The organism is Aquamicrobium sp. NLF2-7, from assembly GCF_022359935.1.
Classification (GTDB): domain Bacteria; phylum Pseudomonadota; class Alphaproteobacteria; order Rhizobiales; family Rhizobiaceae; genus Mesorhizobium; species Mesorhizobium lusatiense.
In genome coordinates this window covers 1,779,877-1,835,668 of the sequence record NZ_JAKSED010000001.1, presented here as the reverse complement: position 1 = coordinate 1,835,668, position 55,792 = coordinate 1,779,877, and the positions used below count along the sequence as shown (strand labels likewise).

General features: G+C 62.5%; 53 protein-coding genes, 1 tRNA gene and 1 pseudogene (1 of these 55 cut by a window edge). 32 read left to right on the top strand and 23 right to left on the bottom strand.

Annotated elements, in window-relative coordinates; genetic code table 11:
- Positions 1-125 precede the first annotated feature (125 nt).
- The 6 genes from typA to MIC97_RS09080 all read left to right on the top strand — a co-directional run bounded on the left by typA (position 126) and on the right by MIC97_RS09080 (position 11,131).
- Complete coding sequence (typA, locus tag MIC97_RS09105) at positions 126-1,952, top strand: translational GTPase TypA (RefSeq protein WP_239799759.1); 1,827 nt, start codon at positions 126-128, stop codon at positions 1,950-1,952.
- Between the two features lie 139 nt (positions 1,953-2,091).
- Positions 2,092-2,706 carry a LysE family translocator gene (locus MIC97_RS09100; RefSeq protein WP_239799758.1) on the top strand — a complete coding sequence of 205 codons (615 nt, stop codon included), beginning with the start codon at positions 2,092-2,094 and terminating at the stop codon, positions 2,704-2,706.
- 118 nt (positions 2,707-2,824) lie between these two features.
- Positions 2,825-7,636 carry an NAD-glutamate dehydrogenase gene (locus tag MIC97_RS09095; RefSeq protein ID WP_239799757.1) on the top strand — a complete coding sequence of 1,604 codons (4,812 nt, stop codon included), beginning with the start codon at positions 2,825-2,827 and terminating at the stop codon, positions 7,634-7,636.
- A 281-nt stretch (positions 7,637-7,917) separates the two neighbouring features.
- On the top strand, positions 7,918-8,580 hold the full coding sequence (locus MIC97_RS09090) for a TerC family protein (protein WP_239799756.1): 663 nt from the start codon (positions 7,918-7,920) through the stop codon (positions 8,578-8,580).
- A 36-nt stretch (positions 8,581-8,616) separates the two neighbouring features.
- Positions 8,617-9,591 (top strand): IS481 family transposase, encoded by a 975-nt coding sequence (locus MIC97_RS09085; protein WP_239799755.1) that lies wholly within the window; start codon positions 8,617-8,619, stop codon positions 9,589-9,591.
- Between the two features lie 157 nt (positions 9,592-9,748).
- A complete protein-coding gene (locus MIC97_RS09080; RefSeq protein ID WP_239799754.1) occupies positions 9,749-11,131 on the top strand; it encodes an MFS transporter in 1,383 nt (460 codons plus the stop codon).
- Between the two features lie 34 nt (positions 11,132-11,165).
- Here the strand turns inward: MIC97_RS09080 and purH are convergent, their stop codons facing one another.
- The 4 genes from purH to htpX all read right to left on the bottom strand — a co-directional run bounded on the left by purH (position 11,166) and on the right by htpX (position 17,228).
- The gene (gene purH, locus MIC97_RS09075) at positions 11,166-12,782 is read right to left on the bottom strand and encodes a bifunctional phosphoribosylaminoimidazolecarboxamide formyltransferase/IMP cyclohydrolase (protein WP_239799753.1); all 1,617 of its coding nucleotides are present in this window, start codon (positions 12,780-12,782) and stop codon (positions 11,166-11,168) included.
- Positions 12,783-12,884: 102 nt separating this feature from the next.
- Positions 12,885-14,609: a heparinase II/III family protein gene (locus MIC97_RS09070; protein ID WP_239799752.1), complete on the bottom strand. Its 1,725-nt coding sequence runs from the start codon at positions 14,607-14,609 to the stop codon at positions 12,885-12,887.
- A gap of 145 nt (positions 14,610-14,754) precedes the next feature.
- Positions 14,755-16,149, bottom strand: a complete 1,395-nt coding sequence (locus MIC97_RS09065) for an RsmB/NOP family class I SAM-dependent RNA methyltransferase (protein WP_239799751.1) — start codon at positions 16,147-16,149, stop codon at positions 14,755-14,757.
- Positions 16,150-16,160: 11 nt separating this feature from the next.
- Complete coding sequence (gene htpX, locus MIC97_RS09060; RefSeq protein ID WP_239799750.1) at positions 16,161-17,228, bottom strand: zinc metalloprotease HtpX; 1,068 nt, start codon at positions 17,226-17,228, stop codon at positions 16,161-16,163.
- Positions 17,229-17,332: 104 nt separating this feature from the next.
- On the opposite strand from htpX, the gene MIC97_RS09055 reads away from it, so the two are divergent.
- A complete protein-coding gene (locus tag MIC97_RS09055; RefSeq protein WP_239799749.1) occupies positions 17,333-17,551 on the top strand; it encodes a DUF1674 domain-containing protein in 219 nt (72 codons plus the stop codon).
- Positions 17,552-17,676: 125 nt separating this feature from the next.
- Here MIC97_RS09055 and acs read toward each other — a convergent pair whose 3' ends face one another.
- Complete coding sequence (acs, locus tag MIC97_RS09050; RefSeq protein WP_239799748.1) at positions 17,677-19,629, bottom strand: acetate--CoA ligase; 1,953 nt, start codon at positions 19,627-19,629, stop codon at positions 17,677-17,679.
- A 380-nt stretch (positions 19,630-20,009) separates the two neighbouring features.
- Here acs and MIC97_RS09045 point away from each other — a divergent pair, with 380 nt between their 5' ends.
- Positions 20,010-21,074 (top strand): branched-chain amino acid ABC transporter substrate-binding protein, encoded by a 1,065-nt coding sequence (locus MIC97_RS09045; protein WP_239801074.1) that lies wholly within the window; start codon positions 20,010-20,012, stop codon positions 21,072-21,074.
- 233 nt (positions 21,075-21,307) lie between these two features.
- Here MIC97_RS09045 and MIC97_RS09040 read toward each other — a convergent pair whose 3' ends face one another.
- Positions 21,308-21,970: a YggS family pyridoxal phosphate-dependent enzyme gene (locus MIC97_RS09040; RefSeq protein ID WP_239799747.1), complete on the bottom strand. Its 663-nt coding sequence runs from the start codon at positions 21,968-21,970 to the stop codon at positions 21,308-21,310.
- 153 nt (positions 21,971-22,123) lie between these two features.
- Between MIC97_RS09040 and leuS the strand changes: the two genes are divergently transcribed.
- Complete coding sequence (leuS, locus tag MIC97_RS09035; protein WP_239799746.1) at positions 22,124-24,751, top strand: leucine--tRNA ligase; 2,628 nt, start codon at positions 22,124-22,126, stop codon at positions 24,749-24,751.
- Positions 24,738-25,319 (top strand): LPS assembly lipoprotein LptE, encoded by a 582-nt coding sequence (gene lptE, locus MIC97_RS09030; RefSeq protein ID WP_239799745.1) that lies wholly within the window; start codon positions 24,738-24,740, stop codon positions 25,317-25,319. The genes leuS and lptE overlap by 14 nt, the downstream gene beginning before the upstream one ends.
- 50 nt (positions 25,320-25,369) lie before the next feature.
- Here lptE and fsa read toward each other — a convergent pair whose 3' ends face one another.
- Positions 25,370-26,023, bottom strand: coding sequence for a fructose-6-phosphate aldolase (gene fsa / locus MIC97_RS09025; protein ID WP_239799744.1), 654 nt, complete (start codon positions 26,021-26,023; stop codon positions 25,370-25,372).
- 90 nt (positions 26,024-26,113) lie between these two features.
- Here fsa and MIC97_RS09020 point away from each other — a divergent pair, with 90 nt between their 5' ends.
- From MIC97_RS09020 to MIC97_RS08980, 9 genes are all read left to right on the top strand, one after another.
- A complete protein-coding gene (locus MIC97_RS09020) occupies positions 26,114-28,297 on the top strand; it encodes a primosomal protein N' (RefSeq protein WP_239799743.1) in 2,184 nt (727 codons plus the stop codon).
- Between the two features lie 25 nt (positions 28,298-28,322).
- Positions 28,323-29,024 (top strand): aspartate/glutamate racemase family protein, encoded by a 702-nt coding sequence (locus MIC97_RS09015; RefSeq protein ID WP_239799742.1) that lies wholly within the window; start codon positions 28,323-28,325, stop codon positions 29,022-29,024.
- 77 nt (positions 29,025-29,101) lie between these two features.
- Positions 29,102-29,497, top strand: a complete 396-nt coding sequence (locus MIC97_RS09010) for a DUF4345 family protein (RefSeq protein ID WP_183824676.1) — start codon at positions 29,102-29,104, stop codon at positions 29,495-29,497.
- A gap of 235 nt (positions 29,498-29,732) precedes the next feature.
- Complete coding sequence (locus MIC97_RS09005; protein WP_239799741.1) at positions 29,733-30,293, top strand: F0F1 ATP synthase subunit delta; 561 nt, start codon at positions 29,733-29,735, stop codon at positions 30,291-30,293.
- Complete coding sequence (atpA, locus tag MIC97_RS09000; RefSeq protein WP_239799740.1) at positions 30,293-31,822, top strand: F0F1 ATP synthase subunit alpha; 1,530 nt, start codon at positions 30,293-30,295, stop codon at positions 31,820-31,822. Before MIC97_RS09005 ends, atpA begins: the two co-directional genes overlap by 1 nt.
- Before the next feature lie 34 nt (positions 31,823-31,856).
- Positions 31,857-32,735 (top strand): F0F1 ATP synthase subunit gamma, encoded by an 879-nt coding sequence (locus MIC97_RS08995; RefSeq protein WP_183824667.1) that lies wholly within the window; start codon positions 31,857-31,859, stop codon positions 32,733-32,735.
- Positions 32,736-32,805: 70 nt separating this feature from the next.
- Positions 32,806-34,452 (top strand): F0F1 ATP synthase subunit beta, encoded by a 1,647-nt coding sequence (gene atpD, locus MIC97_RS08990; RefSeq protein ID WP_239799739.1) that lies wholly within the window; start codon positions 32,806-32,808, stop codon positions 34,450-34,452.
- Positions 34,453-34,455: 3 nt separating this feature from the next.
- Positions 34,456-34,650, top strand: coding sequence for a glutathione S-transferase (locus tag MIC97_RS08985; protein WP_239801073.1), 195 nt, complete (start codon positions 34,456-34,458; stop codon positions 34,648-34,650).
- Positions 34,651-34,655: 5 nt separating this feature from the next.
- Positions 34,656-35,063: a F0F1 ATP synthase subunit epsilon gene (locus MIC97_RS08980; RefSeq protein WP_183824655.1), complete on the top strand. Its 408-nt coding sequence runs from the start codon at positions 34,656-34,658 to the stop codon at positions 35,061-35,063.
- 258 nt (positions 35,064-35,321) lie between these two features.
- On the opposite strand, the gene MIC97_RS08975 is transcribed toward MIC97_RS08980, so the two are convergent.
- The 5 genes from MIC97_RS08975 to infA all read right to left on the bottom strand — a co-directional run bounded on the left by MIC97_RS08975 (position 35,322) and on the right by infA (position 39,323).
- On the bottom strand, positions 35,322-36,608 hold the full coding sequence (locus MIC97_RS08975) for an FAD-binding oxidoreductase (protein ID WP_239799738.1): 1,287 nt from the start codon (positions 36,606-36,608) through the stop codon (positions 35,322-35,324).
- Between the two features lie 51 nt (positions 36,609-36,659).
- The gene (locus tag MIC97_RS08970; RefSeq protein ID WP_239799737.1) at positions 36,660-38,081 is read right to left on the bottom strand and encodes a glutamine synthetase family protein; all 1,422 of its coding nucleotides are present in this window, start codon (positions 38,079-38,081) and stop codon (positions 36,660-36,662) included.
- Between the two features lie 154 nt (positions 38,082-38,235).
- A complete protein-coding gene (gene yacG / locus MIC97_RS08965) occupies positions 38,236-38,451 on the bottom strand; it encodes a DNA gyrase inhibitor YacG (protein WP_239799736.1) in 216 nt (71 codons plus the stop codon).
- A complete protein-coding gene (locus MIC97_RS08960; RefSeq protein WP_239799735.1) occupies positions 38,448-39,083 on the bottom strand; it encodes a Maf-like protein in 636 nt (211 codons plus the stop codon). The genes yacG and MIC97_RS08960 overlap by 4 nt, the downstream gene beginning before the upstream one ends.
- Before the next feature lie 21 nt (positions 39,084-39,104).
- Positions 39,105-39,323, bottom strand: coding sequence for a translation initiation factor IF-1 (infA, locus tag MIC97_RS08955; protein WP_006200926.1), 219 nt, complete (start codon positions 39,321-39,323; stop codon positions 39,105-39,107).
- Between the two features lie 395 nt (positions 39,324-39,718).
- Here infA and MIC97_RS08950 point away from each other — a divergent pair.
- Positions 39,719-40,993: pseudogene (locus tag MIC97_RS08950) on the top strand (NCS2 family permease); the annotation flags it as partial.
- A 325-nt stretch (positions 40,994-41,318) separates the two neighbouring features.
- A complete protein-coding gene (locus tag MIC97_RS08945; RefSeq protein ID WP_239799734.1) occupies positions 41,319-41,756 on the top strand; it encodes an ABZJ_00895 family protein in 438 nt (145 codons plus the stop codon).
- 88 nt (positions 41,757-41,844) lie between these two features.
- On the opposite strand, the gene MIC97_RS08940 is transcribed toward MIC97_RS08945, so the two are convergent.
- From MIC97_RS08940 to MIC97_RS08915, 6 genes are all read right to left on the bottom strand, one after another.
- Positions 41,845-42,243, bottom strand: a complete 399-nt coding sequence (locus MIC97_RS08940) for a low molecular weight phosphatase family protein (protein ID WP_239801072.1) — start codon at positions 42,241-42,243, stop codon at positions 41,845-41,847.
- A gap of 49 nt (positions 42,244-42,292) precedes the next feature.
- On the bottom strand, positions 42,293-42,778 hold the full coding sequence (locus MIC97_RS08935) for a UPF0262 family protein (RefSeq protein ID WP_183824631.1): 486 nt from the start codon (positions 42,776-42,778) through the stop codon (positions 42,293-42,295).
- Positions 42,779-42,783: 5 nt separating this feature from the next.
- The gene (gene hisD, locus MIC97_RS08930; RefSeq protein ID WP_239799733.1) at positions 42,784-44,076 is read right to left on the bottom strand and encodes a histidinol dehydrogenase; all 1,293 of its coding nucleotides are present in this window, start codon (positions 44,074-44,076) and stop codon (positions 42,784-42,786) included.
- 5 nt (positions 44,077-44,081) lie between these two features.
- Positions 44,082-44,516 (bottom strand): DUF2948 family protein, encoded by a 435-nt coding sequence (locus MIC97_RS08925; RefSeq protein WP_183824625.1) that lies wholly within the window; start codon positions 44,514-44,516, stop codon positions 44,082-44,084.
- Between the two features lie 91 nt (positions 44,517-44,607).
- Positions 44,608-45,897: a UDP-N-acetylglucosamine 1-carboxyvinyltransferase gene (murA, locus tag MIC97_RS08920; protein WP_239799732.1), complete on the bottom strand. Its 1,290-nt coding sequence runs from the start codon at positions 45,895-45,897 to the stop codon at positions 44,608-44,610.
- A gap of 192 nt (positions 45,898-46,089) precedes the next feature.
- Entirely contained in the window at positions 46,090-46,266 is a 177-nt protein-coding gene (locus MIC97_RS08915) for a hypothetical protein (RefSeq protein ID WP_183824619.1), read from the bottom strand.
- Positions 46,267-46,399: 133 nt separating this feature from the next.
- Here MIC97_RS08915 and MIC97_RS08910 point away from each other — a divergent pair.
- Positions 46,400-46,474, top strand: a tRNA-Thr gene (locus MIC97_RS08910).
- 79 nt (positions 46,475-46,553) lie between these two features.
- On the opposite strand, the gene MIC97_RS08905 is transcribed toward MIC97_RS08910, so the two are convergent.
- The 4 genes from MIC97_RS08905 to MIC97_RS08890 all read right to left on the bottom strand — a co-directional run bounded on the left by MIC97_RS08905 (position 46,554) and on the right by MIC97_RS08890 (position 48,992).
- The gene (locus MIC97_RS08905; protein WP_239799731.1) at positions 46,554-47,660 is read right to left on the bottom strand and encodes a site-specific integrase; all 1,107 of its coding nucleotides are present in this window, start codon (positions 47,658-47,660) and stop codon (positions 46,554-46,556) included.
- A 183-nt stretch (positions 47,661-47,843) separates the two neighbouring features.
- Entirely contained in the window at positions 47,844-48,080 is a 237-nt protein-coding gene (locus MIC97_RS08900) for a hypothetical protein (RefSeq protein ID WP_239799730.1), read from the bottom strand.
- A gap of 389 nt (positions 48,081-48,469) precedes the next feature.
- Positions 48,470-48,715 (bottom strand): hypothetical protein, encoded by a 246-nt coding sequence (locus tag MIC97_RS08895; RefSeq protein WP_239799729.1) that lies wholly within the window; start codon positions 48,713-48,715, stop codon positions 48,470-48,472.
- Positions 48,705-48,992 carry a hypothetical protein gene (locus MIC97_RS08890; RefSeq protein WP_239799728.1) on the bottom strand — a complete coding sequence of 96 codons (288 nt, stop codon included), beginning with the start codon at positions 48,990-48,992 and terminating at the stop codon, positions 48,705-48,707. The genes MIC97_RS08895 and MIC97_RS08890 overlap by 11 nt, the downstream gene beginning before the upstream one ends.
- Positions 48,993-49,340: 348 nt before the next feature.
- Between MIC97_RS08890 and MIC97_RS08885 the strand changes: the two genes are divergently transcribed.
- From MIC97_RS08885 to MIC97_RS08845, 9 genes are all read left to right on the top strand, one after another.
- Positions 49,341-49,694 (top strand): hypothetical protein, encoded by a 354-nt coding sequence (locus tag MIC97_RS08885; protein ID WP_239799727.1) that lies wholly within the window; start codon positions 49,341-49,343, stop codon positions 49,692-49,694.
- Positions 49,691-49,882, top strand: a complete 192-nt coding sequence (locus MIC97_RS08880) for a hypothetical protein (protein ID WP_239799726.1) — start codon at positions 49,691-49,693, stop codon at positions 49,880-49,882. Before MIC97_RS08885 ends, MIC97_RS08880 begins: the two co-directional genes overlap by 4 nt.
- A gap of 41 nt (positions 49,883-49,923) precedes the next feature.
- Positions 49,924-50,613: a DNA methyltransferase gene (locus MIC97_RS08875; protein WP_239799725.1), complete on the top strand. Its 690-nt coding sequence runs from the start codon at positions 49,924-49,926 to the stop codon at positions 50,611-50,613.
- Positions 50,610-50,963: an endonuclease gene (locus MIC97_RS08870; RefSeq protein ID WP_239799724.1), complete on the top strand. Its 354-nt coding sequence runs from the start codon at positions 50,610-50,612 to the stop codon at positions 50,961-50,963. The genes MIC97_RS08875 and MIC97_RS08870 overlap by 4 nt, the downstream gene beginning before the upstream one ends.
- Positions 50,960-51,382: a hypothetical protein gene (locus MIC97_RS08865; RefSeq protein ID WP_239799723.1), complete on the top strand. Its 423-nt coding sequence runs from the start codon at positions 50,960-50,962 to the stop codon at positions 51,380-51,382. The genes MIC97_RS08870 and MIC97_RS08865 overlap by 4 nt, the downstream gene beginning before the upstream one ends.
- A gap of 2 nt (positions 51,383-51,384) precedes the next feature.
- Positions 51,385-52,176: a glycosyl hydrolase 108 family protein gene (locus MIC97_RS08860; protein WP_239799722.1), complete on the top strand. Its 792-nt coding sequence runs from the start codon at positions 51,385-51,387 to the stop codon at positions 52,174-52,176.
- A complete protein-coding gene (locus tag MIC97_RS08855; protein ID WP_239799721.1) occupies positions 52,173-52,427 on the top strand; it encodes a hypothetical protein in 255 nt (84 codons plus the stop codon). Before MIC97_RS08860 ends, MIC97_RS08855 begins: the two co-directional genes overlap by 4 nt.
- Before the next feature lie 126 nt (positions 52,428-52,553).
- Positions 52,554-52,784, top strand: coding sequence for a hypothetical protein (locus tag MIC97_RS08850; protein WP_239799720.1), 231 nt, complete (start codon positions 52,554-52,556; stop codon positions 52,782-52,784).
- 426 nt (positions 52,785-53,210) lie between these two features.
- Positions 53,211-54,416, top strand: coding sequence for a tyrosine-type recombinase/integrase (locus tag MIC97_RS08845; protein ID WP_239799719.1), 1,206 nt, complete (start codon positions 53,211-53,213; stop codon positions 54,414-54,416).
- Positions 54,417-54,625: 209 nt separating this feature from the next.
- On the opposite strand, the gene MIC97_RS08840 is transcribed toward MIC97_RS08845, so the two are convergent.
- A complete protein-coding gene (locus MIC97_RS08840; protein ID WP_239799718.1) occupies positions 54,626-55,390 on the bottom strand; it encodes a hypothetical protein in 765 nt (254 codons plus the stop codon).
- A gap of 151 nt (positions 55,391-55,541) precedes the next feature.
- Between MIC97_RS08840 and MIC97_RS08835 the strand changes: the two genes are divergently transcribed.
- Positions 55,542-55,792, top strand: a protein-coding gene (locus MIC97_RS08835; protein WP_239799263.1) for an IS3 family transposase (it continues 849 nt past the right edge of the window). Within the gene, positions 55,542-55,792 belong to an annotated coding region that runs on past the window's edge; the region does not span the whole gene.

Sequence of the window (55,792 nt, the reverse complement as noted above, 5' to 3'; positions counted from 1 at the left end):
TTTTCTTTGGCCGCTGCCCTTTCGCATTTGCGAAAAAACCTGTAAGAGCGCGCCAACCGAAATTGATGGCGTGGGCGGCCGGACCCGCTTTGGCTGCCGCCGTCAGTACCCCAGAGAAGATACCAATGAAACTCCGTAACATCGCGATCATCGCGCATGTTGACCACGGCAAGACGACGCTGGTCGATGCGCTCCTCAAGCAATCCGGCTCCGTCCGCGACAACCAGCGCGTCGCTGAACGCGTCATGGATTCCGGCGATATCGAGAAGGAGCGCGGCATCACCATTCTCGCCAAGGCGACTTCGGTGGAGTGGAAAGACGCCCGCATCAACATCGTCGACACCCCCGGCCACGCCGATTTCGGCGGCGAGGTGGAGCGCATCCTCAACATGGTCGACGGCGTGATCGTGCTGGTCGACTCGGCCGAAGGCCCGATGCCGCAGACCAAATTCGTGGTCGGCAAGGCGCTGAAGGTCGGCCTTCGCCCCATCGTTGCCATCAACAAGATCGACCGTCCCGACGCCCGCGCCGATGAGGTCATCAACGAGGTGTTCGACCTGTTCGCAGCGCTCGACGCCACCGACGAGCAGCTCGACTTCCCGATCCTCTACGGTTCGGGCCGTGACGGCTGGATGGCCGCCAGCCCCGAGGGCCCCAAGGATCAGGGCCTCGCGCCGCTGTTCGACCTGGTTCTCGATCACGTTCCGGCCCCGAAGGTCGGCGATGGCCCCTTCCGCATGATCGGCACCATTCTGGAAGCCAATCCCTTCCTTGGCCGCATCGTCACCGGCCGCATCGAAAGCGGCACGCTGAAGCCGAACCAGCAGGTCAAGGTTCTGCACCATGACGGCACGGTTCTGGAAACCGGCCGCGTGTCCAAGATTCTCGCCTTCCGTGGCATCGAGCGCCAGCCGATCGAAGAGGCGCAGGCAGGTGACATCGTTGCCATCGCCGGCCTTTCCAAGGGCACTGTCGCCGACACGTTCTGCGATCCTTCGCTGAACGAGGCGTTGCCGGCCCAGCCGATCGATCCGCCGACCGTGACCATGAGCTTCATCGTCAACGATTCGCCGCTGGCCGGCACCGAAGGCGACAAGGTGACGAGCCGCGTTATCCGTGACCGTCTGCTCAAGGAAGCCGAGGGCAGCGTGGCGCTCAGCATCGAGGAATCCGCAGACAAGGATTCCTTCTATGTGTCGGGCCGCGGCGAGTTGCAGCTCTCGGTTCTGATCGAGACCATGCGCCGCGAGGGCTTCGAGCTTGCCGTGTCGCGTCCGCGCGTCGTCATGCAGAAGGACGAGAACGGCCAGATTCTGGAGCCGATCGAGGAAGTCGTCATCGACGTCGACGAGGAGCACGCCGGCATCGTCGTGCAGAAGATGAGCGAGCGCAAGGCCGAGATGATCGAGCTGCGCCCGTCCGGCGGTGATCGCCAGCGTCTCGTCTTCCTCGCTCCGACCCGCGGCCTCATCGGCTACCAATCCGAACTGCTGACCGACACGCGCGGCACGGCGGTGATGAACCGCCTGTTCAATTCCTACCAGCCTTACAAGGGCGAGTTGGGCGGACGCACCAACGGCGTTCTGATCTCCAACGAACAGGGCGAGGCTGTCGCCTATGCGCTGTGGAATCTGGAAGATCGCGGCCCGATGGTCATCGATCCCGGCGTCAAGGTCTATCAGGGCATGATCATCGGCATTCACTCCCGCGACAACGATCTGGAAGTGAACGTGCTGAAGGGCAAGAAGCTCACCAACATCCGCGCCGCCGGCAAGGATGAGGCCGTGAAGCTGACCCCGCCGATCCGCATGACGCTGGAGCGCGCACTGTCGTGGATCCAGGAAGACGAGCTGGTGGAAGTGACGCCGAAGTCGATCCGCCTGCGCAAGCTCTATCTCGATCCCAATGAGCGCAAGCGCTTCGAGAAGCAGAAGGTGGCCGGCGCGGCCTGACCGCACCCAGCCTCATCATCAACAGAAAAAACCCGGCGTCATTGGCGCCGGGTTTTTCATATCGATTTAAGAACCAGATGACGTCTGGTCAGGTCGCCTCAAAAGATTATGATCGCCGCATCAGCCTGGAGCTTGCGGAATGGACCTGACCTCTCTGCTCATCTTCGCCGCGGCATTGTTCGTTGCCGCCGGCTCTCCGGGGCCGTCCGTGGCGGCGCTGGTCGCGCGGGTCATTTCCACCGGCTTTCGCGGGGTGTTCCCGTTTCTTCTGGCGCTCTGGATCGGGGAGGCGATCTGGCTGTCGCTGGCCGTTTTCGGGCTGGCCGTGGTCGCCCAGACTTTCCATCTAGCCTTTCTCATCCTGAAATGGGCTGGTGTCGGATATCTGCTTTTTCTCGCGTGGAAGATGTGGACGGCCCCTGTCGAGGCGCACGGCGCGCCCCTGCCGCAGTCAGGTTCCTCCCTGAAAATGTTTTTCGCGGGTCTGGCGGTGTCGCTCGGCAACCCCAAGGTGATGATGTTCTATCTGGCGCTGCTGCCGACCATCATCGATCTGCAATCCGTTACCGTGCTGGGCTGGCTTGAACTGACGCTGACCATGGTCGTGGTTCTGGTCATCATCGATGTCTCATGGGCGCTTGCCGCCGTTCAGGCACGCCGCCTGCTGAAGAGCCGGCGCGCCATGCAGATCGCCAACCGCATCAGTGCTGTGACCATGGCGGGTGCCGCCGCCGCGATTGCCGGGCGCTCCTAATGGTTCAGCGCATGCACACACCGCGACGACTTCCTGCGGGCTGAGGCCTGTCACCCAAAAAGCAGCCACCCCTCCGTGATCATATGGCTGTCATTTCGTCAGAAGGACAAAGCATATCATGGCTATTGAGAAAGCCGGATACGACAGAACCGCAACGAAGAGGAGCGCCGGGGCTGGCTCCGGAACCGGCGGCAGACTTCTGGAATATCTGCTGGCCCGGGCACCCGATGAGGACGTCGCGGCCTATGATGAAGCGGATCTGGAACGCGCAGCAGCACTGGCCGAACGAGCCGTCGCAAGCCACAGCAAGGGCGCGAGCACCATCCTGATCGATGCCGGTGGGGACGTCTCGCGGCAGGGCCGCCCCGTAACTGTCATCACCATCGTCAATGACAACATGCCGTTCCTGTTCGATTCCGTCATTGGCGAGATCAACGAGGCGGTCGGAGAAGCGTTCTTCGTCGCGCATCCGGTGCTGAACGTGCGCCATGACGCTGCGGGCGGGGTTGAAATTCTGGGTGACACATGCGCGTCCAGCGAAGACGCCGGTGCCGACCGGCTGAGTGTCATTCAGGTTCATGTCGCACGCATGAACGCGGATGAAGCTTCCCTGCTGGAGCAGAAGCTCAGCCGTACGCTTGAGCAGGTGCGCGCCGCCGTTCACGACTGGAAGCCGATGCTGGCCAGACTGGATGCGGCGATCAGCGATTTTCGCCATGCACCGGTTCCGCTGGAGCAGGAGGCCGTCAGGGAGGCGATTGCCTTCCTCGAATGGCTGCGCGACGACAATTTCACCTTCCTCGGCATGCGCGAATACAGATACAGCGGCGGCGAGGAAAGCGGCACGCTGGAACTGGCCGACACGGCGGGTCTCGGCATTCTGGGCGATCCCGACGTTCTGGTGCTGCGCCGTGGCACGGAATCGGTGACCACCACGCCGGAAATCCGCGCCTTCCTGCACGGTCCCGAGCCACTGATCGTGACCAAGGCAAACGCCAAGTCGTCGGTGCACCGGCGCATCTATCTCGACTATGTCGGGGTCAAGACCTACACGGCCAATGGCGAGCTTGCGGGTGAACTGCGCATCGTCGGCCTGTTCACATCCACCGCCTACACGCGCTCAGTGATGAACATCCCCTATCTTCGCTCCAAGGCGAAGACGGTGATCGAACAGTCCGGCCTTAACCAGCTCGACCATGCGGGCAAGGCCCTCATCAATGTGCTGGAGAGCTATCCGCGTGACGAGCTGTTCCAGATTCCGGTGCCTTTGCTGGGCAGGCATTGCGAAGCGATACTCGGTCTGGTTGACCGGCCGCGTGTGCGTGCGCTGATCCGGGCGGACCAGTTCGACCGCTTCGTCTCCGTCATCGTCTTCGTTCCCCGCGATCATTACGATTCGGAGGTGCGCGAAAAGATCGGCGTCTATCTGAAAACCGTGTTCGAAGGCCGCGTCTCCGCCTTCTATCCGGCTTTCCCGGAAGGGGGACTGGCGCGCATCCATTTCATCATCGGCCGCTCCGGCGGCAAGACGCCGGAAGTGGATACGGCAACAATCGAGGCCGAAATCCGCGATATCGTGCGCACATGGGAAGATGCGTTGCGCGAGGCGGCCGGCCCCGAAGGCGTGGACCGGCAGGTGACGGAGATCGCCCGGCGTTTTCCGCAGAGCTACCGCAACAGTTTCTCGCCCGACGTCGCGCTCGTCGACGCTGGCCGTATCGCGCAGGTGAGCGGGCGGAACCCGATCGTCATCGACTATTATCGCGACGTCTTCCAGACGCAGGAACAGGCCTCGCTGAAGATCTATCACCATGGCAGCCCGGTGGCCCTGTCGCAGCGCGTGCCGATCCTCGAAAATCTGGGATTCCGCGTCATCAGCGAGCGCACATTCGAGGTTGACGGAGGCAGGGGGACCGAAGGCGCGGACAAGGTGTTCGTCCACGACATGGAACTGGAGAGCGCCTATGGCCGGCCGGTCGACCTGTCCGACGGCGGCGCGCTGTTCGACGAGGCGTTCCTTGCCGTGTGGCGCGGTGAAATGGACAATGACGGCTACAATGCACTGGCCCAGACGGCCGGGCTCGCCGCCAGCGAAATACTGGTGCTGCGTGCCTATGGCCGCTACCTGCAGCAGGCCGGCATCCCACAAAGCCAGGACTTCATCGCGGCGGCGCTGAACCGTTATCCCGAGATCGCGCGCGGGCTCTACATGCTGTTCGTCGCCCGTTTCGATCCGGCCGCGCCGCAAGGCGACGAGGTGGCGGCGCGCCATCTCAAGGCCAAGATCAGGGACGCGCTGGAAGATGTTCCCAACATCGATGACGACACCATCATCCGCCGCTACCTCAACCTGATCGACGCGACGCTGCGCACCAACCATTTCGTCGAGGGCAAGCGCGAGCGCGGCCATTCGCTGGCCTTCAAGCTCGATCCGCGCGCCATAGAGGGGTTGCCCGAGCCGCGGCCATGGCGCGAGATCTTCGTCTATGGCTCGCAGGTCGAGGGCGTGCATCTGCGCTTCGGTCCGGTGGCGCGCGGGGGCCTGCGCCTGTCGGATCGCGCGCAGGACTACCGCACCGAGGTGCTGGGTCTGGTCAAGGCCCAGCAGGTGAAGAACGCTGTCATCGTGCCGGTCGGCGCCAAGGGCGGCTTTTACCCCAAGCGCCTGCCGGTGGGCGGCAGCCGCGACGAGGTGTTCGAGGCCGGCCGGGCTGCCTACATCAACTTCATCTCCAGCATGCTGTCGATCACCGACAACATCGGCACCGATGCGGTGATCCCGCCGCAGGGCGTGGTGCGCCATGACGGCGACGATCCCTATTTCGTCGTCGCCGCCGACAAGGGCACGGCGACCTTCTCCGACACAGCCAACGCTATTTCCGAGGCGCATGATTTCTGGCTGGACGATGCCTTCGCCAGTGGCGGTTCGGCCGGCTATGACCACAAGGGCATGGCGATCACCGCGCGCGGTGCCTGGGAAGCGGTGAAGCGGCACTTCCGCGAAATGAACCGCGACATCCAGACCACGCCGTTCACCTGCGTCGGTGTCGGCGACATGTCGGGCGACGTGTTCGGAAACGGCATGCTGCGCTCTGAACAGACAAGGCTGATCGCGGCCTTCGACCATCGCGACATCTTCATCGATCCCGATCCGGACGCCGCATCGTCCTTTGCCGAGCGCCAGCGCCTGTTCGGCGTGCCGCGTTCGAGCTGGCAGGATTACGACAAGTCGAAGCTTTCCGCCGGCGGCATGATCGTGTCTCGCGCGCAGAAGTCGATCACGCTGACGCCGGAGGCCGCCGCAGCGATCGGCATCGGCAAGACGGTGGCCACGCCGGTCGAGTTGATCCGCGCCATCCTCGCAGCACCTGTGGACCTGTTGTGGTTCGGCGGCATCGGCACCTATCTGAAGGCCGCCGGGGAAACCAATCAGGATGTGGGCGACCGCGCCAACGATGCCATCCGCATCAATGGCGGCGATGTGCGCGCCAAGGTCATAGGCGAGGGCGCGAACCTCGGCATGACCCAGCGCGCCCGCATCGAATATGGCCTCAGCGGCGGCCGCAGCAACTCCGACGCCATCGACAATTCCGGCGGGGTCAACTGCTCGGACGTCGAGGTCAACATCAAGATCGCGCTGGCCGCCGCCATGCGCAAGGGCGCGCTTGAGCGTCCCGCGCGCAACAAATTGCTGGCTGAGATGACGGACGAGGTGGCGGGGCTGGTTCTGGCCAACAACTACCAGCAGACGCTCGCCCTGTCGCTTGCGCGGCGGCGCGGCCTTGCCGACATGGCCCATCAGGCCCGCTTCATGGCGGCGCTGGAAAGCCGCGGCCTGCTCGACCGGGCGGTCGAAAACCTGCCTTCGGCTGCGGTGCTGGCCGAGCGCGAGGCGCGGGGCGAGCCGTTGACGCGGCCTGAACTTGGCGTGCTGCTCGCCTATGCCAAGATCGTGCTGTTCAGCGATATCGTTGCCTCCGAGGTGCCGGACAATCCGCATTTCGAGCAGGACCTGATGAGCTACTTCCCGCATGCCATGGCTGAGAAGTTCGGCGAGGAAATCACCACCCATCGCCTGCGGCGCGAGATCATCACCCGCGTTCTGGCCAATGATCTGGTCAATCGGGGTGGGCCCACCTTCGTCAACCGGCTGATGGAGACGACCGGGCGCAGTGCGGCCGATGTGATGCTGACCTTCGTGCTGATCCGCGAAGGCTTCGGGCTGCCCGCGCTCTACGACGAGATCGATGCGCTCGACAACCGCATCGACGGCGAGGTTCAGCTCGGCCTCTACCAGACGGTCAGCCGCCTGATCTATGTGAACAGCGGCTGGTACCTGAAGAACGATGCCGGGGGCGGTGACCTCGACGAGCGCATTGCAAGCCTCAGGTCCGCCCGTGCGGAACTGGAGCCGAACCTGCTCCAGCTGTTGCCCGAAACGTCCCGCGAACGGGTGGATGCCGCGCGCGCGGACCTCGTCTCGCACGGCGTGCCCGAGCAGCTCGCAGCCCGGCTGGCGCTGGCCGAATTCGCCGATCTGGTGCCCGACATCGCGCTCACCGCGCGCCTGGCCGGTGCGGATATGATCGCGGCGGCGCGGGCGTTCTTCGCGGTCAGCGAAGCGTTTCGCATCGCCCGCATCGAAGAGGCCGCCTATGCGATCTCGCCCTCCGACTATTACGACCAGCTTGCCCTGTCGCGCGCGACCGACACGATCGACGCCGCACGACGCGGCATCGCGGTGGCGGCGCTGGCCGGCCATGGCGGGGCGGAGGATCCGGTGGCCGCGTGGCTCGAAGCGGGCGGCGCGCGCGTCGGCGCGATCCGGGAGCGTCTTCAGGCCCTGACCGAGGCGGGCGACATCTCGGTGTCACGCCTGTCCGTCGCGGCGGGGCTGATGAGCGATCTTTCGGGGCCGCGTGGGGCCTGAGGGCTCAGCGCTGTGATCTGATGAATCATCCCCGCCGGCGGCAAGCTGGCGGGCTTTCAGAAGGCCTCTTGCGTTTTGAAGGCCGGTGACGTAGGCATTGCGCACCAGGCCGGGCCCCTCTGGCAGTCAATTTGGCTGTGATGTCGGACTGGAATTCAAAACCGGCGGCCTGGCTTTCATGTTTCCCATTTCAAACCGCATCTGAGTTCTTGTGACGGACTGCGTGTCCGGCAAGGTTCATATGCGCGCCAGATCGCCCAAGCTGAACGCAAGGGTGCAGAATGACAGAATTTTTCACGGGCGATGCGTTAACGGCCCTGTTGCAGGTCATCATGATCGACCTGGTTCTGGCCGGCGACAACGCCATCGTTATCGGACTGGCGGCCGCCGGCCTTCCCAAGGAGCAGCGCGCCAAGGCCATCCTCATCGGCATCATCGCCGCGACGGTGCTGCGCATCGGCTTCGCGGCTGCCACCACCCAGCTTCTCCAGATCGTCGGTCTGTTGCTGGCCGGTGGTGTGCTGCTTCTTTGGGTGTGCTGGAAGATGTGGCGGGAACTGCGCCACAGCGCTGCCGAGGAAGCGCAGGGCATGGAAGCCCTGACGGAGAGCGACATCGACAAGGATGGCGCGGTTGCCGGCAAGGCTCCGCGCAAGACCTTCGCGCAGGCGGCATGGCAGATCGTCATTGCCGACGTGTCCATGTCGCTGGACAATGTGCTGGCGGTCGCCGGCGCCGCACGCGACCATCCCGGCGTGCTGATCTTCGGCCTGGCGCTCTCGATCGCCCTGATGGGCCTCGCCGCCAGCTTCATCGCGCGCATCCTCCAGAAGCATCGCTGGATCGCCTATGTCGGTCTCGTCATCATCCTCTATGTGGCGGGCGAGATGATCTATCGCGGGGCGATGGAGGTCTGGCCCTATCTGTTTGATCCCACGGTTTAATGGTGCGATCCTTTCTCTGGAATGGAGGGAAGCCCTATGGGACAAATTCGTCACGGCAGCGCCACGACCACGCACGCTGTCCGAGCAGCAATACAGCGATCGCAAGCTTCGCTCGCGCAACTGAGCAGGGAGTTGGGTATCAACCCCAAGACCGTTGCGAAATGGCGCAAGCGCGCGACGGTAGAGGATATGAAGACGGGGCCGTCAGAGCCGCGGTCCACCGTCCTCACCGAAGCCGAGGAGGCGATGGTTGTGGCGTTCAGGCGCCATACGCTTCTACCATTAGATGATTGTCTTTACGCCCTGCAGCCCTCGATCCCGCACCTGACACGATCCGCACTGCACCGGTGCCTGCAACGGCATGGCATCTCGCGCTTGCCGGATGTGGAGGGCGACAAACCTAAGCGGTCGAAGTTCAAGCGCTACCCCATAGGGTTCTTCCATATCGACATCGCCGAGGTTCAGACCGCTGAAGGCAAACTATATTTGTTTGTCGGTATCGACCGCACGAGCAAGTTCGCCGTGACCCAACTCGTCGACAAGGCCGACAGGAAGACCGCCTGGGAATTCCTTCAGCATATGCTCGAAGCCGTGCCCTACCAGGTCCATACCATTCTCACCGACAACGGCATCCAGTTCGCAGAGCAGCCTCGGAACCGGAATACCATCTACTCCCGGCCGATGCGCTTTGACATGATCTGCGAGGCCAACGGGATCGAGCACAGGCTGACCAAACCCAACCATCCATGGACCAATGGCCAAGTCGAACGGATGAACCGCACGATCAAGGAGGCCACCGTCAAGCGCTTCCATTACGACAGCCACGAGCAGTTGCATACACACCTCGCCGACTTCATGGCGGCCTACAACTTCGCACGAAGGCTCAAGACCCTCGGCGGTCTCACGCCCTACGAATACATCTGCAAGATCTGGACATCAGACCCGGATCGATTCATCCTCAATCCGATCCACCAGATGCCGGGACTGAACAACTATCTTCAGGGCGCATAAGCGGCTGTCGGAAAACCGGGGCCTCGGGTCCCGGTTTTCTTTCGCCTTCTGAACGTAATCTGCATTCGTGCAGTCCGGACGATGCCACTTCGCCATAAATGCTCTATATCCCGGCATGCGGATTGGGCGCTGGACGTTGCAGGCGGATGGAGATGGCATGAGTGAAACCGGCATCGAGGCGCGCAAGGCATCGCGTGCCGGTATCTGGGGCTGGATGCTGTTCGACTGGGCAGCGCAGCCCTTTTTCACGGTCGTCACCACCTTCATCTTCGGCCCCTATTTCGTGTCGCGCATGGCGAGCGATCCGGTCGCGGGCCAAGCGGCATGGGGATATGGCGTGGCGGCGGCAGGGTTTGCCATCGCCGTGCTTTCGCCGGTGCTCGGCGCGATTTCCGACCAGACCGGACCGCGCAAGCCGTGGATCGCCTGCTTCGCCGCGATCAAGATCGCCTGCCTGCTCCTGCTGTGGCTGGCGGCGCCCGGCTCCGGCCTGTTCTGGGTGGTGGCGGTGTTCTCGCTGGCCTCGGTCGCGGCCGAATTCTCAACGGTCTTCAACGATTCCATGATGCCGCGGCTGGTGCCGAAGGCAGAGATCGGAAAGATCTCCAATATTGCATGGGGGCTTGGCTATCTGGGTGGCATGGTGGTGCTGATCTTCGTGGTTGCGTGCCTTGCGGCTCTGCCGGAGACGGGGCTCACCATTGCCGGCCTGAAGCCCCTGTTCGGGCTCGATCCGGCGCTGGGCGAAGATGCCCGGGCCACCGGTCCGCTGTCAGCGCTCTGGTATCTGGTGTTCATCCTGCCGATGTTCCTGTTCACGCCGGATGCGGTGAAGGGCATTCCGATCCGGCCGGCCGTGCGTCAGGGGCTGGCGGAGCTGAAATCGACGCTGGGCGAGGTGCGCCGGCGTCCCGGCATCTTCCGCTTTCTCATCGCCCGCATGATCTATCAGGACGGCGTCAACGCGCTGATCGTGCTCGGCGGCGGATTTGCCGCGGCGATGTTCGGCTGGTCGATCACCGAGATCGGCATATTCGGCATCATTCTCAATGTGGTGGCGATCTTCGGCTGCCTTGTCGCTGCAAGGATGGACAGCGCTTTCGGCTCCAAGGTGGTGGTGATGGTCTCGCTGGTGCTGCTCAGCGTGGCGACTGTCGGCATCGTCTCGACAGGTCCGGGGTACACGCTGTTTGGCGTCCTGCAGCTTTCCGCCGCCGATTCGGGCGGGCTGTTCGGCACGGCTGCGGAAAAGGCCTACATCCTCTACGGATTGCTGATCGGTATCGCCTTCGGGCCGGCGCAGGCCTCGTCACGCTCCTATATGGCGCGCAGCGTCTCGGCCGAGGAAGCCGGCCGCTATTTCGGCATCTATGCGCTGGCCGGGCGCGTGACCAGCTTTGCCGCACCCTTCATGGTGGCGACGGTGACGGCGCTCAGCGGCTCGCCACGGCTCGGCATGGCGATGATCATCCTGTTCATCGTCACCGGCATGGTACTGCTTGCCGGCACGCCCTATCCGGCGGACCGGAAAGGGCGCTGAGTCTTTACCTCAGACCGGGAGGCCGGCGGCCGGCTCAGTGCCGGAAGTGGCGGGTGCCGGTGAACACCATGGCGATGCCATGGGCGTCGGCCGCGGCAATCACTTCCTCGTCGCGCATCGAGCCACCCGGCTGGATGACGGCGGTGGCGCCGGCTTCCACTGCACTCAGCAGGCCGTCGGCGAAGGGGAAGAAGGCATCCGAGGCCACGACCGAGCCCTTGGTCAGCGGTTCGGCCCAGCCGGCCGCCTCCGCTGCATCGATCGCCTTGCGGGCGGCGATGCGCGAGGAATCGACGCGGCTCATCTGGCCGGCACCGATGCCGACGGTGGCGCTGTCCTTCGCATAGACGATGGCGTTCGACTTCACATGCTTGGCGACGCGGAAGGCAAAGCGCAAATCGGCCATCTCGGCGTCGTTCGGCGCGCGCTTCGTCACCACCTTGAGGTCGAGATCGTCGACCACGGCGTTGTCGCGGCCCTGCACCAGCAGACCGCCGGCCACCGACTTCACCATCATCCCGGCCATGCGCGGATCGGGCAGGCCGCCGGTGACGAGCAGGCGCAGGTTCTTCTTCGCGGCAACGATGGCCTGCGCTTCCTCACTGGCTTGCGGTGCGATGATCACTTCGGTGAAGGTTTTCACGATCTCCTCGGCCGCGTCCGCGTCGAGCAGCCCGTTCAGCGCCACGATGCCGCCGAAGGCGGAAACCGGATCGCAGGCGAGCGCCTTCAGATAGGCGTCCTTCAGCGAAGCGCCTTCGGCGACGCCGCAGGGATTGGCGTGCTTGATGATGGCGACCGCAGCGGTGCGGGCCGGATCGAATTCACCCACCAGCTCGAAAGCGGCATCGGTGTCATTGATGTTGTTGTAGGAGAGCTGCTTGCCCTGCAACTGGTGCGCCGTGGCAACGCCCGGCCGCTTCTCGCCGGTAACGTAGAAGCCGGCCTGCTGATGCGGGTTTTCGCCATAGCGCATGACGCTTTCGAGCTTGCCGCCGAAAGCGCGCCATGTCGGGTTTTCGATCTCCAGCGTCTCGGCAAACCAGCTGGAGATGCCGGCGTCATAGGCGGCGGTGCGGGCAAAGGCTTTTGCGGCCAGCCGCTTGCGGAAATCCAGGGCAAGCGCGCCCGAATTCGCCTGCATGGCTTCCAGTACGCCGGCATAATCTTCCGGGTCGGTGACGATGGCGACATAGGCATGGTTCTTGGCCGAGGCCCGCACCATGGCGGGGCCGCCGATGTCGATGTTCTCCACGATTGCCGCATAGCCGGCGCCCGAGGCCCGCACCTCCTCGAACGGATAGAGATTGACCACCACCAGATCGATCGGCTCGATGTTGTGGGCGCGCATGGCTTCGACGTGTTCGGCGTCGTCGCGAATGCCGAGCAGTGCGCCGTGCACGGAGGGATGCAGCGTCTTGACGCGGCCGTCCATGATCTCGGGAAAGCCGGTCAGTTCGGAGACATCGCGCACCGCAATGCCGGCGTCCGCGATCGCCTTCGAGGTCCCGCCCGTCGAAACCAGCTCGACGCCGGCCGCAGCCAGCGCGCGCGCGAAATCGACGAGACCCGTCTTGTCGGAGACCGACAGCAGCGCCCGGCGCACCGGCACCAGATCGGGAGCGGGAATGTTCTTGGAGGCGACAGCCATGCGCGGGGTCCTTCATGCTGCGGGAATATGGCCGCGCCCTAGCACATGAGGGCTTCGAATTAAACGCATGAATCGCAGAATGACGCGCTTCGGCGTTGCCCGTCAGCGGGGAAGGCTTGCGCCCGCCAGCCGCACCCGCTTCAGACGCCAGAGAATCTCGGGAACCTCCGAGGCATCGAAGGAGAGCAGGAGCTGGCGCGTGATGCGGGGGCCTGCAATACCGGCGAAATAGATGGACTCTTCAACCTGCGGCGCGACCTCGGCGCAGGAGAACATCCACGCATCGCCATTGTCGGCGGCCAGCACGTAATGGCCGCCGGAATCGGTGAACAGGTTGATGTCGGGGTGGAGGTGAAAACGAACCGTCACCAGATGCTGGCCGTCATTGCGGGTGCGGCTTGGGGTGTCGGCAAGGAAGCTGTCGCGGCCGAACAGCGTTCCGCCCCGGTTGGAAAGGATCAGCTCACGTTCATGCCACAGGCCGAAGCGGGGCAGGTAGCCGTCATGGCGGGCGAGGAAGCCGTGCCTGTCCGGCCCGTCGCGGCGCTCGCAATGGATATGCTGCGGGCCGCCGATCAGCGGCGAGCCGACAATGCCGGAGAGTCGCGACGAATGGCTGAAGCGGGCCGATGAATTGTCATTGATGGTGGCCGTGGAGTGGGCGGCGGTGGCGCGCGCCAGCGGCCTGAATTCCGGGTCGCCATAGGTGTCGACCCCGGCATTGACGATGAAATGGTGGCGTCCCGACGACAGTTCGAAGGAGAGGCAGCCGGCATGGGCCGAGCCCGAGACTTCAAGGGGCGGCGGCGCGCCGGTATCGGCGATGACGGTGACGTCGCCGATGCTGAGGCGCTCATAGCCGGAATGGGGCGCGTGCAGAAGCGGCGCGCCGGCGGTGTCGTCATGGCGCAATATGGCCGCGATCCGGTCCTGTATGGTGGCGCCCATGCCGTTGAAGCAGGCGAGGCTGCCTTCCTGATGGCGGAAGAAGCGCAGCGCCGGCAGCATGCGGTCCACGGCTCCCATCAATGCCGCCGGCGGCTGTTCGGCCTGATTTGCGTAGGTCTGGCGCAGCGGCAGTATGTCGGCGAGGAACTCCAGAACCATCAGCGGATTGCGCGAGATGTGGCCGCCGTCGGGAAGGATCTGGCGATCGAGTTCCTCGGCCAGACTGCGGCTGGCCGAGCGCAGCGCCGATGGCGGCGCAGGCAGCGACAGGGCGGCGAAAGCCAGCGCGATGCGGGCGCGCAGCAGATCCTTGCCATGTGGCATCTCGCGCGTCATCGAGCGCAGGTAGCGGATCTGCATCGCCAGCGATTTCAGGAAAGCACGGTAGAAGGGCAGGTCCGCGCCCTGCAGCACCACGGAGGAATGCTGGAGCCAGGCGATGATGCGCTTGGCGGTCACGCCCGGGTCCCAGGCGATGCCGGCTATGTGGCTGCCGTGGATGGCGATCCAGTCCTTGACCAGCACCCGCGCATTGGCCGAGGCAAGCTCGGAACTCGCGGCGCGCATGTGGCGCAGCCAGCGAAAGCCATGCAGGGAGCGCTGCCAGCCCTCATGAGAGGCGGAAATGCGGAACGGCGATTCGCCGCCGGTCTCCACGAGCCGGCCCGAAAGCGGGAAGCGACCGTAGTAGATCTCCGTGGCGATCTGGGGATCGGCAAGACGCAGGTCGGGCGGGGCGATCAGCACGCGCTCGGGCGTGCGGCCGGAATAGCGCCAGCGATAGGCCGGACCGGCGCGCAGGTTCCGGCGCGCTTTGCGCCAGAATTCCCGTGCGACCAGCGCCCAAAGGCGAGTCGTATTCATGGCAGCAGTGGCCAACGCTTGTACCGAAGTCTCGAATTTACATGCAAACTATGTGATTCAATAGGTTATGCGAAGGGGAATGCAAACCTGCGGCGCAGGCCGCAGGGCATTCTGTCCACATGCTTTCGTAAGCAACGGCTTGCCTAAGCCTGCTCTCACCTTATGACGCAGCGCGCTTCCTCAGCCTTGCGGCGTAAAAACCGTCCAGCCCCGAAAGCGAAGGCGAACCCATATCCAGCCCCGCCGGCGTGGTGCGCAGGGCTCCCTGCGCTGTCACGAACGGTGCGATGCCGGGCACTTCCTGCGGCAGGATCGGGTCCTGTTCCGCCCCGGGCGTATCCGCAAGAAACGCGGCGATCAGCTCCTCGCCTTCCGACGGATCGAGCGAGCAATTCGAGAACAGGACGATGCCGCCGTCGCGAATCAGGGTGAACGCCTTGTCGAGCAGCCGGCGCTGGAGAGCGGCCAGCCGGGCGATGTCGTCCGGCGTCTTCGTCCACGGCACGTCGGGGTGACGGCGAACCGTGCCGGTGGACGAGCAGGGCGCGTCGAGCAGCACCGCATCGAACGGGTCGGGCGGGTCCAGCTGCATCAGATCGCTGTGGATGATGGTGGCCTTCAGCCCGAGACGGTCGAGATTGCGGCCAAGACGCTTCAGGCGGCTTGCCGAGGCATCCACGGCGGTGACGTCGGCGCCGGCGCGAATGAGCTGCGCGGTCTTGCCGCCGGGGGCCGCGCACAGGTCGGCGACCTTTTTTCCGGAAATGTCGCCCATCAGCCGTGCGGGCAGGGCGGCGGCGGCATCCTGAACCCACCACGCGCCCTCATCGAAGCCCGGCAGTCCGGTGATGGCGCCATCGAGCTTCTCCAGCCGCACGGAACCCGTCGGCAGGACGATGCCGCCGAGGCGTTGCGCCCACAGGTTGGGGTCTGACTTGACGGTGATGTCGATGGGCGCCTCAAGCCGGTGGGCGCGGAGGATGGCGCCAGCCTCGTCCGCGCCATAGGCCGCGACAAGCCGGTTCGCGAACCATTCCGGCGCGTCGTGGGTGTTGGCGAGCGCCGGTTCGAGCTCGGTTGCCTTGGCGCGGCAGAGCGCGCGCAGCACCGCGTTCACCAGCCCGGCGAAACGCTGCGTGCGGGGATCCGACTTGGCGTGGGTGACGGCGAGGTCGACGGCCGCGCTGTCGGGCACGTCGAGGAAGAGGATCTGCGCGGCGGCGATGTGCAGGATATGGGCAAGCGCGGTCGCGTTGGCCGGCAGCGGCTTGTCCAGCCGCTTCGCCAGCAGTGCGCTGATGGTGACACGGTGGCGCAGCGCCGCACCCAGCATGGCGCGCACCAGTGCGCGGTCGCGCATTTCGAGCGCCATATATTGCGGATGGCCGTGCTCGTTGTCGGCCAGGCCGTCCAGAGACGTGCTGGCTTCGATGACGGCACCGAGCAGCCGCACGGCGGTCTTGCGCGCGGCAAGGCCGGCTACGGGTGGCGATGCGGTGTCCGGGCCGCGTGAATCGGAAGGATGCCGCCTGCGCGTCTGCGCGGCCGTTTTCAAACCCCCGAGCTTCACGACCACGGGCCTTTCGGCCCGGTGGGGTTGCGGCCCCATGGGTTGGATTTGGGCTCTGCATCCCGCGACGGAGTTTCATTCTGCTGGCGCCCGCCCCATGGCCCGGCATTCTGGTCTTCGCCGGGGCCGGCATTCGCCTGCGGAGCATTCCGAGACGGGGCGCTGCGGGGAGCGGGATCGGGCTGGCGGCGCATATCGGGCGCGCTGGCCGGTCCCTCCCACTCGTTCGCCAGGGCCTGCAGCGCAGCGATGCGGTTGCCCGTGTCGGGGTGGGTGGAGAACAGATTGTCCATGCGCTCGCCGGAAAGGGGGTTGATGATGAAGAGATGTGCCGTTGCCGGATTGCGCTCGGCATCGGGATTGTGGATGCGTTCGGCGTTGCGCGCGATCTTGTCAAGGGCGGAAGCCAGCCAAAGCGGCTGACCGCAGATTTCTGCGCCCCGCCGGTCGGCGGCATATTCGCGTGTGCGGCTGACCGCCATCTGCACGATCATGGCGGCGAAGGGGGCGACGATCATCGCCACCAGCACGCCGATGAAGCCCAGCGGATTGTTGTTGTTGTCGCGGTTGCCGCCGAAAAACAGCGCGAAGTTGCCGAGCATCGAAATGGCGCCGGCAAGCGTGGCAACGATGGTCATGGTGAGCGTGTCGCGGTTCTGCACATGGGCAAGCTCATGCGCCATGACGCCGGCGACTTCCTCAGGCGACAGGCGCTGCAAGAGCCCGGTGGTGGCGGCGACGGCGGCGTTCTCGGGGTTGCGGCCGGTGGCGAAGGCGTTGGGCTGCGGGTTGTCGATGAGATAGACGCGCGGCATCGGCAGCCCGGCCCGCGAGGCAAGCTCGCGCACGATGGCGTAGTATTCGGGCGCGTTGCGCTCATCGACCTCGACGGCATGGTGCATGGACAGCACCATCTTGTCGGCGTTCCAGTAGCTGAACAGATTGGTGGCCGCCGCGATCACGAAAGCGATCGTCATGCCGCCCGAGCCGCCGATCAGGTAGCCCACGCCCATGAACAGCGCCGTCATGGCGGCCAGCAGCATGGCGGTGCGCATCGTGTTCATACCGTACTCCGTGTTCCCGCGTGCAAAGGGTCGATCCCACGCACCTGTTTCGCTATATGATGGGAAGCGAAAGGCCAGCTTTCAATCCATTTGGCAGGACGGAAATGACAGATCAAGATGGCACGGAACCGCTGGAAAGCACGTCAGCGGAACACAAAGCTCTCAGCCCGGCGGCCGAGCGGGCGCTGAAAGAGGCTGCCGAACGGCGCAAGGCCTACAAGCAGGCCGAAGCCGCGCGCCCGGTCGAGCTTGGCGGTCGCGGGGGCATGGAGCCCGGCCGCTATGGCGACTGGGAAGTGAAGGGCCTCACCAGCGACTTCTGAGCGCTTCCGAACAAATCGGAAGGATGCGTGAACGCAAAGCTGGTTTGCCTGAGTAAGGACTTCAAAAACGAGTCGGGACTTCAAAAAGAAGGAGGCGGGTTTTTGCCCGCCTCGTTCAGTTCAGATCAGTGCTTGTTCTGCCTGTTCTCGATGAGGTCGTCGACGACGCCGGGATCGGCCAGCGTCGAGGTGTCGCCCAGCGACCCGAAATCGTCCTCGGCGATCTTGCGCAGGATGCGGCGCATGATCTTGCCCGAGCGCGTCTTGGGCAGGCCCGGCGCGAACTGGATCTTGTCTGGCGAAGCGATCGGGCCGATCTCCTTGCGCACATGCGCCACCAGTTCCTTGCGCAGTTCGTCGCTCGGCTCCTCGCCATCCATCAGCGTCACATAGCAGTAGATGCCCTGTCCCTTGAGGTCGTGCGGATAGCCGACGACGGCGGCCTCGGAAACCTTGTCATGGGCGACGAGGGCGGATTCCACTTCCGCCGTGCCCATGCGGTGACCCGACACGTTGAGCACGTCGTCCACGCGGCCGGTGATCCAGTAATAGCCGTCGGCGTCGCGCCGGCAGCCGTCGCCCGAGAAGTAGCGGCCCGGATATTGCGAGAAATAGGTCTCGATGAAGCGCTTGTGATCGCCATAGACCGTGCGCATCATGCCCGGCCACGCATCGGTGATGCACAGATTGCCGTCGGCAACGCCTTCCAGCACATTGCCTTCATTGTCGACAAGCTGCGGTTTCACGCCGAAGAACGGCCGTGTCGCCGAACCAGGCTTGAGGTCGGTAGCGCCCGGCAGCGGGGTGATCAGGATGCCGCCGTTTTCCGTCTGCCACCAGGTGTCGACGATCGGAATGCGCTTTTCGCCCACCACATTGTAATACCACTCCCACGCTTCCGGGTTGATCGGCTCGCCGACCGAGCCGAGCAGCTTCAGCGTCGAACGGGAGGAGCGCGTCACGAACTCGTCGCCCGCGCCCATCAGTGCGCGGATGGCGGTGGGGGCGGTGTAGAAGATGTTGACCTTGTGCTTGTCGACGACATCCCAGAACCGGCCCTGATCGGGATAGTTTGGCACGCCCTCGAACATCAGCGTCGTCGCGCCGTTGGCCAGCGGCCCGTAGACGATGTAGGAGTGGCCCGTCACCCAGCCCACATCGGCGGTGCACCAGTAGATGTCGCCGTCATGATAGTCGAACACATGCTGGTGGGTCAGCGAGGCATAGACCAGATAGCCGCCGCTGGTGTGCAGCACGCCCTTCGGCTTGCCGGTCGAGCCGGAGGTGTAGAGAATGAACAGCGGATCTTCCGCATTCATCTTTTCCGGCTCGCATGTCGGCTCGACCGAGGCCAGTTCCTCATCGTACCAGAAGTCGCGGCCCGTGGCCCAGCCGATCTTGCCGCCGGTGCGGCGCACAACCAGCACGTTCTTCACCATCACGAAGTTCTTGGCCGCGATGTCGATGGCCTTGTCGGTGTTTTCCTTCAGGGGAATGGTGCGCCCGCCGCGCAGACCTTCATCGGCGGTGATGACGAAGGTCGATTCGCAGTCGACGATGCGTCCGCCCAGCGCGTCGGGCGAGAAGCCGCCGAACACGACCGAATGGACCGCGCCGATGCGCGAGCAGGCAAGCATCGCAAAGGCGGCTTCCGGGATCATCGGCATGTAGATGGTGACGCGGTCGCCCTTCTTCACGCCGTGCTTCTTCATCACATTGGCGAGCCGGCAGACCTGCTCGTGAAGTTCCTTATAGGTGATCTTCCTGTCTTCGGCAGGGTTGTCGCCTTCCCAGAGAATGGCGACCTGATCGCCGCGCTTTTCCAGATGGCGGTCGATGCAGTTGTAGGAGATGTTGAGCTCGCCGTCCTCAAACCATTTGATCGAAACGTCGCCTTCGAAGCTGGTGTTCTTCACCTTCGTGTAGGGCTTGAACCAGTCGATCCGCCTGCCATGCTCTCCCCAGAATGCATCCGGGTCGTTGATGCTGTCAGCGTACCACTTCAGGTAGGTTTCGTTGTCGATCGTGCCCTCCCGCTTCCATGACGGCTGGACCCGGTAGATATTGGTATCGGACATTACAGGCTTCCCTCCCGAATAATGCGCCCGGCCAGCGGGCTTATCTGCGCGGCATCCCGCCACGAAAGTCGGCCGCATTATTAACATTGCTGCCTCAACGGCAACATTAGACCTTGGATTGCCATCATTTAAAGCCGCGACATTGCGTCATGACGGGCGTTTGCGAAGCTGTTCATTTCTGGCCCAAGCGATAGCGCGGCCAATGCCGAAAGCCTGATCGGCGGGCGATTGCCAAGAGGCGGCACAGCAGCTATGCCTGAAATTCAGGACTTCGCTGGACCTTTTTTGCCCTATCGGCAGGTTCATGCATCGAGGTTCAGGTAACAGGGAGCACACTCATGAAGAACAAACTTTTGGCCGGCGTTGCACTGTTTGCTTCGATGGCTTTCGTTTCGGGCGCGCAGGCCGATATCGTCATCGGTGTCGTGGCACCGCTGACCGGGCCGGTTGCCGCCTATGGCGAGCAGGTCAAGAATGGCGCAGAGGCCGCCGTGGAGAAGATCAACAAGGATGGCGGCATCCTTGGCGAGAAGGTGGTGATCAAGCTGGCTGACGATGCCGGCGATCCCAAGCAGGGCGTTTCGGCAGCCAACCTTCTGGTGGGCGAGAGCGTGCATTATGTGGTCGGCCCGGTCACGTCCGGCGTTGCCATGGCCGCTTCCGACGTCTTCGCCGAGAACGGCATCCTGATGGTGACGCCGACCGCAACGGCGCCGGATCTGACCGCACGCGGCCTGACCAACGTGCTGCGCACCTGCGGCCGTGACGACCAGCAGGCCGAAGTGGCTGCTGCCTATGTCGTGGCGAACCTGAAGGACAAGAAGGTCGCCATCGTCGACGACAAGGGCACCTACGGCAAGGGTCTCGCCGACGCCTTCAAGGCCGGCATCAATGCCGGTGGCGTGACCGAAGTCAGCCACACCTCGCTGAACGCCGGCGAGAAGGATCTGTCGGCGCTGGTCACGCGTCTGAAATCCGATGGCGCCGAGGTCATCTACTTCGGCGGTTATCACCCCGAGGGCGGCCTGCTCGCCCGCCAGCTCGCCGATGCAGGCGTGAAGGCGACCATCATCGGCGGTGAAGGCCTGTCCAACACCGAGTACTGGGCGATCGGCAACGAAGCCGCTGCCGGCACGCTGTTCACCAACGCTTCCGACGCGCTGAAGAACTCCGATTCCGCCGCTGCCGTGGAAGTGCTGAAGGAAAAGGGTATTCCCCCGGAAGCCTTCACGCTCAACGCCTATGCCGCGGTTGAAGTGCTCAAGGCGGGCATTGAGAAGGCCGGTAAGGCCGACGACACCGCAGCCGTTGCAGCCGCGCTCAAGGACGGCGGTGAAATCCCGACCGCGATCGGCAAGCTGACCTATGGCGAGAACGGTGATCTGACAAGCCCGAGCTTCTCGCTGTTCAAGTGGGAAGGCGGCAAGATCGTCGCTGCGGACTAAAGCATTTTGCAGCCAGATGGAAACATCTGGCCTCGCATAAATGCTCTGAGGTTTGCAGGAGTGAAACGAAAAAGGCCGGGGCGTCATGCCCCGGCCTTTTTTCTTGGTGTGATTTCAGTCGGGAACGTTTTTAGAGCATTTTGCAGCCAGATTGAAACATCTGGCGTCGCATAAATGCGGCCAAAACAAAGAGATAGAGCATTTTTTGCGATTCATGGAAAAGCAGAAATGCTCTAGCGGGTGCCGAAGATGGCGGAACCGACCCGGACGCTGGTCGCGCCAAAGGCGACGGCCAGTTCATAATCGCCCGACATGCCCATGGACAGTTTTTCAACGCCGGCCTCGCGGGCGAGCTTTTCCAGCAGAGCGAAATGCGGGCCGGGGTTTTCATCGGCGGGCGGAATGCACATCAGTCCCTCGATGGCCAGCCCATGAATCTCGCGGCAGCGTGTGACGAAGGCGACCGCCTCTTTCGGCTCGATGCCCGCCTTCTGGGGCTCGGAACCGGTGTTGACCTGCACGTAGAGGCGCACGGGGCGACCTTGCTTCGCGATCTCCTTCGCCAGCTCGGCCGCGATCTTCTCGCGATCGACCGTCTCGACGACGTCGAACAGGGCGACGGCTTCCTTTGCCTTGTTGGATTGCAGGGGGCCGATGAGATGCAGCTCGATGTCGGAGAACGCCTGCCTGAGCGCCGGCCATTTGCCCTGTGCTTCCTGAACCCGGTTCTCGCCGAACACGCGCTGGCCCGCCTCGATGACCGGGCGGACAGCCTCTGCATCGAAGGTCTTGGAGACGGCGACGAGCACGGCCGAGCCTGCGTCGCGGCCGGCTTCGCGTTCTGCCGCCGCGATCTTCTGCTTCACCTGTGCAAGCTGCTCAACCGCATCGCTCATCTCGAAATCCTGCTGTTCTGACGTTCCGATTTTGCCCCGCCGGCATGCCTTTAGGTTGACGGGTCCCGCAAAGCATGGTGAAGACCGGGGCATATCCCCGCTGACCGCATGCATGCGGCAGCTTCCAGCATGCTTTTAGAAGAAAAACCGGTCATGGCAACCGAACGATACAATCCGCGCGCGTCCGAACCCAAATGGCAGAAGGCCTGGGATGCCGACAAGCTGTTCGAGACGAAGAACGACGATCCTCAGCCCAAATATTACGTGCTTGAGATGTTCCCCTATCCGTCCGGGCGCATCCATATGGGCCATGTGCGCAACTACACGATGGGTGACGTCGTGGCGCGCTACAAGCGGGCCAAGGGCTTCAATGTGCTGCACCCGATGGGCTGGGATGCGTTCGGCCTGCCGGCCGAGAACGCCGCGCGCGACAACAAGGTCAATCCCCGCGACTGGACCTATGCCAATATCGAGACCATGAAGGGCCAGCTGAAGACCATGGGTCTTTCGCTGGATTGGTCACGCGAGCTCGCGACCTGCGATCCTTCCTATTATCGTCACCAGCAGAAGATGTTCCTCGACTTCTGGAAGTCGGGTCTGGTCGAGCGCCGGGCGGCGAAGGTCAACTGGGACCCGGTTGACATGACCGTGCTCGCCAATGAGCAGGTGATCGACGGCAAGGGCTGGCGCTCAGGCGCTCCGGTCGAGCAGCGCGACCTGACGCAGTGGTTCTTCAGGATCACATCGATGAGTCAGGACCTGCTGGACGGGCTCGACACGCTCGACCGCTGGCCCGAAAAAGTCCGCATCATGCAGCAGAACTGGATCGGCCGGTCCGAGGGCCTGCTGCTGCGCTGGAAGCTGGATGCGGCGACCGCGCCTGCGGGCGAGACCGAGCTTGAGGTCTACACCACGCGCCCCGACACGATCTTCGGCGCGTCGTTCATGGCCGTATCCGCCGATCATCCGCTGGCCAAAAAGGCAGCGGAAAACAATCCGCAGATTGCCGCCTTCATCGATGATGTCCACCATATGGGCACTTCCGTCGCCACGCTGGAAACGGCGGAGAAGAAGGGCGTCGACACCGGCATCCGGGTGGTTCATCCCTTCGATCCGGAGTGGACGCTGCCGGTTTACGTCGCGAATTTCGTGCTGATGGACTATGGCACGGGTGCTGTGTTCGGCTGCCCCGCGCACGACCAGCGCGACCTCGATTTCGCCAACAAATACGGCCTGCCGGTGCGCCCCGTGGTGAAGCCGGACGGTGTCGATGCGGCCAGCTTCCACGTTGCGGAGGATGCCTATTCCGACGACGGCACGATGATCAATTCGCGCTTCCTCGACGGCATGAGCCCGACTGATGCCTTCGATGAGGTGGCAAAGCGGCTCGAAGGGACCGAGTTCGACGGTCGCCCGCAGGCGAAGCGCAAGGTGCAGTTCCGCCTGCGCGACTGGCTGATCTCGCGCCAGCGTTACTGGGGCTGTCCGATCCCGGTCATCCACTGCGACGCGTGCGGCGCGGTGCCGGTGCCGCAGGATCAGCTGCCGGTGGAGCTGCCGATGGATGTCACCTTCGACAAGCCCGGCAACCCGCTCGACCATCACCCGACATGGAAGCACACGTCCTGCCCGAATTGCGGCGGGGCGGCGCGGCGCGATACCGACACGATGGACACCTTCGTCGACTCGTCATGGTATTTCGCCCGCTTCACCGATCCGAAGAACGAGAAGGCGCCGACCGATCTCGCCTATGTCGACGGCAAGAACGGCTGGCTGCCGGTTCACCAGTATATCGGCGGCATCGAGCACGCGATCCTGCATCTGCTCTATTCGCGCTTCTTCACCCGCGCCATGAAGGCGACGGGCCATCTCAGCGTGGTCGAGGAACCCTTCGAGGGCTTGTTCACGCAGGGCATGGTCGTTCACGAGACCTACAAGGGCCCGCAGGGCTGGGTTTCGCCGGCCGAACTGCGCTTCGAGGACGTTGACGGACAGCGCCGGGCCAGCCTGCTTTCCGACGGCACTCCGGTCACCATCGGCTCGATCGAGAAGATGTCGAAGTCGAAGAAGAACGTGGTCGACCCCGACGACATCATCGCCAGCTATGGCGCCGATACGGCGCGCTGGTTCATGCTGTCGGACTCGCCGCCCGAGCGCGACGTGATCTGGACGGAGGCCGGTGTCGAGGGCGCGCATCGCTTCGTGCAGCGCGTCTGGCGTCTGGTGTCGGATGCCGTTCCGGTGCTGAGCGGTGTGACGCCGAAGACGGGCACGGAAGGCGAGGCGCTGGCGGTTTCGCGCGCCGCGCACAAGATTCTGAAGGCGGTCGGCGAGGACATTGAGCGGCTGCACTTCAACCGCGCGGTTGCCCGCATCTACGAGATCACCAATCTTCTGTCGCCGCAGGTGGCCGCGGTGGGCGAAGGCAAGACCGAGCGCGCGCCTGCGGTGCGCGAGGGGCTGGAAATCCTGATCGCGATGCTGGCGCCGATGATGCCGCATCTGGCCGAGGAATGCTGGCAGGCCATCGGCGGCAAGGGTCTTGTCGCGGCCCGTGCGTGGCCGGAATTCGATCCGGCACTGCTGGTGGATAACGAGGTTGTTCTGCCCGTTCAGGTGAACGGAAAGAAGCGCGGGGATTTGACAATTGCCCGCGACGCGGATCAAGCTGCGGTCGAACAGGCGGTCATGGCTCTCGACTTCGTGCAGAAGGCGCTGGAGGGCAAGGCGCCGCGCAAGATCATCGTCGTGCCGCAGAGGATCGTGAATGTCGTTGCCTGACAAAGCCAAGCAGACGATGAACAGGAGTGGCTTGCGCGCCGGAAGACTGGTCACGGGAGCCTTGCTGCTTTCCGTGGCGCTGGTTTCGGCGTGTACGGTGCGCCCGCTCTATTCAAACCAGCCTCTTACCGTGGGCGGGCAGACCGTTGCCGCCGAGGAGCTGGCGTCCATCTCGGTCAAGCCGGTGAAGACGCGCTACGCCCAGCAGGTGCGCAACAATCTGATTTTCGGGCTGACCCATGGCAAGGGCGGGCCATCGTCGCCGGTCTATTCGCTCGATCTTGGCGTGACCGAATTGATCCAGTCTGCAGCATCTATCCAGGTGACCAAGGATCAGGATGAACCGAGCGCGGGCATCGTGACGCTGACCGCGGATTACAGGCTGACGGAAGTTTCGACCGGCAAGCTGGTCGGGTCCGGCAGGCGCTCGATCTCGTCGTCCTTCGATCGTCCAAAGCAGGAATTCGCCACCTACCGCGCAGAGCTGGACGCGGAAAACCGTGCCGCGCGCGAACTGGCTGAAATATTGCGGCTGGCGCTGGCGCAGGATCTCGCAAAGCGCAAATAGCGCTTCCCGCACCGCCGGAACCAGCCCGGCAGTGCGGTTCAATGGCGATTTCAGCCGATCTTCTGGCCGGTCTTGGCCCAGTCGGCGAGGAAGGCTTCAAGCCCCTTGTCGGTCAGCGGGTGCTTCACCAGCGAGCGCAGCACGGCGGGCGGGGCGGTGATGACATCGGCGCCGATCAGTGCCGCATCCTTGACGTGATTGATGGTGCGCACGGAAGCCACGAGGATTTCGGTGTCGAAATCGTAATTGTCGTAGATCTGGCGGATTTCCGAAATCAGGTCCATGCCCTCGATGCCGATGTCGTCAAGACGGCCGACGAAGGGCGAAATGAAGGAGGCGCCGGCCTTGGCGGCCAGCAGGGCCTGGTTGGCCGAGAAGCACAGCGTGACGTTGACCATGCGGCCTTCGGAGCGGATCGCCTTGCAGGCCTTGAGGCCGTCGAGGGTGAGCGGCACCTTGATGGCCACATTGTCGGCGATCTTCGCCAGAACCTTTGCCTCGGCCATCATGCCGTCATAGTCGGTGGCTGTGACTTCGGCTGAAACGGGGCCGGAAACGATGTCGCAGATCTCGCGCGTCACCTCATCGATCTTGCCACCTGATTTCAGAATCAGCGAGGGGTTGGTGGTGACGCCATCGACCAGCCCCATATCGTTCAGTTCACGGATTTCCTTGATGTCGGCGGTATCGACGAAGAACTTCATTGCTGTCTCCTTGAAGATTCCGGCGTACGGGGAGGGCGCACGCGCTATCGGCCTTTGCTCTAGACCAAAGACGATGCAAGGTCACGCGTGATGAGCCAGGATTCGCCCTTTTCGTCCGCAGCACCGGTGCTGGTGCCCATGCCTGCAGAACGCCCCTACACCTATGCGGTTCCGCCGGGAATGCATGTCGTGCCGGGATCGATCGTGCGCGTGCCGCTGGGGCCGCGTCAGGTCGCCGGCGTCGTCTGGGACGGCGAGGCGGGGCAGGTGGATGCCCGCAAGCTGAGGCCCATCGAGCAGGTTTTCGATTGCCCGCCGGTAAGCCACGATATGCGCCGCTTTGTCGACTGGGTGTCGCAATACACGCTTTCGCCGCCCGGCATGGTGGCGCGCATGCTTCTGCGCGCGCCGGAGGCCTTCGATCCCGAGCCGTGGACGGAAGGCATCACCCTCACCGATCAGCGGCCCGAGCGTATGACCGGGGCGCGCGAGCGGGTGCTGGAAACGGCCGCCGACGGTTTTGCCTGGACGCGCTCCGGGCTTGCCCATGCCGCCGGCGTCTCCTCCTCGGTCATCGACGGACTGAGAGAGCAGGGCGTGTTCCAGACGGTGATGATCCCGCCCCGTCCGGTAGTTCCCGAACCCGATACAACTTATGCGGCGGCGGAACTGATGCCCGATCAGCGCATGGCGGCAGATGAGCTGAAGGCCGGCGTGGCGGCGGGCGGTTTTCGTGTCACCCTGCTCGATGGCGTCACCGGCTCGGGCAAGACGGAGGTCTATTTCGAAGCGGTGGCGGCGGCGATTGAAAAAGGGCAGCAGGTGCTCATCCTGCTGCCTGAAATCGCGTTGACCCATGCCTTTCTGGAGCGTTTCCAGAACCGCTTCGGGGCAAAGCCGGCCGAATGGCACTCCGATCTGCCGCCACGGATGCGCGAGCGGGTCTGGCGGCAGGTCGCGGAAGGCACCGTCAAGGTAGTGGCTGGCGCGCGCTCCGCGCTGTTCCTGCCGTTTCAGGATCTTGGCCTGATCGTCGTCGACGAGGAGCATGACCCCGCCTACAAGCAGGAAGACCGTGTCTTCTACAACGCCCGCGACATGGCGGTGGTGCGCGCCCATATCGGCGGCTTCCCGGTGGTGCTGGCCTCGGCCACGCCGTCCGTCGAAAGCCGGGTCAACGCCATGCAGGGGCGCTATGGGCGGGTCATCCTGTCATCGCGCTTCGCCGACGCGGCGCTGCCCGACCTGCGCACCATCGACATGCGGCGCGCGCCGCCGGCGCGGGGCGGTTTCCTGTCGCCGCTTCTGCTGCAAAGGATGGCGGCGACGCTGGAACAGGGCGAGCAGTCGCTTTTGTTCCTCAACCGGCGCGGCTACGCGCCTTTGACGCTGTGCCGGTCCTGCGGACACCGCTTCGGCTGTCCGGTGTGCTCGTCATGGCTGGTCGAGCACCGGTTTCGCGGGCAGCTTATCTGCCATCATTGCGGTCATACCGAAAGGCGTCCGGATGCCTGCCCGGAATGCGGCACGGTCGATCATCTGGTCGCCTGCGGGCCGGGCGTGGAGCGCATCGCGGAGGAAGTCGTCTCGCATTTCCCGGAGGCGCGCACCATCGTGTTGTCGTCCGACATACTGGGTGGCGTGCGGCGGTTGCGGCTGGAGCTGGAGGCCATCGCCAATGGCGATGCCGACATTGTGATCGGCACGCAGCTCGTCGCCAAGGGACACAATTTCCCGAACATGACGCTGGTGGGGGTGGTCGATGCCGACCTTGGCCTCGCCAATGGCGATCCGCGCGCTGCCGAACGCACTTACCAGCTGCTCAGCCAGGTGACGGGCCGCGCCGGCCGCACCGGCAAGAAGAGCCTTGGCCTTCTTCAAACCTACCAGCCGGACCATCCGGTGATGCAGGCCATCGTCTCCGGCGATTCGGAGCTGTTTTACGAGCGCGAGATTGGGGAGCGTGAACGCACCCGCCTGCCGCCATTCGGGCGGCTGGCAGGCGTCATCGTCAGTGCGCCGACGCGGGCAGAGGCCGAGGGCCATGCGCGGGCACTGCGGCTTGCCGCTCCCGAGACCGCCGACATCTTCGTGCTTGGCCCTGCCGAAGCGCCGCTTGCGCTGCTGAACGGGCGGCATCGTTTCCGTCTTTTGGTGCATGGCGAGCGCCGCGCCGATATGCAAGGCTTTGTCAGGGCGATGCTGGCTGCGGGACCGAAGGTGCGCGGCCAGATCCGGGTGCAGGTCGATATCGATCCGCAAAGCTTCCTGTGATGTGCGAGCGGGCAGAGGACATGCAATGAAGACGATCGGCCTGCTGGGCGGCATGAGCTGGGAGAGCACGGCGATCTATTATCGCCTGCTGAACGAGGGCGTTCGTTCGCGGCTTGGGGGCCTGCATTCGGCAAAGCTCGCGCTGGTTTCGGTTGATTTCGCAGAGATTGCGGAGCTCCAGCATGCGGGCGACTGGCAGGGTGCCGCGCGGCTGCTGGCCGGGGCTGCGCGCCAGCTCGAAGCGGCGGGCGCGCAGTGTCTGGTTCTCTGCACCAACACCATGCACAAGCTGGCCGACGAGATCGGAGCCGCAACATCCATACCCCTGCTGCACATCGCCGATGCCACGGGTGCGGCCATCAGGCGCGCCGGCGTCAGCCGGCCCGCCCTTCTTGCCACCCGGTTCACGATGGAGCAGGATTTTTACAGGCAGCGGCTGGCAGAGCGCTTTGGCATCGAGGCGGTTGTTCCGGATGAGGCGGGCCGCGCGAAGGTTCACGACATCATCTACGATGAACTGTGCCTTGGCATCGTGAAGCCGGCTTCGAAATCCGTCTATATGGAGGAGATCGCGCGGTTGCGCGCCGAACAGGGCGCCGATGGCGTGATCATGGGCTGCACCGAAATCACCATGCTGATCGGCCAGCCGGATTTCGACATTCCGGTTTTCGACACCACGCTTATCCATGCCGAGGCAGCTATCGCGTTTGCTCTGGGTGAGGCATAAGGCAGCGAGACCGGCACCGAGGCGCGGCCGGGCAAGGCGCGCGCTGACACCTTACCGAGATCAAGCGAGGGACTGCGATGGAATTCTCGTTTCCGTGGCCGATGAGCCAGGGCGAATGGCTGGCATGGACAAGCGCTGTCGTGACAGCTGCACTTGGACTGCTTCTGTTTCTGGCACCGGGCATCGGATTCAGGCTTCTGCGCCTGCAGCCGCATCCCGACAAGCCGGAGGCGGTGATCGAGGGGCGCAGCCGCTTTGCGGGTTTCTATCTTGGTGTCGGCCTGTGCGCGATCCTGCTTGCGCAGCCGTTGCTCTACATGGCGCTCGGCTTTTCCTGGCTATTCACAGCTTTTGGCCGCATGCTCGGGATGATGAGCGATCGCGGCAACACGCCCTACAACTGGGCCGCTCTGGCCGTAGATCTGGCACTTGCGGCACTTCCGCTGGCTTTTGCCTTCGGTTTTGTGCCCTGAATCAGGGGGCACGGAACGCATTCGTCAAGCGGATGCGACAAAAGTGCCGGAATCCACTGCCCTCCATGGATTGCGGTCTTGGGAGGCGTGTGCTAGACGGCAACCGACTTTCAGCTAGGGGAAGCGAAAGCCGATCCTTTAGCTTCGACAAAACGTAAGCAAGGTCAAAGATTTAGCCAGAGTTCTCACTCGCGCCAACAATCTGCGGCCTGTCAGACATGAGAAAAGACGGACCGTGGCCAAAACGTCCTCGCCAATCTCCGCCGTTGCCGAGCGCTATGCGAGCTCGCTGTTCGAGCTCGCTCTCGAAGCAAACTCCGTTGCCAGGGTCGAGGCTGCTCTTTCCAGCTTCGAGGCCATGCTGGCCGGCAGCGCCGATCTGAAGCGCCTCATCGAAAGCCCCGTCTTTGCGGCTGACGAGCAGGAGCGCGCCATTTCGGCACTCCTCGAAAAGGCCGGCATCGATGGCCTCGCAGGCAGCTTCCTGCGCGTCGTCGCCCGCAACCGCCGCCTTTTCGCGGTGCCGGGCATGATCGATGCTTTTCGCAGAATTGCCGCTGAACATCGCGGCGAAGTGTCGGCAGAGGTGACGGCGGCGCATGCGCTGACGGCTGCCCAGCAGGCCGAACTCAAGGCGGCGCTGAAGAGCGTTGCCGGTAAGGACGTGGTCATCAACGTCACCGTCGATCCGAGCCTGCTCGGTGGTCTCGTGGTCAAGATGGGCTCGCGCCAGATCGATACGTCGCTCAAAACCAAACTCAATTCGCTCAAGCTTGCACTTAAAGAGGTCGGCTGATGGACATCCGCGCCGCGGAAATCTCCGCAATTCTGAAAGATCAGATCAAGAACTTCGGCAAGGAAGCCGAGGTTTCCGAAGTCGGTCAGGTTCTGTCCGTCGGTGACGGTATTGCCCGCGTTTACGGCCTCGACAATGTTCAGGCCGGTGAAATGGTCGAGTTCCCCGGCGGCATCCGCGGCATGGCGCTCAACCTCGAAGCCGACAATGTCGGTGTCGTTATTTTCGGTAACGACCGCGACATCAAGGAAGGCGACACCGTCAAGCGTACCGGCGCGATCGTCGACGTTCCGGTTGGTCCCGAGCTGCTCGGTCGCGTGGTCGACGCGCTCGGCAATCCGATTGACGGCAAGGGTCCGATCAAGTCGAAGGAGCGTCGCCGCGTCGACGTCAAGGCTCCCGGCATCATTCCGCGCAAGTCGGTGCATGAGCCGATGTCGACCGGCCTCAAGGCCATCGACGCCCTGATCCCGGTTGGTCGCGGCCAGCGTGAGCTGGTCATCGGTGACCGCCAGACCGGCAAGACTGCCATCATCCTCGACACCATCCTCAATCAGAAGGCCATCCACGACAGCGGCCCCGAGTCGGAAAAGCTGTACTGCGTCTACGTCGCCGTCGGCCAGAAGCGCTCGACCGTCGCGCAGTTCGTGAAGGTTCTGGAAGAGCGCGGCGCGCTCGAGTATTCGATCATCGTCGCCGCCACCGCCTCCGATCCGGCCCCGCTCCAGTATCTGGCGCCGTTCACCGGCTGCACCATGGGCGAGTATTTCCGCGACAACGGCCAGCACGCGCTGATCGGCTATGACGACCTGTCCAAGCAGGCTGTGGCCTATCGCCAGATGTCGCTGCTGCTGCGCCGTCCGCCGGGCCGCGAAGCCTATCCGGGCGACGTTTTCTATCTGCACTCCCGTCTGCTGGAGCGCGCCGCCAAGCTTAACGACGACAATGGCAATGGCTCGCTCACCGCTCTGCCGGTCATCGAGACGCAGGCGAACGACGTTTCCGCCTACATCCCGACCAACGTGATCTCGATCACCGATGGCCAGATCTTCCTTGAGACCAACCTGTTCTTCCAGGGTATCCGCCCGGCCGTGAACGTGGGTCTGTCGGTGTCGCGCGTCGGCTCCGCTGCCCAGATCAAGGCGATGAAGCAGGTTGCCGGTTCGATCAAGGGCGAGCTTGCCCAGTATCGCGAGATGGCGGCGTTCGCTCAGTTCGGCTCGGACCTCGATGCCTCCACGCAGCGTCTGCTCAACCGCGGTGCGCGTCTGACCGAGCTGCTGAAGCAGCCGCAGTTCTCGCCGCTGAAGACGGAAGAGCAGGTTGCCGTGATCTATGCCGGCGTGAACGGCTATCTCGACAAGCTCGCCGTTGGCGATGTCGGTCGCTTCGAGCAGGGCCTGCTGTCGCATCTGCGCACGGTCGGCAAGGAAGTTCTCGACGGCATCCGCAAGGAAAAGGCGCTGTCGGACGATCTGCGGGCCAAGCTCAAGGCCGAGGTCGACGCTTTCGCCAAGACCTTCGCCTGACCCTTGAACGCACGCGGACTGTAGAGTTTGAAGCATGGCGTCACTGAAAGACCTTCGTAACCGCATCGCCTCGGTCAAGGCGACGCAGAAAATCACCAAGGCGATGCAGATGGTCGCCGCGGCGAAGCTGCGTCGTGCCCAGGAAGCTGCGGAGGCCGCGCGTCCCTATTCGGAGCGCATGGGTGCCGTCCTGGCCAACATCACCCAGGCCATCGGTGCGGGCGGCGATGCCCCCGCGCTGATGACCGGAACGGGCAAGGACGACGTGCATCTGCTCGTCGTCTGCACCGCCGAGCGCGGCCTGTGCGGCGGCTTCAACTCGCAGATCGCGCGCTTTGCCCGCGATCATGTCCGCCGGCTTCTGGCCGAGGGCAAGACGGTCAAGATCATCTGCGTCGGCAAGAAGGGCTTCGACATTCTTCGCCGCGATTACGCTTCTCTCATCATCGAGCGTATCGACCTGCGCGAGGTCAAGACGATCGGCTTCGCCAATGCCGACGCCATCGCCCGCAAGGTGATCCAGCTGTTCGGTCAGGGTGAGTTCGACGTCTGCACGCTGTTCTATTCGAACTTCAAGTCGGTGATCAGCCAGGTGCCGACGGCGCAGCAGATCATTCCGGCGGCCGCTCCTGCCGAAGCGGAAGCTGCCAATGGCAGCGCCGTTTACGAGTATGAGCCGGAGCCGGGTGAAATCCTTTCCGATCTGATCCCGCGCAACATCTCCGTCCAGATCTTCCGCGCGCTGCTCGAAAACGCAGCCGGCGAGATGGGCGCCAAGATGAGCGCCATGGACAACGCGACGCGCAATGCGGGCGAGATGATCAACAAGCTGTCGATCACCTACAACCGCCAGCGTCAGGCGCAGATCACCAAGGAACTCATCGAAATCATTTCGGGCGCCGAGGCGCTCTAGCATGCGGCGCGAAGGCTGTAGCCTTCACCCGAGCATGTGACAACAAACGGACGAAAAAGGGCTAGAGACGATGGCGAAAGCAGCGACCCCGAAAACGGCGACCGCTAAGACTGCAGAAGCTCCCGCGAAGGCGGCCGCGGCAAAGGCGGCTCCCGCAGCCGCAGCGAAGGCTCAGGCGGCTGCGCCGAAGAAGGCGCCTGCAAGGGGCGCTGCAGCGAAAGAGGCGGCCAAGCTGGTGGCGGAATCAAAGCCGGGCAAGGTCAACACACGCGGCGCGACGGCCAGCCATAATCTCGCCAAGGGATCGAAGGGCAAGGTTCGTCAGGTCATCGGTGCCGTTGTCGACGTGCAGTTCGAGGACAGCCTGCCGGCCATTCTGAACGCGCTCGAGACCGAGAATGTCGGCAATCGTCTGGTTCTGGAAGTCGCCCAGCATCTCGGTGAGAACACTGTGCGCTGCATCGCCATGGACGCCACCGAAGGTCTGGTGCGCGGCCAGGAAGTCACCGACACCGGCGCTCCGATCTCGGTTCCGGTCGGCCCGGGTATGCTCGGCCGCATCATCAACGTCATCGGCGAGCCGGTCGACGAAGCCGGTCCGATCAACGCGATCGAGCATCGCGGCATTCACCAGCCCGCTCCGGAATATGTCGAGCAGTCGACGGAAGCCGCTATTCTCGTGACCGGCATCAAGGTCATCGACCTGCTGGCACCTTACGCCAAGGGCGGCAAGATCGGCCTGTTCGGCGGCGCCGGCGTCGGCAAGACGGTTCTCATTCAGGAGCTGATCAACAACATCGCCAAGGCGCACGGCGGCTACTCGGTGTTCGCCGGCGTCGGCGAGCGTACCCGCGAGGGTAACGACCTCTATCACGAGTTCATCGAATCGGGCGTCAACCAGAAGGGTGGCGGCGAAGGTTCGAAGGCTGCTCTCGTGTACGGCCAGATGAACGAGCCTCCGGGAGCCCGCGCCCGCGTCGCACTCACCGGCCTGACGGTTGCCGAGTACTTCCGCGATCAGGGCCAGGACGTGCTGTTCTTCGTGGACAACATCTTCCGCTTCACGCAGGCCGGTTCGGAAGTGTCGGCTCTGCTCGGCCGTATTCCTTCGGCTGTGGGTTATCAGCCGACGCTGGCGACCGACATGGGCGCGCTGCAGGAACGCATCACCACCACCACCAAGGGCTCGATCACCTCGGTGCAGGCCATTTACGTTCCGGCCGACGACCTGACCGACCCGGCTCCGGCCACCTCGTTCGCCCACCTTGACGCGACCACGACGCTGAACCGCGCCATCGCCGAGAAGGGCATCTACCCGGCCGTGGATCCGCTCGACTCGACCTCGCGCATGCTCGACCCGCTGATCGTCGGCGAAGAGCACTATCAGGTCGCCCGTGACGTGCAGCAGACCCTCCAGCGCTACAAGTCGCTGCAGGACATCATCGCCATCCTCGGCATGGACGAGCTGTCCGAAGAGGACAAGCTGACCGTGGCCCGCGCCCGCAAGATCGAGCGCTTCCTGTCGCAGCCGTTCTTCGTGGCTGAAGTCTTCACCGGTTCGCCGGGCAAGCTGGTGGCTCTGGAAGACACCATCAAGGGCTTCAAGGGTCTGGTTGCCGGCGAGTACGATCACCTGCCGGAAGCTGCCTTCTACATGGTCGGCGGCATCGAAGAGGCGGTCGAGAAGGCGAAGAAGCTGGCGGCCGAGGCTGCCTGATCCATTCAGGATCGCGACCTTCGGCTCGAGGATGCGGTCAACGAAACCTGCCCCTGGTCGGGCAAGCCGATTTCGGCGGATTCGTTGACCGTCTACAAGGGCCGCACGGTCGGTTTCTGTAATCCCGGCTGCCGGGACAAGTTCGCAGCGGCGATTTCTCATTTCGAGCAGTCGTTGCCCGAGAAACCAAAGGCATAGGCATCATGGCTGAAGCTTTCCAATTCGAACTGGTCTCGCCGGAGCGTTTGCTTGTCTCCGAAAAGATCGAATCGGTCGTCATCCCCGCAACGGAAGGCGAAATGACCATCATGGCCAACCATGCTCCGGTCATGACCACGATCAAGCCGGGCGTTGTCACCGTGAACACCGCCGCCGGACAGCAGGAGCGCTACGTTGTGTTCGGCGGTTTCGCCGACATCCTGCCGGCTGGCTGCACGCTGCTGGCTGAATCGGCCGTGTCGGTGAAGGATCTCGACCGCGACGACATCGCGCGCCGTGTGCAGGAGGCGAAGGAAGACGTCGCCGACGCCAGGGACGACAACACCCGCACGCGCGCCGAGCAGTATCTGTCGGAGCTGACCACCCTGCAGGGCGCGCTTCAGGCCGCATGATCAGATCACGCATGAAGTGACGACAAGCCGGGCAATGCCCGGCTTTTCTCGTTATGCGGCCGGTTTCGCGGTGGCTTTGTCCTGCTTGTGGGGAGGCTGAAAAGCAGAACCCGCGTCTCTTGTGGAAACGCGGGTTGTTGCCTGGGCGCTTGCGCGCTGCGGTACTCGATACTGTGCCGCAGGATCGGGACAATGCCGGCCGATGGATGAAGATAGGCTTAACGGACCGGCCTTTTTCCCCGGGCGTGACAGGTGGGTTCAGATGCTGTCGCGAAGGGCATACCAGTTGAGGGCAAGGAAGAGCAGCGGGGCCCGCAGACGACGGCCGCCGGGGAAGGCGGGGATCTTCAGGTCCTCGAACAGCTTCAGCCGCTCGCGATTGCCGGTCACGGTTTCAGCATAGAGCTTGCCGACGAAGTTCGAGAGCATGACGCCGTGACCGGAATACCCCCCGGCCGAGATGACATTGGGCATCACTTCGCGCACGAAGGGCTGGCGTGGCATGGTGATGCCGACATAGCCGCCCCAGCCGTGCGTGATCTCGACGTCCTTCAGCGCCGGATAGATCTCGGCGATCTGCTTGCGGATATGGATGTGAATATCGCCCGGATCGGTCACGGCGTAGATCTCGCGCCCGCCGAACAGCAGGCGCCCGTCCTTCGATTTCCGGAAATAGCGCACGACAAAACGCGAATCATCGACAGATTCGCCGCCGGGAAGCACCGGGCTGTCGTCGCCCAGCGGCACGGTTGCGCCGATGAATGAACCGATGGGCATGATATGCGCCGCGCTCTCCGGTTCCAGATTTCCTCCATGGGCATTCGTGGCGATGAGGCATTTGTCGGCGGTGATCGTGCCGTGATCGGTCGTGATGGAGACCTTTCCGCCATTGGAGGCAATGCCTGTAGCGGGCGTGTTCTCGTAGAGGTGAGCGCCGGCTTCAGCGGCAACGCGCGCCGTGCCGATCAGGAGCTTCAGCGGATGGATATGTCCGGTTCCGGTATCGCGCACGCCGCCGAAAAAGCGCTGTGAGCCGAGCCGTTCCGCAGTCTCGTCAGCGCCCATGAACGAGATATGAGGATAACCGAAGCGGTTCGCCATGATCTCGGCATGGGCCCGGTAATTGTCGACATAGCGTTTCTTGTGCGCCACCGACATCTGGCCGGGCGCATAGTCGATGTCGATGTGATGGACTTTTGCGAAATCCAGCAGATGGGCCTTCGCCTCTTCGGCAAGGTCGAACAGCGCGCTGGCGCGGGTGAAGCCATATTCGGCTTCCATCTCTTCAGGCCAGGCGCGCTGCCCGGTGTTCATCTGTCCGCCATTGCGGCCCGATGCCCCATCGCCGAAACGATGAGCTTCGATGAGCACGACGTTTGTGCCCGACGCCGCCAGATGGGCCGCCGCCGACAGCCCTGTAAAGCCGCCGCCTATGATCGCCACATCGCAGCTTTTGTCGCCGTCCAGCCGGGCATAGGAAGGCCGCTCATCAACGGTGTCTTCATACCATGAGCGACCGGGTGAAATGGGTGACTGATAGGGCATCGGATTTCAGCGTGGCGGTTGTTGGGAGGGTGCAGACCAGCTTGCCGCCGCTCAGACGTTCAGCAGCAAATATTCGCGCTCCCAGGGGCTGATGACTTCCATGAAGGTCTCGAACTCTGCCCGCTTGATTGCAGCATAGGTTGTGGCGAAGGTCTTTCCGAGAAGACTGGCCAGCTCCTCATCCTGCTCGAACAGATCGACCGCCTCCAGAAGCCCGCGCGGCAGATCGATCTCGTCCTCGTTGGCCGTTGTGACGACGGGCGCTTCGGATTCGAGACGGTTCTTCAACCCGATAAGCCCACAGGCGAGCGAGGCAGCGAGCGCCAGATAGGGATTGGCATCCGAGGAGGGGATGCGGTTCTCCACGCGTCTGGCGGCCGGGTCGGAGCGCGGAACGCGGAAGGCCGTGGTGCGGTTGTCGTAACCCCATTTGTTGTTGACGGGGGCGGAGGCAGCCTGCGTGAGCCGGCGATAGGAGTTCACATATGGCGCCAGCATCACCAGCGCGTTTGGCACATGCTGCTGCATGCCGCCGATGAAGTGGAAGAACTGATCGGTCTCCGAACCATCGCTGGCAGTGAAGATGTTGGCGCCGGTCTTCTTGTCGATGATCGACTGGTGGATATGCATGGCCGACCCCGGCTGGCCCTGAATGGGCTTGGCCATGAAGGTGGCGTAGATATTGTGCTTCAGCGCGGCCTCGCGGATCGTGCGCTTGAACATGAACACCTGATCAGCCAGCTCGATGGGGTCGCCATGGCGCAGGTTGATCTCCAGCTGGCCGGCGCCCTCCTCATGGATCAGCGTGTCGATCTCAAGGCCCTGGCTTTCAGAGAAATGGTAGATGTCGTCGATCAGCTCGTCGAACTCATTGACGCCGGCGATGGAGTAGCCGGCGCCGCCGCCGATGGCCCGCCCCGAGCGGCCGACCGGAGGGGTCAGCGGATAATCCGGATCGGGGTTCTTGTGGACCAGATAGAATTCGATTTCCGGGGCGACGACGGGCTTCAGCCCGAGCTTGTCATAGGCGGCGACAACGTTCTTGAGCACGTTGCGCGGCGTGAATTCCACCGTGCGCCCGTCCTGATGCACCAGATCGCAGATGACGGCTGCGGTCGGGTCGTCTTCCCATGGCACCACGGTCAGCGTCGACAGGTCCGGCACCATCTTGAGGTCGCCGTCATCCTCCGGATAGACGAAGCCATTGCCGTCTTCCGGATAACCGCCCGAAATGGTGGCCATGAACACGGCCGACGGCAGGGCCAGCGACGTATTGGACGTGAATTTGCTGGACGGCATCATCTTGCCGCGCGCGACACCGGCCTGATCAGGCGTGATGCACTCTATGTCTTCAATGCCGCGGTATTCGAGCCAGGCACTGGCATCCTTCCAGCTTTTTACCCCACGCAGATTATTCACGAAGGTAGGGCTGCGGGAACGTTTTGAACGAACGTCCTTCTTTACGGGCGTCATCAATCACCAAATTTAAGAATACCAGCCAAGTATGCCGGTTCGGCACACGGAAGGGAAGGGGGCGCGAATGATAGTTATGTGACGGCAGGCGTCTGCTTCCATTTCAGGCCATTACAGCCATATGGGCAAGCAGGAGACCGAATGTCCGGAACCGCTATTCCCGGTCCGTAGCCGGCGGCACGTCGTCCGCCTCGTCCTCGTCGTCACGGACAGGTATGACGTAGGCGCCCTTGAGCCAGCGGTTCAGGTCGACATCCTTGCAGCGCTTGGAGCAGAAGGGATAAGTCTCACGCGCCGAAGGTCGCCCGCATTCGGGGCATGGCCGCTTGGGCCGCAGAGGCATCACCTGCGCGGTGTTGTCGCCGCTCATGAGATACCTGTGGCCGGCCAGCCGGCGCGTGTGTCGAAGCCTTCGCCGGCAAGCAGCGCCGCGGTTTCATACAATGGCAGCCCCACCACGCTGGTGTAGGAGCCGATCAGCTTGACCACGAAGGCGCCGGCAAGCCCCTGTATGGCGTAGGCGCCGGCCTTGCCGCGCCATTCGCCCGAGGCGACATAGCGCTCGATGTCCTCGCGCGGCAGCCGCCGGAAGCGCACCCGCGTCTCAACGAGACGCTGGCGGATCTTGCCCGATGGCGTGGCGAGGCAGATGCCGGAATAGACGCGGTGCGAACGGCCGGACAGCAGTTGCAGGCAATAGACGGCGTCGTCGATGGTCTCGGCCTTCGGCAGTATGCGGCGGCCGACGGCAACGACCGTATCCGCCGCCAGCACGAAGGCGGGTTCGGCAGCCGGCTCTGCCTTCAGGTCGGCAAGCGCTTTTTCCGCCTTCTGCTTCGACAGCCGCTTTGCCAGCGACCGGGGATGCTCGGCGCGCTGCGGCGTCTCGTCTATGTCGGCTGGCAGAATGCGGTCAGGCTCGATGCCCGCCTGCTGCAGGAGCTGAATCCTGCGCGGCGAAGCAGAGGCAAGCACAAGCGTCTGCGATTTGCTTCCAGCCATGCCTGTCTGCCCGGACGGTGTTTACTTGAAACGGTAGGTGATACGGCCCTTGGTCAGGTCGTAGGGTGTCATTTCGACCAGAACCTTGTCGCCGGTCAGCACGCGGATGCGGTTCTTGCGCATGCGGCCAGCCGTGTGGGCAATGATTTCGTGCTCGTTTTCAAGCTTGACCCGGAACATGGCGTTCGGAAGCAACTCCGTCACCACGCCCGGAAACTCAAGGACTTCTTCCTTCGGCATTCGATACCTTTTCTCGGGTGATGATCCGGGACCAGTGCCCGGATTTTGCGCGGAACCTATATGATAAAGGCGGGTTTGTGAACACGCTAATCGGCACAGGGAACAAAAGCAGGCGGCCCTGCGTGCAAAGTGCTGCTGCCATGTAAAGTGGCAGTGGATAAGCGGAGCCGACGCTCGACTTTACACATGAAAAGGGATCAACAGATTCAATCAATATAGCGTAGTTTATCGCTTGATTGGGTTGGTCAACGCGCCGAAACTATACGAAGCTGGCAAATTTGCCGGTTTCGCCGGATCGGGAGCGGCGATGGGCGGAGGGGTCCGGCCCATGCATCTCCGGGTAGGCGGCGTTTGGAAAACGTGCCTTCATACCTATAAGGAGAGGGAGGGTGTCAGTGCTCGAATCATATTTCAGAATAAAGGAAGAGGGGTCCTCGGTTCGCACCGAAGTGATTGCCGGTGTCACCACCTTCCTGACGATGTCGTACATCATCTTTGTGAACCCGGCGATCCTGTCGACGACCGGCATGGACAAGGATGCCGTTTTCGTGGCCACCTGTCTGGCTGCGGCAATCGGTTCGGCGATCATGGCGCTGGTGCCACGCTGGCCGATCGGCATGGCGCCCGGCATGGGCCTGAATGCGTTCTTCGCATTCACCGTGGTTGGCGCTCTGGGCTTCACCTGGCAGCAGGCGCTCGGCGCAGTCTTCATTTCGGGCATCATCTTCCTGATCCTGACGGTCACCGGCGTGCGCAGGTGGATTGTCGAGGGAATTCCGAGGTCGATGCGCAGCGCGGTTGCCGCTGGTATCGGTCTTTTCCTCGCCATCATCGCGTTGACGAGCTCCGGTATCGTGGTCGCCAATCCGGCCACGCTGGTCAGCCTGGGTGACGTGACGCAGACTGGTCCGCTTCTGGCGATCGCCGGCTTCTTCATCATTGCCGCTCTCGATGCGCTGAAAATTCGCGGTGCGATCCTGATCGGCATTCTGGTCATCACCATTGCCTCGATGGCTCTCGGTGTCAGCCAGTTCGGAGGCGTGGTGTCCATGCCCCCGTCCATCGCGCCGACCTTCATGCAGCTCGACATCATGGGTGTGCTTCATGCTGGCGTGTTCTACGTCATCCTCGTTCTGGTGCTGGTCGAGATCTTCGACGCCACCGGCACGCTGATCGGCGTTGCCAAGCGCGCGGGCCTGATGCCGGAAGGCAAGCCCAACCGTCTCGGCAAGGCGCTTCTGGCAGACAGCACGGCCATCGTTGCCGGTTCGATGCTCGGCACCTCCAGCACCACCGCCTATGTCGAAAGCGCCTCCGGCGTTCAGGCTGGCGGACGCACGGGCCTCACGGCTCTGGTGGTTGCGATCCTGTTCCTCGCGGCCCTGTTCTTCGCGCCGCTGGCTGGCTCGGTTCCGGTCTACGCAACGGCACCGGCGCTGCTCTACGTCGCCTGCCTGATGATGCGCGAACTGGTCGAGGTGGAGTGGACCGAAATCACCGAGGCGGCACCGGCGGCGCTGACCGCGCTGATGATGCCGTTCACCTATTCGATCGCCAACGGTCTTGCCTTCGGCTTCATCAGCTATGCTGCCCTGAAGACGCTGAGCGGCCGTTTCAGGGATGTGCATCCGGCCACCTGGCTTGTCGCCATTCTGTTCATCATCCGGTTCGTGATGGTGGGTGTCGAGCACAAGGAAGACGTTCAGGCGCCGGCCGGCAATGCCGCTGTCGAGACCGTTGTTGGTGAAGGTTCCGACGCCAACAATGCGGGGGCAGCCAACACGGCGCCCGCAGGCACGCCTGCCGAAAGCACCAGCGGCCAGTAAGAAGCTGCCAACTGGCAACCCAAAAAAGCGCCCGCAACATATATGTTGCGGGCGTTTTTCGTTTCCTGAGGATGATGCGATCCGGCCGGCATTTTCCATATTGCCAGCAATCATGGTTTTGTGACTGAGTGCGGCGCACGATCAACTTGAGTGCCGAGGGAAGGTTTCAATGAATTCTGCAGACAGTCGCCCTGTGTCGTCACCGGCAATCGTCGGTATCTTTGCGGCCGCGTTCCTGGTCCTCGCCATTCTTCTGAATATTCTTGTGATCTTCGTGCCTTTCGACAACCCGGCCATGGGGTTCCTCGTCGTCGTGGCGGCAGCCGGCGTGGCCGGCCAGTACTGGTTTTCCCGTGCGAAGGTGGTGCCGGCCGGTGGCCGCGTATGGAACGTCGCCCTGCTATGCGGCATCGTTTCGGCCGTCCTCTCGGCCGGCTTTGCCGTCTTCGGCCTTTCCGGCGACCAGCAGATGTGGAACGAGTTCAGTCAGGCCGGCATCGCCGTGATCGCCGGAGTGTTTGCTGCCATCCTTGTCATTCAGGTTCTTCTGGTCCGCGTCGGCTTCTGGCTCACTTTCCGGCAGGCGGCAAAAAAGCCGGCGGCCTGAATTCGGGCAATTTCCGCAGACCGCAGACAGGGGCCCCGCGATCTCGCTGCCATCGACAACGCTGCGGCCCCCGATCCGTCTCAGGCTCTCATGGCTGGTCCGTTTTTAGAAAGCGCGACGCGACGCGCTCCTTCAGATGCTCGCGCACATCGCGATAGGCAGCCAGCCGCTGCTCGCGGGTGCCGGTAATCGAGGTCGGGTCGAAGGTCGGCCAATACTCTACTTCCACCGCCATGGTGCGGGTGAATTCCATCGCCGTATGGTGAGCCTGCGGTGAAAGGGTGATGATCAGGTCGAAATAGGCGTCTTCTATGTCGTCCACCGCGCGTGGTTCGCGGTCGCCCAGCGACAGTCCCTCTTCTTCAAGAACAGCATCGACGAAGGGATCGCGTTCGCCGGCATGGACGCCGGCCGAGGCGATGAAGACATCGGCCGGCAGCACCCGGCGCGCCAGAAGCTCGGCCATGGGAGAGCGCACGGCGTTCATTCCGCACATGAAAAGAATCGAGCGCGGTTTGGAGGGTTCGCCGTTCAGGTCAGCCTCGCCAGTGCAGCACGCAAACCAGCGTAAACAGCCGCCGCGCCGTATCGAAATCAATGTCGATCTTGCCAGCCAGCCGGTCTTTCAGCGTTTGCGAACCCTCATTGTGCAGTCCGCGCCGGCCCATGTCGATGGCCTCGATATGGCTGGGCGAGGCCGAGCGGATGGCATCGTAATAGCTTTCGCAGATCATGTAGTAATCCTTGACGATCCGCCGGAAAGGCGTGAGCGACAGGATATGGGTGACGACGTCCGAGCCGTCTTCCCGGGTGATGGCAAAGACCAGCCGTGCATCGACCAGCGACAGCTTCAGCTTGTAGGGGCCGGGCTTTTCGTCATTGACCGGACGGAAATTGTTTTCCTCGATCAGATCGAAGATCGCCACGGCGCGCTCATGCTCGACATCCGGCGTGGAACGGCCGATCGTTTCGTCAAGTTCGACGTCGATGAGCCGGTCACGCTGGTGATCGAAGTCCGACATCGGCGCTACATGTTCAGGCGTATGGCGACGGAGCGGGCATGTGCATCCAGCCCTTCCGCCGTGGCCAGCGCGATGGCGGCAGGCCCCAGCGCGCGCAACTGTTCAGGACCCAGCCTGAGGGTCGAGGTGCGCTTGACGAAATCGAGCGTGGAAAGCCCCGACGAAAAGCGGGCCGAGCGCGCGGTGGGCAGCACATGGTTGCAGCCGCCGACATAGTCGCCGATCACCTCCGGCGTATGGCAGCCGATGAACACCGAACCGGCGTTGCGGATGCGGCCAAGCAGGGCGTCGGCATCGTCAACCGCCAGTTCCAGATGTTCGGCCGCGATACGGTCGATGAGCGGGGTCGCCGTATCGAAACCATCCACGAGGATGACGCAGCCGAAATCGCGCCAGCTCTGCGCTGCGGTTTCGCCGCGTGAAAGACTGCGCAGCTGGCGCTCGACGGCGTCCTCCACGGCTTTGCCGAATTCGGCGTCGTCGGTCATCAGGATCGACTGCGCCGATGCGTCGTGCTCGGCCTGCGCCAGCAGGTCTGCGGCGATCCAGTCGGGATCGTTGGAGCTGTCTGCCACCACCAGAACCTCGGAAGGTCCGGCGATCATGTCGATGCCGACCGTGCCAAACACATGCCGCTTGGCGGCCGCGACATAGGCGTTGCCCGGCCCGACGATCTTGACCACGGGCCTGATCGTTTCGGTGCCGTAGGCAAGCGCGGCGACAGCCTGCGCGCCGCCGATGCGGTAGATTTCCGATATGCCGGCCAGATCGGCCGCCACCAGCACCAGCGGGTTGATGACGCCGCCGGAGGCCGGCACCACCATGACGATGCGCTCCACGCCGGCCACCGACGCCGGAACGGCGTTCATCAGAACCGAGCTTGGATAGCTGGCGGTGCCGCCCGGCACATAGAGGCCGACCGATTCCACCGCCGTCCAGCGCGAGCCGAGTTCGACGCCGATCGGATCGACATAGATGTCGTCCTTCGGCATCTGGCGCTGGTGATGCGAGCGGATGCGGTCGCGGGCCAGCTTCAGCGCTTCGATGGTGGCCGGATCGGCCTGCCCATAGGCGGCCTCGATGTCGGCGCGCGAGACCGCAATGCCGAGCGTTTCAAGGTCGGCCCTGTCGAAGCGCTTCGTGTAGTCGATGATGGCGGCGTCGCCCTCGGCGCGCACGCGGGCGATGATGTCGCGCACCACGGCCTCGACATCGGCCGAAACCTCGCGCTTCGTCGACAGGAAGGCGGCAAATCGCTGTTCGAAATCCGCATCCGATTGTCTGAGAGTAAGGGCCATGCGTGTCAGATCCTGTGGGCGGGGCGCGACGTTGCCTGCCAGGCACCGCCGATATCGGCAAGGCCTGCCTCCACGCATTCGACATCGAGCATGATTGTTCCGCCGCCGGAGAAGACGAGTTCTATGATGCCGGCCGGCTGGTCCGTGGGCACAAAGCTGACAGCCAGCAAAGAAAGCACGTCGTCGGGCTTGTCGCGCGCGATCCCGGCCACCTTTGCGCCGAGCACGCGGTCGAAATGCAGCACGCTTTGCCGGCGCTCATTATGCTTGCGCAGGAAGCCGGATTTCTTTTCCCAGGCAAAACGGCTCATCGCCAGCACGAAGCGGTGCGTGCCGGGCAGATATTGCAGGTCGCGCACCTTCATCACCGCGTCCTGCACATGGGCGGAAATGACGTTGAGATCCTGCTCGTCGAGCGCGATCAGCTTGAGGCTGTCCATGCCTGTTTCGCACCTGCGAAGGGTTGTCCTGAACCCTTTTGTTAGGCTGTCTTGGCGGTCTGTGCAACCGCGATGCCGCAGGAACCGGGCATCAGCCGCTGATGCGCTCTATGGTCGCGCCGCAGCCCGACAGCTTCTCTTCCAGCCGCTCGAAGCCGCGATCGAGATGGTAGACCCGGTTGACGATGGTTTCGCCCTCCGCGGCCAGTCCGGCGATGACCAGCGACACCGAGGCGCGCAGGTCGGTCGCCATCACCGGTGCGCCCTTCAGCTTCGCCACGCCGTCGACGATCGCGGTCTGGCCGGACAGGGTGATGTGGGCGCCGAGCCGCGCCAGTTCCTGCACGTGCATGAAGCGGTTCTCGAAGATCGTCTCGGTGATGTGCGAGCGGCCCTTTGCCATGGTCATCAGGCCCATGAACTGCGCCTGAAGGTCGGTCGGGAAGCCGGGGAAGGGCTCGGTGGTAATGTCTACCGGCTCGATGCCGGCGCCATTGCGGTAGACGCGGATGCCCTCATTGGTGACGGTGATTTCGGCGCCGGTGCGGGAAATCGTCTCCAGCGCGCTTTCCAGAAGGTCCGCCCGCGCGCCTTCCAGCAGAACGTCGCCGCCGGTCATGGCCACGGCCATGGCGTAGGTGCCGGTCTCGATGCGGTCGGGAATGACGCGAACGCTGGCGCCGTGCAGCTCATCCACGCCCTCGATGGTGATGGTGTCGGTTCCGGCACCGGAAATCTTCGCACCCATGGCGTTGAGGCAATCGGCAAGGTTGACCACCTCGGGCTCGCGGGCGGCGTTCTCCAGAACGGTTTCTCCGCGGGCGAGGGCGGCGGCCATCATCAGCACATGGGTCGCGCCGACGGATACTTTCGGAAAGCGGTAGCGGTTGCCGCGCAGGCCCTTCGCCGCTTTTGCCAGCACATAGCCGCTCTCGACATCGATGTCGGCGCCCAGCGCCTGCAGGCCTTCGATGAACAGGTCCACCGGCCGGGTGCCGATGGCGCAGCCGCCCGGCAGCGAGACCCGCGCCTCGCCCATGCGTGCAAGCAGCGGGCCGACGACCCAGAACGACGCACGCATCTTCGACACCAGCTCATAGGGGGCGGTGGTGTCGACAATGCTGCCGGCGGTGAAATTGATGGTGCGCGAATAGCCTTCGGTCTGCGTCGGGCGGCGGCCGTTGACGGAATAATCGACGCCGTGATTGCCGAGGATGCGGATGAGCTGCTCCACATCGGCCAGATGCGGCACGTTTTCCAGCGTCAGCGTTTCGCGCGTCAGCAGCGAAGCGATCATCAGGGGCAGGGCGGCATTCTTGGCGCCCGAAATCGGAATGGTGCCTGAGAGCCTGTTGCCCCCGACGATCCTGATGCGATCCATGAAGATGCCTCTCCCCGGCTGAATGCCGGTCTGGGATGTGCCGCGCCGGAGACGGCTGATGCCGCTGGCGCGCTTCAATCGTTTAAAGCGGTCCGTCTAAACCATAGACGGCTGTCATTCAAGAAAATGCACTGGCAACAAAAGTATCAGACGATCACGCACATTGCCCCGATGGGGCCAACGCCGGGCGGATCAGCTTTCCGAAGCGGGCCTGGAGGCTTCGATGCCCTGAGGCCGAGAATCCGCCTCTCCGGCGCGTCGGGCTCTTGTCTGCGCCTTGCGCTTGAGCAGATTGGCCCTCAAGGCTTCCGCCGAGCGTGCCTTGCGCGCTTCTTCGCTGCTGGTTGCGGTTCCTTTCTTGTCCTTCATGCCTGTGTTCCTGCTGGCTGGATAAGCTTCCATGAATATGGCATGGGCATGTTCGAAACAACGTCTTTGCACAGGCTGTTTTAGAGCCTTGCACTTGGCGAAACGATGTGGCAGAAGTCCGCCGCATCCGGTTGCTGCCGTAGCTCAGTGGTAGAGCACTCCCTTGGTAAGGGAGAGGTCGAGAGTTCAATCCTCTCTGGCAGCACCATTTTTCTCCCAATGATTTCAAGTATTTGCTTTATCTGTCGTTTCTGACTGAAATGGTCCGATGACAGAAATTCTGACAGTTACCCCTTCTTGCCAACCTTCGACGCAACCGCTTTCTGGAAGTCTGGGTGGTGATGGCCATACACGTCTTCCAGCATTTTCGGGCTCATTCCGAGGTAGTGGGATGCATCCCAGATGTCCGCGCCTGCCAACATGAGCCATGATGCGGCGGTATGGCGCAGTATGTGCGGGGTGATCTCTTTCTTGAGCCCGGCCGCATCTCTTGCCGCCGCCCATGACTTTCTCTGCATGTCTACTGGTCGGCCACGATAGTGGATGACGAACGCGATTTTACGCTCGCCTGACATGTCCTGAGCCCGCCATCTGCGCAGGAAGCCCTTCAGCCTGTCTGGTATTCTGATCGTGGGGCGGCGCTTCTTGGTCTCACCCTCGTCATCGCCGCGCCGATAGATGACGCCGGCGTCGATATCGATGTGGCCGCCAAGCGTGTTCGGCACCCACCCCAGCCGGCGCAGCGCGCCTGATCGCGTCCCTGTATAGACGCCAAGCAGGATGAAGCGCTGTAGCGCTCTGGCCGAATCCTTTTCTTCCAACTTCCGAGCCGCCCTCAGAAGGGCCGCGGCCTGATCGCGCCTCAGCCAGTCAGGGCGAGCCCCTGAGCTTGTTGGCAGCGTCACCACCGGTAATGCATCCAATGGCGTCTCAGCGTGATAAGCGTTGATTGCCGCCCGCAGAACGGTCAACTCCCTGCGAGAGGTTTCTGAGCTGGTGAGTTTTGGCGTCTTGGTCTTCTTCGCCTGCCTGATCGGCTGTGTCGTGCGGTATGCCACATAATCCAGGCACGTTGATCGCTTGACCTCAGACAGGGACTTGCCGCCCCACCAATCCAACAGCCGCTCTATGGCGTAGCTGGTAGCCTGCGACTTCTGGCCGGGCGCAATCTCTCGGGCATAGAAAGTCAGGACATCGGCAACTAGGAGCCGAGACGGACGATTGTCGGTCGGCGGCTCGTATTTCTGTTCGATGTAGGATCGGAGCTGTTCCTCAGCGCCCGCGCGCTGCTCAAGGCCGCAGCCTGTGCTGCGCTTGACCGTTCCGTCACGGATAAACCAGTATCCTGCCTTACGATCGAACCAGAGGCGGGCACCTTTTGCTGGGCGCGGCATTTCTCTCTCATGTCATTCAGGGCAGAGCGCGAGACAAACCAGCGCCTGCCAATCTTTTCCATGACCAGATTGCCGCGAGCCGCCTCCGCTAGCAATGTGGCCGGCTTAATCGCGCCACGAAACACGATCTCGCATGCCTCGGCAAGCGTCATCGGCTCGTCGTCGCCAATGTGATGCGCAAGTCTATTCATCCTTCCCCTCCGCGAGAGCGGCGCGGCCTGCTTCGGTGATCTCGACGCCTGCGAACATGCGCTTATCAAAGCCTTCGGGCGGGTCTCCCCATACTACGAGACCACGGCGGACAAGCGTCTGGTAGCCTGACTCGTGCCAGTGATGGCGCATCAGAAAGGATGGCCCGACGAGATCATTCGTTTCCTTTAGGGCAAACAGTTCTTCTCGCTGCGCTTCCGTCAGTTTCATGCCTGTGTCTCCTTCTCAAGAGCGGCGCGCTCGGCCGGCATAATCCCTTGCAAAAGCACGGTCTGGATTGTCCCACATCACTTTGTCGAAAGTCATGCTCGCTTGGAGAGCAGATTTGTGCGGCTCCGGGCAAATCCGCCATGCGACGGCAGACAGAATGCGGAATAGACGCCACCTAAAATTAACCATCCCGCGCCTCCGTGAGAGCGGCTCGGCCGGCAGGGGTGATGCGATGAGGCGGGCGCTTGATGTCTAATCGGGTTGGCTCAGCGAGGCCGAGATCAACTAGTGCTTTGCACGTCGCCTGCCGGAACCAGTATGGCCGGGCTCCGTACGAAGCCATTTCTCGCAAGGTCGAACGCTGTGCCTCTGTCAGCTTGGCGATAAGGTCACTGTGCATCGTCACACTCCTGCTCGTCTGTGCTGAATGTCCATGACGCGATGCTGTTGACCTGGAATTCGCAGTCGCAAGATGGGCACTCGACTTCGTGCGGCCCGTCCTCGCTGTAGAGATGCCAAGCCTCATTATCGGCAATATCGAAGTCAGAACCGCAGTGTGGGCACTTCGGCTTATCGTTGCCCCAGAAATCGATAGACGCACCAGCTTTCAAAGCTTTGAGACGGTCACTGTGCATCACGGCCTCCCTTCAGCGAGCTTTCGCGCGCAGCCATCTCGACGTGCGGCAGCCCTTCCTGTTTGATCGTCGGGTGGTATTTGATGGCGCTGAGGCGCTCCGCGTCCGTCAACTTGCTGCTGGCGTGTGGCGGATCAGTACGCCAGCACCAGCGTGCCGCAAACTCGACAGCCTGCCTGTCACGCTCCATCCCCTGCACCTCGTCGGGAGACAGGATGACGTAGCCGGCGGCGGTGAGGGCGGCGCAAATGCGATCGGCCTTTCTCTCGGATGACACGCGTCTGTTACGGTACCCCTCGTGCGAACGATGCCGAGAAGCGGGGGGATATTGCGCCCGATGTGAGGAACGGATTGCCGGCCGCCGCTCGTTTCTGGCCGACGCCCTGCGCGCAAGATGCGAAGAACGCGACTATTCCGCCCTCTCAGGCGAGGCGGTCCGATGGAGCAATTCCAGTGATTTTAGCCAAGGATGGGTGCATCGGAATGCGCCTGAACCCGCTATTCAGCAATTGGCTGATGGGATTTCCGAAAGCTTGGGCGCGATTAAGGCATTCGGAAACGCAGTCGTCCCGCAAATCCCGGAACTGATCGGCCGCGCCATTCTCCAGAGCATGGAGGAAGCGGCATGACCCCGAAAGAGTTTCGCACCGAACTGACCAAGATCATGCCCGGCTATTCGTGGACTGTCCATAAATCGTCGTCGGATAGCCGATTGGAGGCGACCGGCACGCAAAGCTCGGGCTTCAATCGCCTCTCGACCCTGAGAGTTGTTCGGACAGAGCGCGATGGCAGCGTCTGGTACGAGGCTAAGTCGGCAGGCTTCGGTCTACGCGCGCCTTGGCTCGGTGAGAATTCGGACGCCACATTGGCGCGTGCGCTTCGCGGCCTTCAGCGGCACTACGAACAAAAGGCAGCGACCTATGCCGGCCATGCCCGAGCTTTGCAGAATGCGCGTCAGCCGAAAGGGGATGCATCATGACCCCCCGCCCCAACTGTCACGACTACGAGGTAGAGCCTGACCGCATCGTCAGACGCGACAAGCGTCTTGATACGGTGTCTGAGGCCATTTCCTTGGCTGTCTCTGTGTTTTTTGCCTTCGCCATAACTCTTGGCGCGATCTGCCTTGCGGTTCTCGTCGGCCTCGCACTGTTTTTTGGGGGGTGGTGATGAGCCCTATCCGCAAAGAGGTCCAGATTGGAGACTGCAGGTTGCTGCTGGGCGACTGTCTCGAAATCCTGCCGACGCTCGGCAAGGTCGATGCTATGGTGACCGATCCGCCGTATGGGATAGATTACCGCAGCGGCCACGCCACGGATAGATTGTGGGCCTCTGGTCGCAAGATTATTGGCGATGTGGATTGTGGGGTTCGCGATTATTTTCTAGCCGATTTCTTGTCGTCTCATAACTCGATCCCGCCGACCCTTATGTTTGGCTCTCGCAAAAGGCCAGAACCTGCGATGTGCCGTATGGTACTTGTATGGGACAAGGGCCCGGCTCTTGGAATGGGCGCGCTCGATTTGCCATGGAAGCCGTCCAGCGAAGAGATCTATGTAATAGGGCACGGGTTTGTAGGACGGAGAGACGAGAGTAACGTCATCTATTGTCCGCCAGTCCAGAGCATGGCTAAAAATGGTCGGCGTCATCCCAACGAAAAGCCCGTAGCCCTCCTGCAGCGGCTTTTGCGAAAGTGCCCTGATGGAGTCACGCTTGATCCCTTCATGGGCTCAGGATCGACCGGTGTCGCTTGTGTTAAACTCGGCAGGTCGTTCGTCGGCATCGAGATTGACGAGGGGTATTTCGAGATCGCCTGTGAGCGCATCCGAAAGGCATACGCGCAGCCAGATATGTTCGTAGAGGCGCAGAAAGCGCCGGAGCCAGTGCAGGAGGGGTTCCTGTGAGCGCGCTCTCCGTAGATCTCCCTTGGCCCTCCCATACGCTGCATCCGAATGCTCGTGTCCACTGGGCGCGAAAGGCGAAGGCAACGAAGGCTGCCAAGCTGGCCGCAGGTATTGCAGCACGCAAGGCACAGGTATCGAGGATCGACGCTGAGGCCCTGAAGGTCACTGCCATATTCTCCCCGCCAGACAATCGCGTCCGCGATATCGACGGGATGCTTTCGAGCATCAAAGCCTATCTCGACGGCATTTCCGCAGTCGTTGGCATTGATGACAGCAAATTCAACATCGAGCTTTGCCGGGGCCTGCCAGTCAAAGGCGGGAACGTCCGGCTCATTCTGGAGGCACTATGAGCAAGGTTCGCACACCAGAGCCCGAGGGATTTTCTGACTACTGGAAAATCTGGCTCCCCATTGCCCGCCATACGGACGGACGTGGCTTGGCCCGAGAGACATACCGCAAGCACGTACTCATGGGAGCCGACCCCCAAGACATCATCGACGGCGCGCGCTGGTACTCCCGCAATCTGAAGGAAAACGAGCGGGCCTATGTGCCTCTCTCGTCAACCTGGCTCAATCGCGAATCCTATCTCGATCTCTGCGACAAGGAGCGGGCGTTTCAGGAACGGATAGCCGGTCATCAGTCAGCCCCGACGAGCAATGTCACGCCTATCCGCCGCATGGAGCCCGAGGCGCCAAAGGTCGATTACGAGGCGCGCGCTCGCCGGGTTAAGCAAGCCATGGCCGGCGCTGGTTTGGTGGCAGGAGAATGACCATGCTCGAATACGATCACGCACGATTTGTCCGATACGGCGGTCACAACCCCGAATTCTACAAGCGCGTCCGCGAAAAGCAGAAGAGGGAGGAAGCAGCAGCCAGAGCGCGCAAAGATGCCGAGAAGGCCATGGAGGCCAAGCGCCGACGCGAAGACGATCTGCGCAGGATCACCGACGAGCAGGTCGCCACGATCTACAAGCGCTACTATTGGGATGCGGTGCGCGGCTCTGACCTGCCGGGCGGGATTGATTACGCCGTCTTTGACTTCGCGGTGAATTCGGGGCCTGACCGCGCGATCAAGTATCTTCAGGCGGTCGTCGGAGCCAAGCAGGATGGCCGGATCGGCCCTGATACGCTGGCAAAAACCCGCAGCATGATGCGTGCTACAATCATCAACAGCCTGTGCGACAAGCGCATGGCCTTCCTGAAGCGCCTCAAGACTTGGCCTACCTTCGGCAAGGGTTGGACCTCGCGCGTCTCTGGTGTGCGTTCTGAGGCCCTGAAGATGGCCGCCCAGCCCGACACGCCGCCACCGGTTGTGATGGAGGTTGAGAAGGAAGTCGTCCCCGAGCGGGTCGAAACCAAGGTGAAAGAGAAATCCGACCTGTGGACCAAGCTCACCGGAGGCGGCGGCATTGCGGCTCTCGGCCTTGGCGGCATCTTCGGCATGGACTGGCAGGCCATCGTCGCCGGTGGCGTGGTGCTGCTGGTCATCATTCTGGTGCTTCTCCTTCTTCGTAGCCAGATCGTCGCCGCAGTTCGTCAGATCAAATCCGAGGTTTCGGGATGATCGCCTTCCTTGCGTCGCCCCTCGGCCGCGTGCTCGGCGCTTTGGCCGTCGCAGCCTCTCTCATGGGTCTGTCATGGCTCCACGGCTACCAGCGGGGCGCTGCGAGCGAAAGGCAGGCCATTCTCACCCGATCAATCGACGTGCTGCGCGAAAGGACAAAGGTCGATGACCAGATACGCGACATGGATAGCGCTCGCCTTTGCCGTGAGCTTGGCGGGTTGCAAGACGAGTGCGCCAGCCTCGGTATGTGATGGCTGGCGGCGGGTGCCAGTAACTGCGACCGGAGCCGTGAAGCTGGCGGGCGATCCTGATTTGCGCGCCACCGGAGAAGGTGTGGCGGCTCATAACAATTTCGGAAAGCGGCAGGGGTGCTGGGAATGAACGATGCAAAGCGGTTTGACGATCTGCCGGACAAGACAAAGGAGTTCCTGTCCGGGCTTCGGCCTGATGAGGTAGACACGCTCAACGATGGCATCCGCCTTGTCCGATCCATCGCCACGGTTGGGAACTTTATTAAGTGGTGCATCGTCGGCATTCTCGGCATAGCCGTGGGTGTGGTCATGTTCGGGGAGAGCGTGGCGAAGATTGTGGCTTGGTTTCGACCGTGACAGCTATGACAGAAACCTGACAGATACAGCGGAACATATCGTGAAATATCTGTCCGGTTCTTAGTGTGAAACCCTTTGTTTTCAAGGGCTCTCGCCTCACTCACTCCCTTGGTAAGGGAGAGGTCGAGAGTTCAATCCTCTCTGGCAGCACCATTATCCCCTTGAAATTATTGGGTTTTCTGGATTTTCTGATATCCAGAAAGGGCTAGCACGTGTTTGCCCTGTTTCATGTTTTTCAATAACTTAGGAATACACCGGAGCGTGCTGGTAGCACGGACCTAGCACGCCGGCACACCACAGTAACTCGCTGGTGGCGACCCTATGCATGATTCTCAAAAGTCCTTGTACGTTGTGTTTCAGAGACCAGACAGCCCCAATTATTGGGTGCGATTCTCAATCCCCGGCCAAGGCCAGAAGCGCATCGGTTTGAAAACATCCGACTTGATGGAGGCGACGAAGCGAGCCGAGCATGAGTACCGGCGAGCGGTCTGGAGCGCCGAGGAAGGAATTCTGCCGGGTAAGACCTCCTTCGACAAGGTGGCGCGCCAATATCTCGCCAGTGCGGAAGCGGCAGCTAGCACGAATGCCAGCAAGCTTTCGAAGGTTGTTGCTGATCGTGCGGTTCTCGAGCGGTACATGATCCCATTTTTCGGCAAGAGCACCATCACCTCGATCAACGCGCCGAAGCTGCATGACTATCTCAACTGGCGACGCACCTACTGGACGGCAGGGCCAGGCAGTCAGGAAACCCACATCATCTACGAGCGGCAAGGCAAGAAGCTCCATCGGCCCGCGCGTCATATAGAGGCTACGCTCAGCACGTTGCGGCGTGAAGCGGTTACCATGCGGTCAGTGTTTAAACATGCCGTGCGTCTCGGCCACATCAAGCCATCCGAAGTTCCGAAGGTCGAGCTTGTTGCGGAGCAACGCAATAAACGGCCATCTTTCAACGACGCCGAAATCGAGAAGCTATTCGCGGTTGCAGAAAAGCGCATCATAGAAGCTTTCGGCTCGCAGCAGCGACGTAATAGCAAGCTGGCGCCGTCGGTGTGGACCGATTCGACGGCATTCGAAAGCCGGGTCCGCTATGAGCGGATGGTGCTTTACTGTTTCATCAGCATCGCGCTCGCAACCGGTATGCGGCCGACTGAACTCTTCAACCTCGACTGGGGTCACGTCGTTGGCTTCAAGGAAGAACGCGGCAAGCCACTTTCTGTCCAGCGCATTCGCCTTCTCGCATATGGCAAGGGGCGCAAACCTCAGCAGTTGGTACCGAATGTCGAAGCTTTCCAGAGCTTCTGCAATCTCTGGGATGCGTTTGTTACAGTGCATAAACGGGAGCCAAAAATGACAGAAGCGGTGTTCGTGAACGCTGCTGGCGAACGAGCGCAATCCTTCAAGAAGAGCCTGAACGCCTTGCTCGACGCTGCTGGCTTGAAGGAAGACGTGTTCGGTCGTCCCCGCTCTGCCTACAGCTTTCGCCATACCTATGCCACGCGACAGCTTCGCAAGGGAACGGACGTCTACACTCTGGCTGTCAACATGCGCACATCAGTCAAGATGATCGAGATGTATTATTCCGATGTTGTCCCCGACGACTTCGCCAAGCAGCTTGAGGGGAGCTATGAATAGCAACCGTGCACAGTGCACTCTCGGAAAAAAATAGTTTCGAGTTGGGCCTGAGATTATAGATTGCTGCGTCCGATCTGACTGGGTGCTCCAAAACCGGCATTGTACATGATTTCCTATCCAAAGGGTCTGACGATTTTTTAGGATGTCTTTGGGGTGGGAAGCGGTAAGTCGACTTCTGGCGTCCGGCCGCACGGCGCGAGAATACTTCTTCAAAATCCGAAGGCGAGCCGGTCATAGCGGCATACCAGCTTCCGATATGCCGTTTTGTAGGGTTCTTTCTCGATAGACGTGGAATTTGCGCGGAGGAAGCTTGCTAGAGAATCGAGATCAACTGTGGCAGATGGCTGGAAGGCCAGCATGAGGACCGCTTCTGTGGCGTTCGCCGCCTTCTCGATGATCTCCTTGGTAGAGAGGTCGGAAAATTCCTTTTTGTACCGGCTGGCATAGTTAGACGGGGCGTAGTCTGCGCCAGACAGCTTCCGAACGACTTTCTTTGCCCCTTCGTATTTGGACTCATCTAGCTTCTGCTGCGAGGTGATTCCTGCAGATCGGAGATATCTGAACACCGGGATAAAGGTTCTATTGGACCTGCCATAGCCAGGGAAAGCGGTTTCCAGAAGGTCACCTGCATGGAACTTGGATTTGTCGAGAAGGCAATCTGTGAAGACCTCGTCTGCGGTAATTCCTTCGTAGCCCTTCTTGGCTAGCGCATCCTGAACACGCTGGGTGACCTTTTCTCCGAACTCCACCTGCGAGCGAGCCACTCCGACACCGACGACGAACTCTACCTCGTCTGCTGTCTCGATGTCCTCGTAGTCGACCACCGCGATCTTCTTGTCGGTGTCGGCAGATGCGTGCACGAGGTCATATAGCTGTTCCTTGAAGAACCGCAGGACGCGTGCCGGGATCTTTCGTTTCGTTTCTCCAAGCGCCGCGTAAACCTGCGAGAAGTCAGAGACCTTTGCGACCGTCATCGTTACGCTGAATTCTGCTGACTGGATCGTCGTTTTCTCGATTGCGGGTTTCTGACCTTCCTTTGCTCTCCGCACGAAGATGAGATTTGACCTGCGCCCCTGAACTTCCTCCAGATTTTGGTAGAGTCCGTCGCAATGAGGAGACGGACGAATGAAGCGTTCACGGTTCACGGAAGAACAAATTATCGGGATACTGAAGGAGCAGGAGGCGGGCGCGAAGACAGTCGATGTCTGCCGCAAGCACGGCATCTCGGACGCAACCTTCTACAAATATAAAGCAAAGTATGGCGGCATGGACGTGTCGGATGCCCGCAAACTGAAGGCGCTTGAGGACGAGAACGCCAGGCTGAAGAAGCTGCTCGCCGAGGCCGTGCTGGACAATGCGATCCTGAAGGATGTTGC

Bases quoted from the DNA above. Each gene is read 5' to 3' on its own strand.
- typA (WP_239799759.1), top strand. From the start codon at position 126: ATGAAACTCCGTAACATCGCGATCATCGCGCATGTTGACCACGGCAAG.
- MIC97_RS09100 (WP_239799758.1), top strand. From the start codon at position 2,092: ATGGACCTGACCTCTCTGCTCATCTTCGCCGCGGCATTGTTCGTTGCC.
- MIC97_RS09095 (WP_239799757.1), top strand. From the start codon at position 2,825: ATGGCTATTGAGAAAGCCGGATACGACAGAACCGCAACGAAGAGGAGC.
- MIC97_RS09090 (WP_239799756.1), top strand. From the start codon at position 7,918: ATGACAGAATTTTTCACGGGCGATGCGTTAACGGCCCTGTTGCAGGTC.
- MIC97_RS09085 (WP_239799755.1), top strand. From the start codon at position 8,617: ATGGGACAAATTCGTCACGGCAGCGCCACGACCACGCACGCTGTCCGA.
- MIC97_RS09080 (WP_239799754.1), top strand. From the start codon at position 9,749: ATGAGTGAAACCGGCATCGAGGCGCGCAAGGCATCGCGTGCCGGTATC.
- purH (WP_239799753.1), bottom strand. From the start codon at position 12,782: ATGGCTGTCGCCTCCAAGAACATTCCCGCTCCCGATCTGGTGCCGGTG.
- htpX (WP_239799750.1), bottom strand. From the start codon at position 17,228: ATGAACACGATGCGCACCGCCATGCTGCTGGCCGCCATGACGGCGCTG.
- MIC97_RS09055 (WP_239799749.1), top strand. From the start codon at position 17,333: ATGACAGATCAAGATGGCACGGAACCGCTGGAAAGCACGTCAGCGGAA.
- acs (WP_239799748.1), bottom strand. From the start codon at position 19,629: ATGTCCGATACCAATATCTACCGGGTCCAGCCGTCATGGAAGCGGGAG.
- MIC97_RS09045 (WP_239801074.1), top strand. From the start codon at position 20,010: ATGGCTTTCGTTTCGGGCGCGCAGGCCGATATCGTCATCGGTGTCGTG.
- MIC97_RS09040 (WP_239799747.1), bottom strand. From the start codon at position 21,970: ATGAGCGATGCGGTTGAGCAGCTTGCACAGGTGAAGCAGAAGATCGCG.
- leuS (WP_239799746.1), top strand. From the start codon at position 22,124: ATGGCAACCGAACGATACAATCCGCGCGCGTCCGAACCCAAATGGCAG.
- lptE (WP_239799745.1), top strand. From the start codon at position 24,738: ATGTCGTTGCCTGACAAAGCCAAGCAGACGATGAACAGGAGTGGCTTG.
- fsa (WP_239799744.1), bottom strand. From the start codon at position 26,023: ATGAAGTTCTTCGTCGATACCGCCGACATCAAGGAAATCCGTGAACTG.
- MIC97_RS09020 (WP_239799743.1), top strand. From the start codon at position 26,114: ATGAGCCAGGATTCGCCCTTTTCGTCCGCAGCACCGGTGCTGGTGCCC.
- MIC97_RS09015 (WP_239799742.1), top strand. From the start codon at position 28,323: ATGAAGACGATCGGCCTGCTGGGCGGCATGAGCTGGGAGAGCACGGCG.
- MIC97_RS09010 (WP_183824676.1), top strand. From the start codon at position 29,102: ATGGAATTCTCGTTTCCGTGGCCGATGAGCCAGGGCGAATGGCTGGCA.
- atpA (WP_239799740.1), top strand. From the start codon at position 30,293: ATGGACATCCGCGCCGCGGAAATCTCCGCAATTCTGAAAGATCAGATC.
- MIC97_RS08995 (WP_183824667.1), top strand. From the start codon at position 31,857: ATGGCGTCACTGAAAGACCTTCGTAACCGCATCGCCTCGGTCAAGGCG.
- atpD (WP_239799739.1), top strand. From the start codon at position 32,806: ATGGCGAAAGCAGCGACCCCGAAAACGGCGACCGCTAAGACTGCAGAA.
- MIC97_RS08980 (WP_183824655.1), top strand. From the start codon at position 34,656: ATGGCTGAAGCTTTCCAATTCGAACTGGTCTCGCCGGAGCGTTTGCTT.
- MIC97_RS08975 (WP_239799738.1), bottom strand. From the start codon at position 36,608: ATGCCCTATCAGTCACCCATTTCACCCGGTCGCTCATGGTATGAAGAC.
- MIC97_RS08970 (WP_239799737.1), bottom strand. From the start codon at position 38,081: ATGACGCCCGTAAAGAAGGACGTTCGTTCAAAACGTTCCCGCAGCCCT.
- yacG (WP_239799736.1), bottom strand. From the start codon at position 38,451: ATGAGCGGCGACAACACCGCGCAGGTGATGCCTCTGCGGCCCAAGCGG.
- MIC97_RS08960 (WP_239799735.1), bottom strand. From the start codon at position 39,083: ATGGCTGGAAGCAAATCGCAGACGCTTGTGCTTGCCTCTGCTTCGCCG.
- infA (WP_006200926.1), bottom strand. From the start codon at position 39,323: ATGCCGAAGGAAGAAGTCCTTGAGTTTCCGGGCGTGGTGACGGAGTTG.
- MIC97_RS08945 (WP_239799734.1), top strand. From the start codon at position 41,319: ATGAATTCTGCAGACAGTCGCCCTGTGTCGTCACCGGCAATCGTCGGT.
- MIC97_RS08940 (WP_239801072.1), bottom strand. From the start codon at position 42,243: ATGAACGCCGTGCGCTCTCCCATGGCCGAGCTTCTGGCGCGCCGGGTG.
- MIC97_RS08935 (WP_183824631.1), bottom strand. From the start codon at position 42,778: ATGTCGGACTTCGATCACCAGCGTGACCGGCTCATCGACGTCGAACTT.
- hisD (WP_239799733.1), bottom strand. From the start codon at position 44,076: ATGGCCCTTACTCTCAGACAATCGGATGCGGATTTCGAACAGCGATTT.
- MIC97_RS08925 (WP_183824625.1), bottom strand. From the start codon at position 44,516: ATGGACAGCCTCAAGCTGATCGCGCTCGACGAGCAGGATCTCAACGTC.
- murA (WP_239799732.1), bottom strand. From the start codon at position 45,897: ATGGATCGCATCAGGATCGTCGGGGGCAACAGGCTCTCAGGCACCATT.
- MIC97_RS08915 (WP_183824619.1), bottom strand. From the start codon at position 46,266: ATGAAGGACAAGAAAGGAACCGCAACCAGCAGCGAAGAAGCGCGCAAG.
- MIC97_RS08905 (WP_239799731.1), bottom strand. From the start codon at position 47,660: ATGCCGCGCCCAGCAAAAGGTGCCCGCCTCTGGTTCGATCGTAAGGCA.
- MIC97_RS08900 (WP_239799730.1), bottom strand. From the start codon at position 48,080: ATGAAACTGACGGAAGCGCAGCGAGAAGAACTGTTTGCCCTAAAGGAA.
- MIC97_RS08895 (WP_239799729.1), bottom strand. From the start codon at position 48,715: ATGCACAGTGACCGTCTCAAAGCTTTGAAAGCTGGTGCGTCTATCGAT.
- MIC97_RS08885 (WP_239799727.1), top strand. From the start codon at position 49,341: ATGACCCCGAAAGAGTTTCGCACCGAACTGACCAAGATCATGCCCGGC.
- MIC97_RS08880 (WP_239799726.1), top strand. From the start codon at position 49,691: ATGACCCCCCGCCCCAACTGTCACGACTACGAGGTAGAGCCTGACCGC.
- MIC97_RS08865 (WP_239799723.1), top strand. From the start codon at position 50,960: ATGAGCAAGGTTCGCACACCAGAGCCCGAGGGATTTTCTGACTACTGG.
- MIC97_RS08860 (WP_239799722.1), top strand. From the start codon at position 51,385: ATGCTCGAATACGATCACGCACGATTTGTCCGATACGGCGGTCACAAC.
- MIC97_RS08855 (WP_239799721.1), top strand. From the start codon at position 52,173: ATGATCGCCTTCCTTGCGTCGCCCCTCGGCCGCGTGCTCGGCGCTTTG.
- MIC97_RS08850 (WP_239799720.1), top strand. From the start codon at position 52,554: ATGAACGATGCAAAGCGGTTTGACGATCTGCCGGACAAGACAAAGGAG.
- MIC97_RS08840 (WP_239799718.1), bottom strand. From the start codon at position 55,390: ATGACGGTCGCAAAGGTCTCTGACTTCTCGCAGGTTTACGCGGCGCTT.